The 57,671-nt window shown below is 40.1% G+C and carries 37 protein-coding genes, 1 rRNA gene, 1 pseudogene and 2 riboswitches (1 of these 41 running past the window's edge); of the genes and pseudogenes, 25 read left to right on the top strand and 14 right to left on the bottom strand.

The window, feature by feature from the left end:
• The 11 genes from QNI22_RS36460 to QNI22_RS36410 all read right to left on the bottom strand — a co-directional run.
• Positions 1-444, bottom strand: partial view of an alpha/beta hydrolase gene (locus QNI22_RS36460; RefSeq protein WP_314519091.1) — the beginning only. The gene continues 672 nt to the left of window position 1, outside the view; 444 of the gene's 1,116 nt are visible here — the first part of the coding sequence; its start codon is at positions 442-444; its stop codon lies off the left edge, out of view.
• A gap of 32 nt (positions 445-476) precedes the next feature.
• Complete coding sequence (locus QNI22_RS36455; protein ID WP_314519089.1) at positions 477-1,553, bottom strand: alpha/beta hydrolase-fold protein; 1,077 nt, start codon at positions 1,551-1,553, stop codon at positions 477-479.
• A 1-nt stretch (position 1,554) separates the two neighbouring features.
• On the bottom strand, positions 1,555-2,715 hold the full coding sequence (locus QNI22_RS36450; protein WP_314519087.1) for an alpha/beta hydrolase-fold protein: 1,161 nt from the start codon (positions 2,713-2,715) through the stop codon (positions 1,555-1,557).
• 35 nt (positions 2,716-2,750) lie between these two features.
• Positions 2,751-3,629, bottom strand: a complete 879-nt coding sequence (locus QNI22_RS36445; RefSeq protein WP_314519231.1) for an alpha/beta hydrolase — start codon at positions 3,627-3,629, stop codon at positions 2,751-2,753.
• Positions 3,630-3,798: 169 nt separating this feature from the next.
• Complete coding sequence (locus tag QNI22_RS36440; protein ID WP_314519085.1) at positions 3,799-4,650, bottom strand: sialate O-acetylesterase; 852 nt, start codon at positions 4,648-4,650, stop codon at positions 3,799-3,801.
• 20 nt (positions 4,651-4,670) lie between these two features.
• Positions 4,671-6,365 carry a glycoside hydrolase family 43 protein gene (locus tag QNI22_RS36435; RefSeq protein WP_419836266.1) on the bottom strand — a complete coding sequence of 565 codons (1,695 nt, stop codon included), beginning with the start codon at positions 6,363-6,365 and terminating at the stop codon, positions 4,671-4,673.
• A gap of 683 nt (positions 6,366-7,048) precedes the next feature.
• Positions 7,049-8,860: a RagB/SusD family nutrient uptake outer membrane protein gene (locus QNI22_RS36430; RefSeq protein ID WP_314519084.1), complete on the bottom strand. Its 1,812-nt coding sequence runs from the start codon at positions 8,858-8,860 to the stop codon at positions 7,049-7,051.
• Positions 8,861-8,881: 21 nt separating this feature from the next.
• Positions 8,882-12,193, bottom strand: a complete 3,312-nt coding sequence (locus tag QNI22_RS36425; RefSeq protein WP_314519082.1) for a SusC/RagA family TonB-linked outer membrane protein — start codon at positions 12,191-12,193, stop codon at positions 8,882-8,884.
• Positions 12,194-13,268: 1,075 nt separating this feature from the next.
• The gene (locus QNI22_RS36420; protein ID WP_314519080.1) at positions 13,269-17,423 is read right to left on the bottom strand and encodes a hybrid sensor histidine kinase/response regulator transcription factor; all 4,155 of its coding nucleotides are present in this window, start codon (positions 17,421-17,423) and stop codon (positions 13,269-13,271) included.
• A gap of 975 nt (positions 17,424-18,398) precedes the next feature.
• Positions 18,399-18,710, bottom strand: coding sequence for a hypothetical protein (locus tag QNI22_RS36415; RefSeq protein WP_314519078.1), 312 nt, complete (start codon positions 18,708-18,710; stop codon positions 18,399-18,401).
• Complete coding sequence (locus QNI22_RS36410; protein WP_314519076.1) at positions 18,710-18,904, bottom strand: hypothetical protein; 195 nt, start codon at positions 18,902-18,904, stop codon at positions 18,710-18,712. The genes QNI22_RS36415 and QNI22_RS36410 overlap by 1 nt, the downstream gene beginning before the upstream one ends.
• Positions 18,905-19,666: 762 nt before the next feature.
• Positions 19,667-19,770, bottom strand: a riboswitch (SAM riboswitch).
• An 891-nt stretch (positions 19,771-20,661) separates the two neighbouring features.
• On the opposite strand from QNI22_RS36410, the gene QNI22_RS36405 reads away from it, so the two are divergent.
• The 17 genes from QNI22_RS36405 to QNI22_RS36325 all read left to right on the top strand — a co-directional run bounded on the left by QNI22_RS36405 (position 20,662) and on the right by QNI22_RS36325 (position 44,818).
• A complete protein-coding gene (locus QNI22_RS36405) occupies positions 20,662-23,799 on the top strand; it encodes a SusC/RagA family TonB-linked outer membrane protein (RefSeq protein WP_314519074.1) in 3,138 nt (1,045 codons plus the stop codon).
• Positions 23,800-23,832: 33 nt separating this feature from the next.
• A complete protein-coding gene (locus QNI22_RS36400; RefSeq protein WP_314519072.1) occupies positions 23,833-25,179 on the top strand; it encodes a RagB/SusD family nutrient uptake outer membrane protein in 1,347 nt (448 codons plus the stop codon).
• Between the two features lie 46 nt (positions 25,180-25,225).
• Entirely contained in the window at positions 25,226-26,593 is a 1,368-nt protein-coding gene (locus tag QNI22_RS36395) for a DoxX family protein (protein WP_314519070.1), read from the top strand.
• Positions 26,594-26,636: 43 nt separating this feature from the next.
• Positions 26,637-28,310, top strand: a complete 1,674-nt coding sequence (locus QNI22_RS36390) for a hypothetical protein (protein ID WP_314519068.1) — start codon at positions 26,637-26,639, stop codon at positions 28,308-28,310.
• 147 nt (positions 28,311-28,457) lie between these two features.
• Positions 28,458-29,072: a c-type cytochrome gene (locus QNI22_RS36385; protein WP_314519067.1), complete on the top strand. Its 615-nt coding sequence runs from the start codon at positions 28,458-28,460 to the stop codon at positions 29,070-29,072.
• Positions 29,073-29,116: 44 nt separating this feature from the next.
• On the top strand, positions 29,117-30,373 hold the full coding sequence (gene soxC, locus QNI22_RS36380) for a sulfite dehydrogenase (protein WP_314519066.1): 1,257 nt from the start codon (positions 29,117-29,119) through the stop codon (positions 30,371-30,373).
• 47 nt (positions 30,374-30,420) lie between these two features.
• Complete coding sequence (locus QNI22_RS36375) at positions 30,421-31,878, top strand: phytoene desaturase family protein (protein WP_314519065.1); 1,458 nt, start codon at positions 30,421-30,423, stop codon at positions 31,876-31,878.
• 35 nt (positions 31,879-31,913) lie between these two features.
• Positions 31,914-32,096, top strand: coding sequence for a hypothetical protein (locus QNI22_RS36370; protein ID WP_314519063.1), 183 nt, complete (start codon positions 31,914-31,916; stop codon positions 32,094-32,096).
• Between the two features lie 298 nt (positions 32,097-32,394).
• Entirely contained in the window at positions 32,395-32,733 is a 339-nt protein-coding gene (locus tag QNI22_RS36365; RefSeq protein WP_314519061.1) for a hypothetical protein, read from the top strand.
• A 653-nt stretch (positions 32,734-33,386) separates the two neighbouring features.
• A riboswitch (SAM riboswitch) is annotated at positions 33,387-33,490 on the top strand.
• Between the two features lie 349 nt (positions 33,491-33,839).
• On the top strand, positions 33,840-34,472 hold the full coding sequence (locus QNI22_RS36360) for a YceI family protein (RefSeq protein ID WP_314519059.1): 633 nt from the start codon (positions 33,840-33,842) through the stop codon (positions 34,470-34,472).
• Positions 34,473-34,524: 52 nt separating this feature from the next.
• The gene (locus QNI22_RS36355; RefSeq protein ID WP_314519058.1) at positions 34,525-36,354 is read left to right on the top strand and encodes a tetratricopeptide repeat protein; all 1,830 of its coding nucleotides are present in this window, start codon (positions 34,525-34,527) and stop codon (positions 36,352-36,354) included.
• A gap of 23 nt (positions 36,355-36,377) precedes the next feature.
• The gene (locus QNI22_RS36350; RefSeq protein WP_314519056.1) at positions 36,378-37,145 is read left to right on the top strand and encodes a hypothetical protein; all 768 of its coding nucleotides are present in this window, start codon (positions 36,378-36,380) and stop codon (positions 37,143-37,145) included.
• 67 nt (positions 37,146-37,212) lie between these two features.
• On the top strand, positions 37,213-38,094 hold the full coding sequence (locus tag QNI22_RS36345) for a DUF1684 domain-containing protein (RefSeq protein ID WP_314519053.1): 882 nt from the start codon (positions 37,213-37,215) through the stop codon (positions 38,092-38,094).
• Positions 38,095-38,255: 161 nt separating this feature from the next.
• On the top strand, positions 38,256-41,531 hold the full coding sequence (locus QNI22_RS36340) for a SusC/RagA family TonB-linked outer membrane protein (protein WP_314519052.1): 3,276 nt from the start codon (positions 38,256-38,258) through the stop codon (positions 41,529-41,531).
• A gap of 17 nt (positions 41,532-41,548) precedes the next feature.
• Complete coding sequence (locus QNI22_RS36335) at positions 41,549-43,012, top strand: RagB/SusD family nutrient uptake outer membrane protein (RefSeq protein WP_314519051.1); 1,464 nt, start codon at positions 41,549-41,551, stop codon at positions 43,010-43,012.
• A gap of 961 nt (positions 43,013-43,973) precedes the next feature.
• Positions 43,974-44,279 carry a hypothetical protein gene (locus QNI22_RS36330; RefSeq protein ID WP_314519049.1) on the top strand — a complete coding sequence of 102 codons (306 nt, stop codon included), beginning with the start codon at positions 43,974-43,976 and terminating at the stop codon, positions 44,277-44,279.
• 140 nt (positions 44,280-44,419) lie between these two features.
• Positions 44,420-44,818 carry a response regulator gene (locus QNI22_RS36325; protein ID WP_314519047.1) on the top strand — a complete coding sequence of 133 codons (399 nt, stop codon included), beginning with the start codon at positions 44,420-44,422 and terminating at the stop codon, positions 44,816-44,818.
• 36 nt (positions 44,819-44,854) lie between these two features.
• Here the strand turns inward: QNI22_RS36325 and QNI22_RS36320 are convergent, their stop codons facing one another.
• Complete coding sequence (locus tag QNI22_RS36320) at positions 44,855-45,580, bottom strand: NUDIX hydrolase (protein WP_314519045.1); 726 nt, start codon at positions 45,578-45,580, stop codon at positions 44,855-44,857.
• Between the two features lie 283 nt (positions 45,581-45,863).
• On the opposite strand from QNI22_RS36320, the gene QNI22_RS36315 reads away from it, so the two are divergent.
• Positions 45,864-49,655 carry a ThuA domain-containing protein gene (locus tag QNI22_RS36315; protein WP_314519044.1) on the top strand — a complete coding sequence of 1,264 codons (3,792 nt, stop codon included), beginning with the start codon at positions 45,864-45,866 and terminating at the stop codon, positions 49,653-49,655.
• Between the two features lie 23 nt (positions 49,656-49,678).
• On the opposite strand, the gene QNI22_RS36310 is transcribed toward QNI22_RS36315, so the two are convergent.
• The gene (locus QNI22_RS36310; protein ID WP_314519043.1) at positions 49,679-49,858 is read right to left on the bottom strand and encodes a hypothetical protein; all 180 of its coding nucleotides are present in this window, start codon (positions 49,856-49,858) and stop codon (positions 49,679-49,681) included.
• A 761-nt stretch (positions 49,859-50,619) separates the two neighbouring features.
• Here QNI22_RS36310 and QNI22_RS36305 point away from each other — a divergent pair.
• From QNI22_RS36305 to QNI22_RS36285, 5 genes are all read left to right on the top strand, one after another.
• On the top strand, positions 50,620-50,895 hold the full coding sequence (locus QNI22_RS36305) for an SMI1/KNR4 family protein (protein ID WP_314519040.1): 276 nt from the start codon (positions 50,620-50,622) through the stop codon (positions 50,893-50,895).
• Positions 50,892-51,191 carry a hypothetical protein gene (locus QNI22_RS36300; protein ID WP_314519038.1) on the top strand — a complete coding sequence of 100 codons (300 nt, stop codon included), beginning with the start codon at positions 50,892-50,894 and terminating at the stop codon, positions 51,189-51,191. Before QNI22_RS36305 ends, QNI22_RS36300 begins: the two co-directional genes overlap by 4 nt.
• A gap of 193 nt (positions 51,192-51,384) precedes the next feature.
• The gene (locus QNI22_RS36295; RefSeq protein WP_314519036.1) at positions 51,385-51,966 is read left to right on the top strand and encodes a TetR/AcrR family transcriptional regulator; all 582 of its coding nucleotides are present in this window, start codon (positions 51,385-51,387) and stop codon (positions 51,964-51,966) included.
• Positions 51,967-52,020: 54 nt separating this feature from the next.
• On the top strand, positions 52,021-52,815 hold the full coding sequence (locus QNI22_RS36290; RefSeq protein WP_314519034.1) for an SDR family NAD(P)-dependent oxidoreductase: 795 nt from the start codon (positions 52,021-52,023) through the stop codon (positions 52,813-52,815).
• Between the two features lie 439 nt (positions 52,816-53,254).
• Positions 53,255-54,445: an MFS transporter gene (locus tag QNI22_RS36285; RefSeq protein WP_314519033.1), complete on the top strand. Its 1,191-nt coding sequence runs from the start codon at positions 53,255-53,257 to the stop codon at positions 54,443-54,445.
• Positions 54,446-54,550: 105 nt separating this feature from the next.
• Here the strand turns inward: QNI22_RS36285 and QNI22_RS36280 are convergent, their stop codons facing one another.
• Complete coding sequence (locus QNI22_RS36280) at positions 54,551-55,012, bottom strand: Lrp/AsnC family transcriptional regulator (RefSeq protein ID WP_314519031.1); 462 nt, start codon at positions 55,010-55,012, stop codon at positions 54,551-54,553.
• Between the two features lie 131 nt (positions 55,013-55,143).
• Between QNI22_RS36280 and QNI22_RS36275 the strand changes: the two are divergent.
• A pseudogene (locus QNI22_RS36275) lies at positions 55,144-56,352 on the top strand (serine hydrolase domain-containing protein).
• A gap of 1,214 nt (positions 56,353-57,566) precedes the next feature.
• Positions 57,567-57,671: ribosomal RNA gene (locus tag QNI22_RS36270) — 16S ribosomal RNA — on the top strand; the annotation flags it as partial.

The following is a 57,671-nucleotide window of genomic DNA, read 5'->3' as shown; positions in this document are numbered from 1 at the left end:
CTGGCCATGAGGTACATTTTTGAGCGCATAAAAATCCTGATCATGTGCCGGTATTTCAATACCACTTTCCCAACGTACAGAGCCGTAGAAATTCAATGTGCCCGGATCATTGAATTTTCCACCATCAATGTTCACATTGTAATAGTGAAAGCCTTCGTCCATTGGTCCGTCGGTTGTACCCATCCATGAACCATCTGCCGCCTTGCTGAGTTTGGTGCCACCTCTTCCTCCCAGACCCAAACTTACCCGTACACTATCGGCTGCAGGAGCAATTATTTTAAAACGTGCATAACCCTGAGAGTTTACCATTGGATATTCCTGTCCAGGCTGGTTTACTGTAGACGGCTTAAAATCTTCTTTGATTGTAGACTGTTGTGCCTGTACAAAGCAAAGCCCACCTGTAACAAAGGTAATGAGTGCTATTTGTAACAACTTGACTTTCATTTTTCTCAGATGTTTAGTAAGTGGCTTATGTTTTATTTAAATACTTGTTGTAAGGACTTAGCTAAGAAAAGTTTACAATTCATCCATGTATGTCCACCAGGCACAATAAGTGGCTCTACCTTGATTTTCTTTTCCTTAAACATGGCAATGTTTTGTTTTACACTCTCATACAGAAAATCTTCAGTTCCGACACTAATAGTGAATAGTTTCACTTGTTTGTTTATCAGATCTGCATTGGGTTTCCAGTCTGTAAAGTTTTTGGTAAACTCTTCGGTTGCTGTATAGGGTGCATAGGAGCAGATATATCCAAATTTATCCGTGTTGGTAAAGGCAATGTTAAGAGTCTGTCCACCACCAACCGAAAATCCTGCTACTGCCCGATGGTTGCTATCTTTGAAAACCGGATAATTTGCCTCTATAAAAGGGATAATATCCTGTGTCATGTCTTTGGTAAAATCAGGCATGGGGCTAGGGCGTATATTGCCGTAAGGCATAACAATGATCATTGGAACTGCCTTTTTCTCAGCGATCAGGTTATCGGCAATGAAGTTGGCCCGACCTACTTTGGTCCAGGTTTCTTCAGTATCTGATCCGCCATGAATCAGGTACAATACCGGATATTTGGTTTTTCCATTGGGATTGAATCCGGGAGGTGTATAGACCAATAGAGTACGTGTAGTACCCAGTGTAGCAGATTTATAGTACTGATAATGAATTTTGCCATGTGGCACATTCTGTAGTGAATGTACCAGAGGTGTGTTTCCAGGAATGTCTACAATACTACGCTTGAAACGTTCATTGGCAAAGATATAGGTATTGTTAGGATCAGCAACATCAACCCCATCTACCTGAAAGCTATAAGGATAGATGTCGGGGGTGATCGGGCCTACGGTTATACTCCAGATGCCGGAGGTATCTTTTGTTAAAGGTAGGGGAGAAGATAAAAATTCTCCGTTTAGTGTCACTTTTTGTGCTTGTCTGGAGAAGTAGCGAAACGTAACGCGGTTGTCTGTATGTACATCAGGCGAAGAAATTGCCGGGGGGCGCTGCTGAGCCAAGGCTGATACACTAAATAAAAGTATCAGAGGTAAAAAAAGTGCTGTCTTCATTTTATCTGAATAAGAGAGGTAGTGTTTCGGTAAGGTATTTTTTTACGTTCATCCATGTGTGGCCACCATCAGTAGTAAAGCTTTTGTAGCTTACTTTCTTTGCTGTGAGATAATCCATAAACTCAACGGTACCCTTGTAGAGGAAGTCCTCTGTCCCAATACCTAACCAAAGCAATTTCAGTTGATTATTGGTGTTGGCAGCATTGCCGCCTATTTGGCTAAAGGAACGATCCATTTCGGCAGGAGAAAGGTAAGAGGCATAAGAACACACCCAGGCAAATTTATCCATATTACCGAATGCTGCACGAAGTGTCTGTCCTCCACCCCTTGAAAATCCGCCTATAGCCCGGCTGTCGCGACTGCTTATAGCGCGGTAATTCTTTTCAACATAGGGTACCAGATTTTTCAGCAAGTCATCCTCAAATGCTTTGGCCCGACTGACAGCATCTGGTGCATCACGGATTGTAGGATCGGCAGGTTTGGTGCCATTAGGCGACTGCTCTGCTATACGAGCTGCAATATTTCCATAGGGCATAACTACAATCATTGGCACCGCCTTTCCCTGTGCAATCAGATTGTCCAGGATCAGATTGGTATGACCTACTTTAAAAAAGGTTTCTTCTGTATCGGTAGTACCACTAATCAGATAATATACAGGATACTTTTTGGTAGGGCTTTTATCATATCCTGGAGGGGTATAAACCACAACTCTTCCTGTGATTCCTGAAACAGATGGATAGTATTCGTAGGTTATGGTACCATGTGTAACATTTTGCAGATCATAGAGAGCTGGTTTTTCAGAAGGCACATCCACCAGACTGGCTTTAAACCGTTCGTTGGGAAAGTAGTTGACATTGGCCGGGTCCATCACTGTTACGCCATCTACTTTAAATCCATACGGATAAATATCAGGTTTTATGGGTCCTACAGTTACACTCCAGATACCGATAGAATCTCTAGTCATTGGGACGCCGGATGCGCCAAACTGACCCCCATCCAATAGTACCTGACGGGCAGTAGGAGCCAGGTAGCGAAATGTAATTCGTTTATCTGTGTGTACCTGTGGCGATACAACCAATGGCCCTCTAGGTGGCTGAGCAATTACCCAGCTGCAGGCAAAAAGCAAAGTCAAGGTAAAAAATTTGTAAAAATGTGGATACATAGAAACAGGTGTTAAGTAGTTCGGTTTTTAGGTGATTAGTACTTGATCCAGTTGTTACGTTTCATCCAGTCAAACAAAGGCTCCATCCATCCGGGATGATGAAAAATGAATCCATGATTGCCTTTGGGATAAATGTGCATTTCTACTTCCACCTTTTCACGCCGTAACGCTTCAAAATAGGCAATGCTATTGTCTACATCTACCACTTTGTCATCAGCAGTGTGGGTAATATAGGCAGGAGGTGTATTTTTAGTAACCTGTAATTCATTGGAAAACAGTTTGACAGACTCAGTAGATGGATCTTTACCTAACAGATTGGTTTGGGAACCTTGATGCGTTAAGCTATCTCGCATACTGATCACCGGATAGACGAGGATCTGAAAGTCAGGGCGTAGGCTAATTTGTTCCGGATTATCGATCAGTGATTTTTCAAAGTGTGTAGCTTCTGTGGAGGCCAAATGACCTCCTGCTGAAAATCCCATGATCCCTATTTTGTGCGTATCTACTCCCCATTTACTGGCGTTTTCCCGAACAAACTTTATTGCTTGCTGCGCATCCTGTAGGGGACCAATCTTCTTGTCTGGCATAATTGAATCATTGGGAAGTCGATACTTTAGTACAAACGCTGCTATTCCACGCTTTACAAATTCCTTGGCTATATCAATGCCTTCGCCCTGATAGACTACTACACCATAACCACCTCCTGGAATAATCACTACACCTGTACCTGTTGCCTTGTCTTTTTCAGGAAGATAGACTTGTAGCGTAGGTTTGGTAATGCCCCGGATAATTCCGGAAGTTGCCCCAGTTTCGGTAACCTTTGAAGGCTTTGTATTAGGAATCTTGGCCGGATACAAAGGCAGTACCTGTTGTGCATTCACTATCGAAGTCCATCCGAGAAACAGACTTACCATGATAAAATGACGGCTATATCTAGTCAATGTAAGCGTAAGTGGATTTGTCATAGATTTGCTATTTTCACCTTCTTTTAAATAAGATTGCCTATCCTGCCAATGAAGTGTGGACTACATCTGAAACAAGCAAGAGAAGTGCTGTCTGTACTAATTTTAGATCTAACCACAACTAATCAACTTCCTTACTTGTATACCCCATTAGAGACAACATCTGAAAAGCATACCGCCTGCCCAGTTTACGACATCCTGCCGCATCAAAATGCAGATTGTCAGCGGCATCAGTGCAACCTTTTGAGGAAATTACATAAGAATTTGAAATCACCTCAGAAAGGGTAGCAATGATTTTATTCATAGATGCACATCTGCCACCCTGATCTTCATGCACAGTTTCACCAGCCAATAAGGGTACCTTCGTTTGGTCTAACTTCAAATCCTTTATCAGGTTATCATACACAATTTTTACTTTTTTGGTCCATAGTGTATCATTGGTATTGGACTCACCCTGATGTAGCAAAATACCTTTAATTATGCCATCTTTTTGTGCCAGCCTTGCCATATCAATGAGGCGCTGGTAGGGATTGCCATCATATTCTTTTACCATGTTAAGCATCCAGTCAGGGGCAGTAGCGAGGTAGTTTTGGTAACTATCTTTGTCAAACAATTCTATTTTACATCCGCCAATAGCTACGTTAATCACACCCACTTTAACTTTTTCGGGTAGATGAGCTGTCATTGTTCTGCCAAAGTAGTCGGCTGGACTTAGTCCGGTACGGCAACGACACAAAGGAGGCACTGCCGGATACCACTTGCCTTTTACTCGTCCGAGGTTGGGGCAATCCACAGCTTCGAGCACGACAAACCGATTGTCTGCCACAGTGTCCTGTGGTTCAAATGGCGGGTTCCCCTCCATATTGGATTGTCCCAAACAGAGATAAATATGAAAATCAGGATTTTGAGAAAATCCGTCTACTACCCAAAAGAGTAGGATTGCTATCAGTATAAGCCTAAGATACGGTTTCATCTGTTTACTGAATTGCACTTTTATTTTGTATATATGGAATCGTTTCCTGCGTATTTTAAATACTTGAAAGAAGCTTTATTATCTGTTTTCTCACCAGAAGAGGTTGCATACATTCCATACAAACACCCTACAAAACCACCTGCTTCTTTTGTACTTACAAACTTGGCATCTACCTTATCTTTTACCACTGACCAGCTTTCCGCATCTGTTGAGAAATAGAAACTATAGTTTTCTCCTTCAGAGACAATTCGGAGTCCTGTCTTTTTGGTCTGCATAGAAAGTGGAATTTCTGCCAGCAGTTGCATGGCTTTCTCTTTTGGGGTGCTTTTATAGAGTTCAATAACCGGTTTCTGATTTTGATTAAGAGACTGACACAAGAAATAGAAGTGATCTTCGCTCTGGAAAATCAGCAAACCTGCTTTTTCACTGGAAGAACGGGCAGCAAAGCTTAACTCTGTTTCTACACTGGAATACAAATGCTGTTGTCGTTTGCCAATAAAGGAAGGATTGGCAAAATCCATACACGTTTCCGGTTTTAGTTTTAGTGTTAAGCCATTCTGTTTGGATAAGGAAAAAGAACTGCTGTCGATCGTGCGCATAAACAATAACGCAGGATCAAGCTTTTTATCAAAGGTTAGCGTATAGTGAAAGTTACCCGATTGAGGTAAAGCGCTAGGCTGTTTGACCTCCTTGTAGTTTGCAGTATAAGAATACTTTACCTCTTTGTTATCAGGATTGATAATTGGCCAATCCTCTTTCCATTCCACTGGTGCTATGAATGTTTCGCGGCCTGTATTGTAATAATCTCCAGTGTAGGGCCTTACAGCCAGAAAAATTGCATAGGTTTTTCCATCGGGCCCTTCAACAAACTGTGCATGTCCGGTAGAGGTAACAGGATCTTTACGGTCTTGAGGGAGATCTCTTTGGGTTAGAATTGGATTGTGCTCATACGGTACATACGGCCCCCACACAGACTTGCTCCGAAAAACTACTTGTGAATGGTTTACAGAAGTTCCTCCTTCCGCTGCATAGAGATAATACCAGTTATTACGTTTTAGAATATGGGGACCTTCAATCCAGACAGGTTTTTTGCTGATATCAACTCCTCCATTCACCAATTGTTTTTCTTCTCCAATAACTTTCAGGCTTACCGGATCAAATTCATACATACGAATCGTTCGATGGCCTGAGTATAAGGGCTTGTTATCAGGTGCATCACTGTTATAGATGATATAAGCCTTGCCTGTTTCTTCAAAATACAAGGAAGGATCAATACCCCGTACCTGTGGAATTCGTACCGGATTACTCCAAGGCCCTGCCGGATTTTTGGCAGTCACTACAAAGTTGCCATCATGATCAATATCGGTGCAGGTAACATAATAGGTTCCTTTGTAATAGCTGATAGCAGGTGCAAACAGACCACGAGTCAATCGTTCACCCATAAAGTCCATTTGGGAAGGTCTGTCAATGACATTGCCAATTTGCTTCCAGTTTTTCAGGTCCTGGCTTTGGAACACTGGGATTCCCGGAAAATAAGAGAACGTGGAATTGATAAGATAATAGTTCGTTCCAACCTTAACAATACTAGGGTCCGGATAAAAACCTGTCAGAATGGGATTGGTCAGTGTAATAGACTGGGCCTGCATAGAATAGCTGAGAAAAAGTGTTAACAGGCCAGAGACTAAATGCAGTAAGGTACGTCGTATTTTTTGCATGGATAGAAAAAGTGGATTGTCAGGTTTAGGTTTGTAGTATTAGCAAATTAACCCTTGCTGCATGTGTCTTACCATGTATTGATACGTGTGAGATTGACACATAAAGCAAAGGGTACAAAATTACACTGTTTTCCGAGGAAAGCTAGGAAATGTTATAGAAATTGTAGTTCAAATAATATTTATTAGTTTGATTTAGAAAGTACAAGGATAGATAGTGTTGTCAGAGTGCTAGGAGAGGCTTGAAGCAAATTCCTACTCTATATTATTATTGATTAGAGTGCCAGATGAGTTTGAACATACACTGTTTAAACTCGAAGGGAGGGAACATCTATAAGCAATGGTAGAAAACATATCATTGTACTCTTGTTCAGATAACTCAGGATTGTTTTTCAAATGTATACTCAGCATACAATGTCTGACCAGGTGCATTGACTTTCTATGCTTAGGATGCGAATGACTCCACCTCTGACAAAAGATTCCAGAGGGTATCTGGGCATTACAAATCCATTCTTCCTGTGGAAATTCATTGCCGTATTCTGGTTGAAAGGATAGCCTGAGATTTCTTGTATACATAGTCAGATTTTAATTAAGATAACCCCAGATAAAGAAAACTATAAATCATAATACTGCTTGTACCTAAACAGATACAAGCAGTGGCACCATCCTCTTTATTTATTGATTTATCAATATCCGGTATTCTGAGTAAATGCAGGTCCTTCTACAACCCGGTCAATCTGAGATTGTGGAATAGGACGGAGCATATGAAAATCCTGTATATACTGTCCTGCTTCCGGATTCCAGGCTTTCACACGTCTTACCAGTGAACGGGTGCGTACCAAATCAAGCCATCGTTGCCACTCCCCAAAAAACTCGCGGCTTCTCTCATCGAGAATAAAGTCAACTGTTACATCAGCAGCTGTAATAGTCATTGCTTCCGCAGCTGCTTCATTTTGGGCTGTAGTGTTGGTTTTCCGGAATGCAGCTCTTTTTCGTATTACATTAATCAAGTCAGCAGCTTTGCCTGCATTACCTGCTTTCAGGTAAGCTTCTGCACCTGTCAGATAAACATCTGCGAAACGATACAATACACACGGACGAGTAGATGGGTCGTTAAAATTGGCACCCCGACTTGGGTCCATATGTTTTTTAACAGCAGGAAAGATGTCACTCTTCCATAGACTAGGAGGCACTACAATTCCTTTGAAAGGTCGGGTTCCGACAAATTGAGGTGCACCAGCTACTTCATAATCAGGTAACCAAACAGCAGTATCTACTCCTACTTTTGTCGTGAAACCAATCCCCCTCTCATTATGATCTGCTGTCGCACTTACAGTTATGGAAGTATTGCTGATATACACATCATAAAATGTTTTGGCATAGCGAGAGTCAATATCTCTGTTGGCGAATGCCTGATCCAGAAAATAATTTTTGCCTGCATTGTCACCAGAAGGCCATTTGTAACTATTAGGGCGCAAACGTTGATACGGACGACCATAGTAAGAGTCACGAATCATACCTGAAGTGCCATTATTAACCAAATTGCCAGAGGCATTTTTGTAGGAGTTGACTCCGCTGTTGTTCGGATAGTTCCAGTTGGTAAACCAGGGAGTAAGATTTTGTGCTGCTCCTCCGCCAGCAGCTCCACCTACCGTATAATAGCCATATTTAGGATCCAGCATATGATCACTGACAAACATAGTCTCTTTTCCATAATCATTAGCAGGCACAAATGCATCGCCATAATCCTGCCATAAATCCAGATCGTAATTCGATTTATTGGCAATGATATCATCACAAAGAGTTGCGGCCTGTTCAAAATCTGACTGGGTATTGTTAAGCCAGCCACGGGTGAGATAAGCCTTCGCCAGTAACAACTGGGCTACAGGTTTGGTAGCAGCTTTACCCAAAAAAGGAGTAGTCGGTTTGTCTGGTAAATCAGCAGCGGCTTCAGTCAGATCTTTGATAATAAGTTCATATACTTCCGCTACAGGTTGCCGTGAAGCAGCCTGAGAAGGTGCAGTAATGAATTCGGTATGCAGAGGTACATCACCAAACGTTTGTACCAGATAGAAATACCAGAAGCCTCTTAAAAACTTAGCCTGGGCCAGGTATTGTTTTCGTGTAGCTTCAGGTACATCAATGCTTTGGCCATATTGCAATACTCCGTTGATTGTGTTAATATCCTGAAATGCTATTCCCCAGGCAGACCCGAAGTTGCTTCCATTCAGGCCATTATAGTTAAAAACTGGACCACTGCCGCTGGCACCCGTCAGGAATTCATCTGTACCGGCCTGCATTTCCATAGTAAATCCCTCAGTTCCCCATTGTGACCGTATGTCATTATACACTCCTGCAATGCCACCCAGCACTCCTGCCGGACTGTTAAAAAAGGAAGGGACAATCTGAGACTGGGGTTTTTCATCCAGGATGCTTTCACAACCGGGACTAAACACAAGTGCTGCCGTAAGTATAAGTAGTGCTTTAATAGGTTTCATTTCTACTAATAATTTTCCAGGTTAGAATTTGATATTTAAACCAAGTGTATATTGTCTGACAGGAGGATTGTTCATGTTTACACCAATCTGACGGCCAGGAACGCCTGTTTCGCTTGCGCCAGTCGGGCTAACAGTAGCATCCTGAGCATAGCTGTTACCTTCCGGGTCCAGTACCAGTTTATCTCTAACCAAAGGTGAGTATACAATGAACGGATTCGTTAGATTCACATATAATCTTGCAGAGCTTGCACCGATTTTATTGATTATGCGACTTGAAAAGGTATATCCCAGATTGATGCTTCGGCATTTGATGAATGATCCATCATAATATCCCAGTGTTGAACCGAAAAAGGCAACCGCATTAGCTGCATCTGGTGCAGGAAAGGCATTGGTCGGGTTATCCTCTGTCCAGTAATCTACCTTCATTTGGTTCACACGGCTTTGGTTAAAGAAGGCAAAACCTCCTGCACCTGTAGAGTTACCTGTCAGGTAAGGCACCAATACCTTCATTCCCATCCGGGCATATAGAACAATAGAGGCATCAAAGTTTTTGTAGCTAAACCGATTGGTGAAACCTCCTTCCCATTTAGGTTGAAAATTTCCAATGATCTGACGATCTTTGGCATCGATCTTATTGTCACCATTTATATCCTCAACTCTGATTTGTCCCGGATACTGAACGGGCGAGGTTTGTTTGGCCAATGTACCGTCTTCAGCATCTTTTGTTTGCCAGATCCCAATCTTTTTGTAGTCATAAATAACTGTCAGTGGCTGACCTACAAACCAGCCTGCACCTACGTTTGACTGCTCCTGTGGCGTAGTAAGCTGAGTGATTTTTTCACGGTTAAAGAAATAGGTAACATCTGCACTCCAGTTAAATCCATTGGGATTCTTGAGAATTTCAAAGGTCAGTGATGTTTCCAAACCTTTACCTTCTGTCTTTCCAAGATTTTTTAAGGTAGATCCCGCTCCGTTACTAGGAGGAAGTGGAACTGATAAAAGAATGTCCTTTGTTTTCTGATGATAGTAATCTACTGAACCCGTAACGCGGTTATTGAACAAGCCAAATTCCAGTCCAATATCTATCTGTGAAGTAGATTGCCAACCCAGGCCAGTAGCTGGAAGGCTGGTTACTGTATAGGCTAGTTGTTGTCCTGGGGTGCTAGTACCAAAGTTGTAATATCCTGTCGATAATGCGCCCAGAGTCGCATAGGCTCCCACGTTTCTGTTTCCTGAAATACCCCAACCTCCTCTTAATTTCAGGTTGGAAATAAATCGCACACCCTTCATAAAATTCTCATCACTGATATTCCATCCTAAACCAATGGATGGGTAGTTGAAATACTGATTGCCTTTGGAAAGTGTAGAGGAACCATCCCTTCTCATAGTAAGAGTTAACAGATACCGGTCATTGTAACTGTAGTTAAAGCGACCCATATAGGAAAGCAAACCAGTTTCTGCAAATGAATTACCAAAGTCTGAATTGGCAACAGGTTGTCCAGACGCAAGGGCAAAATTTCCTGTTTTAATATAATCGGCTGGAACCCCACGTACTGTAAAGCGGCTACCTAGTGAATGATTTTTTGTGATCTCATATAAGGCAGTAAATCCTATTTTATGTTTAGCCGCAATAACCTTATCATAGTATAACAGGTGCTGGAAGTTCAGATCCCAGTATTCCGTATTGCTGATTTCAGCACTGGATGAAGACTGAACAGTTGCCGTATTGAAATAGGTATTAGGGCCTGCGTATCCATTGTAATTGGATTGACTAAAGTTGATACCCGCATTGAAGCGATACCGTAGACCCTCTATGATATTTACCTCTCCATATAAACTGTTAAAGGTTCGAAGCGAGCGGGTACGTCCTAGGATGGCATCACTTCTGGTAATAATAGTCATTGGGTTTATCTGTGCCGCGTCAATGGAGCCTGCAGCAGGATTTATATTTAAAGTGCCATCCGTATTGTATACTGGTGCCAATGGTGTTAACCGTACCAATCCTGAAGGAATACCACCACCACCTGGGTTATTCTGATAGGTAACATTATTCAGCGTATTTAATCCAATCTTAACATGCTTGCCAATTTTCTGATCAATGGTTGCACGCAGGGAATATCTTTCAAAGTTCTGATTGGGAATAATGCCTGTTTCACGAAAATATCCTGCTCCCAGAGCATATTGGGTATTTTCTGCTCCTCCCTGCAAACTTAGCTGATGATTGGTCATATACCCTTGTTTGTAGATCAGATCTTGCCAGTCAGTAGAAATACCGGCCGCTAGTGCATCTTTTTCTGCCTGTGTTAGTAGATACCCTGATGTTCCAGGGTTGGTGCGGTTGTATTTGGCTGCATCTTCTTTGAAGCGGGCATATTCTTCGCCATTCATGATATTATACTTACCATAAATACTGGTTACTCCATGATAGCCATCATAACTTAACACAGGCTTACCTACTTTACCCCGTTTGGTTGTAATTAATATTACACCGCCAGCCCCTCTGGAGCCATAAATAGCAGTAGCAGAAGCATCTTTCAGGATCTCAAGACTGGCAATGTCATCCGGGTTGATGTCATTCAGTCCTCCATACGGAATTCCGTCTACCACAACCAACGGTCCATCCAGTGCATCACTGGAGCCTTGGTTAGTTGTCAACGTCCGGTTTCCGCGAATACGGATTTGGCCTTGTGAGCCAGGAGTTGAGCCATTGCTTATAATTGATACACCTGCAGCACGACCTTTTAACTGGTTTATCAGATTGGGTGCAGGTACTTCTTTGAGAGTAGCTTCACTGACAGAGGTCACTGCTCCGGTAACATCACGCTTTCGCTGAGAGCCATAGCCAACTACTACCACTTCATCCAGCGTTTTCAGATCTGGAACCAGCGTAACATTGACCACTTGTTTGGCTCCTACAGGTACTTCCTCAGTCACATAACCGATCATTGAAAAGACCAGCACTGCCTGAGCATTTTCTTCAATCCCAATCTTGTAGTTTCCCTTCTCATCCGTAACTGTTCCACGAGTAGTTGATTTTACCTGAACTGACACTCCTGGCAGTCCTTCTCCTTTATCGTCTGTAACCTGACCAGTGATTTGTATTTCGAATGGTTTAACTTTCTGACTATTCTTTGAGAGAAATGTTCCTTCTTCTGTATGAGGAAGATTATTTCCAGGGCTGAATGATCGATATGTGTGCCCATTGGAGGGAGGATTTGTTGTTCTCCCCAAAACATGGGATATAGGGCTCACTGAAAATAATAGTAAAAATGACAGACTACTCATTTTTACTATTCTGAATCGATGATTTCGTTTTCGTAAAAGATACTGCATAGATTATTAATTTTCGTTTCAAGTGTTATTTTTTCAAATACTATCCTACCAACTAAAAAGGTCTTTTCATTGCTATAAAAAGTAACTCACCATTTTATAGTTGATGCGTCAGAAAAGTTGAAGAAGAAATACATTTATCATAAAACTTATCTTATTGTGAACCGGTGAACCTACCAATACTATGATTGAAGCATATCTAGTTTATATATTTTTAAGGAGCTGGATTGATGAAATAAGTAGAAATGTGTTGCTTGGTTTTGTTAAATTATTTCATGGAATTACACTAATATTCTTACAAACATCTCATTTTTTGCCACAGAAGAGTATAATTATTTGGTCAAATACTATAACAAATGATGTAAAGAGGAGGGAAATTAGCTAAAGTGGTATGTTTTCAGCTCGACTTAGTGTGTGAATAAATTTCTGATGGATTATTCTCTCCACTATCTTAATCTAGATCATTCAACTGCTTACTTTAGTTGAGTTAAAAAGTAGTATGCAGAGAATGCAACAAAGTCTATAACTATAGTACAGTTATTTGTATTATCGTAAAGTTAGTCCTTACTTAGAGCTTATAAAAAGAAGGAAGTACACTTACTATGGAAAAGATATTGACAGAACAGCGCAACATAAGACTAATTCCTTCTTCTTTTACTTCGCTAAGTTGCTTTGCTGTGGAGCATAGTTTGTTTCACTAAATGACACGATTGGTAGTAGCATCACAAAAGGTTTGCTCATTATTTACGTCATTCAGTAACTTGCGGTGAATTCCGATCAGATTTTGTTTTTGCTGTGAGTTATGCGCAACAGAAAAAATGATCAGAATACTGATCAAAATAAAAAATGCGATGAGTTATGCACAACATAAAAAGTGATCAGAGTTTTATTCAAATGCAAATGTGCACTGAATAAAATGCAAGTTGCTCATTGCTCAGACAATTTGCATTTCCTTCACGAAAAATCTGTTGCGGTAAACTATATGCATAAAAACAGCTAGTAAATGCTACCGCCTTTTGCTAAAATTTGAGATGACTTATGGTTTGTTAAAATATCTACCTATTTTGAGGTAGATATTTTAAGAGGCTTTAAGATATTCGGAAGGTGGCTTTCCATAATGTTCCTTAAAGCTTTTGGTAAAATAGGCTGGAGAGGTAAATCCAGTCAGATAGGCTATTTCTGCCAGTGAATGTTTTTTGGTTTCCATAAGCTTTAGTGCTTCTTTGAGCCGAATAATTCGTATAAACTCAATAACAGAAGTTCCTGTTAATGCTTTTAGCTTGCGGTACATGTTGCTTCGACTCAGATTAACCGACTCGGCCAATCCTTCTACACTCAGGTTACTGTCTGTTAGGTTTTGTAAGATGTACCCTATTACCTTTTGTAAAAACTGTTCATCGAGTTCATTGTCTGCTAACCGATTTGGTCTCAGATATACATCCTGACTGAAATGTGCATATAGTTCCCGTCGGGAATGAATCAGCTGATGGATTTGTACAAGGAGAAGTTGCGTATTAAATGGTTTGGTTACATATACATCCGCACCATTTTCAACTCCTGCAATCTGATCGCTGACAGATGTTTTAGCTGTGAGTAACAGGACTGGGATATGAGAAATGCGCATGTCTGTTTTCACTTTCTGACACAAGTCAATCCCCCCACAGCGTGGCATGAGAATATCGCTTATAATTAAATCCGGAATTTGTTCCGTCGCTAGGCGAAAGCCAGCTTCCCCATCTGCGGCTTCCAGTACCCGATACTCTTCTGAAAGAATTGAAGCCATATATTTCCTCAGAGCCGAGTTATCCTCTACAATCAGGATAACAGGTGCCTGAACTGAAGTATTTCGAGTAGATGTCATACTCGACAGAGGGATAATCCGGGAGGAGTTAATCTCTGGTGCCTTTGGGAGTTCAGATGCCATCTCAGTGATAAAACTATCTGAATTACCTCGAATTTGATCTATGCTATTTGTTATAATCTCATCGGCTTCAAAATGCGAATTTCCTAACGGCAACAAAACTTCAAAACAAGTTTTGATCCCTTTTTCACTACTTACCTGAATAATTCCATGATGTAGTTCGACGAGGTTTTTGACAAGCGCCAGTCCAATGCCTGTACCAGTATTGTATTGTGTTTCATCTTCCGGACTCTGAAAGAAGCGATCAAAAATTTTGCCGATATATTCCTTTCCAATGCCACTTCCATTGTCAGCTACCCAAAGCCTGATATGTCCAGGTGAATAGGATAGAGGATGATTACTATCTACCAGATCAACTTTTGTCTGAGTTAGCTCAACTCCTACCTGAATTGTCCCTCCTTCCGGAGTATACTTAAATGCATTAGATATCAGGTTAAGGACGATCTTCTCCATTTTGTTTTTGTCAAACCAGACTTCAATTGTCTGGGTCGGATATACAAACTGATAATCAATTTGCCGTTGGCGGGCTTGTTCTGCAAAGAGAGTATACCATGCCTGAGTGCATCGGCAAATGTCTTCTTTCTGGACACGTATCTTCAGTTTACTCTCTTCCAGTTTGGAAAAATCCATTAGTTCATTGACTAGTCCATTTAGCCGTTCAGCATGTGTGTAAACCAATCTTATCTTGTCTTTTACTTCTCCTTCTACCTGGTCATGAGAAATAATCTGCTCCAATGGTGAGAGAATCAGCGTCAGAGGCGTTCGCAATTCGTGAGAAACATTGGTAAAGAATTGTTCCTTCATCCGATTCAACTCTTCCTGTTTGGCATGGGTAAGTTGCTCCATTTCTAATTTTTGTGCCTGGGCTATCTGATTCATTTTTAGCTTTATGAATGTCCAAAGCAAAGCAGAGAACAATAATATATAGAGCATATATGCCCATTTGGTTGCCCAAATAGGAGGAAGGATAGTGATTTGCAAAGTAGTAGGTGTCTTATTCCATATGCCTTCATTATTAGATCCTTTTACCTTAAAAAGGTAGGTACCAGCATCCAGATTTGTATAGGTAGCCATACGTTGGGTACCTACCTGATTCCATTCCTTGTCAAATCCTTCCAGCATATAGGCATACTGATTTTTGGAGGAATGTGTAAAATTGAGGGCTACAAATTCGATAGAAAAGGAAGTTTGCTTATGGGTAAGGGTGATATGTGTAGTTTCAGAGATACTTTTCTCCAGAGGAGACCCTGGCTGTCCGATTTTTGCTGGAGTGTTAAATAGGTTAAATCCTGTAATGTATACAGGAGGAACTATGTGATTGGTTGTCATTCGGGTTGGTAAAAAAGAACTTATACCATTGTTGCCTCCCAAAAAAAACTCTCCATTACTCATCTGAATAAAGGCATTGGGATAGAACTCATTGGTTACGAGCCCATCTTCCTTAAAGTAGTTTTTAAAGAAGTTTTTGGAAGGATTGAACATAGACAATCCTTTATTGGTACTAATCCACAAATTTCCTGCTGGATCTTCAACAATCCCTCTGATTATGCTACCAGGTAGTCCATTTTCTTTGGTAAAAACGGTAAAACTGCCACTTTCAGGATGAAACAGATTCAAATCATCCATTGTACCAATCCATAAATTTCCTTTATAATCTTCAAATAATGTGTTGATAGCAAAAGAACTTCCTCCTTTTCGAGGATCAGCATTATATAAATATTCGTGAAACGAATACTTGCCTTCCTTTTCTTGTTTCATGCAAATTAATCCATACAAAGTTCCGACCCAGAGTTGCCCTAGTCGATCCTGCAAAATAGCACTTACATAAGCCGATTTATTCAGATGCGTTTTATTACTCTCATCCAACACCTGTACGAAACAATCTTTATCTGGTTTGTAGACAAACAATCCGTTTCCGGAAGTGCCTGCCCAAATCTGTCCTACCTTGTCTTCATAGAGAGTACTGATATTGTATCGTTTGTTTTTCAGTACTCCATCAAACCGATAATTGTTAAGTCTAGTACCATTCTTGGTATAATGATCTACTCCAGCACCCCAACTACCTATCCATAAGGTATGCCGGGAGTCATATAAAATTGACAGAATGGCTTTGCTGGATAAAGAGGCATTCACAACCGGTTCTGTGAATTGCCGGTTTTGTGTATTAAAATAATTGATACCCCCTCCATCTGTGGCAATCCACAAATTCCCAGTTTCATCTTCTGCAAACGACCTAACCTGATTGTTTACCAGTGTTTGCTTGCTAAAAGCATTGCGTTGATACGATTGAAACTTCTCTGCATGGGCATCATAAATGTTTAATCCCTTGTAATAAGTTCCTATCCAGAGCAATCCATTGTTATCTTCATAAAGTGACCAGATCGAGTTACTGCTTAGACTCTGTGGGTTACCTTCTTCTGATTTATATTGAACAAACTTATCTGATTCTGGCAGGAGATAGTTCAGTCCACCGTTTTCAGTGCCAACCCAAAGTCCTCCCTTTTGATCCAATAAAAGAGAAAGTACAATATCATTGCTGAGAGAGCCCATCAGTTTGTTTTTTCTGAAATGTTGGAAACAATATGTATTCTGTTTTTTCACTAGTTTGTTTAACCCTCCTCCATAAGTACCAATCCATATGGCACCCTGAGCATCTATTGCCAAACTGCTGATCGCATTATTACTTAACTTAGAGGATAGATTAGCATCAGACACAAAATGAGTGAATTGTTTACTCTTAGCCTCTAATCTATCCAATCCATCACGGGTGCCAATCCATAGATTGCCTTCACGATCAGCAATAATAGCCTTTACAAAGTCAGAGCAAATAGAGTGTGGATTGGATGGATTATGCGTAAAGTGAGTGAGCTTACTAGTACGTTGATCATACATAAACAAACCATCTCCTGCTGTGCCAATCCAGATATTATCTTTTTGGTCACAGAATAAGGCTCTCACATTTAAGGTATCCGTTCTGCCTAGACCAGGTACAAGTTCAAAACGGTCTTTATCTTTATTATAAATGTTTAGTCCATTGCTGGTACCTACCCACAGTTTGTGGGATTTGTCTTCTATAATAGCTCCAATTACGTTATGACTGATAGTTCGTGTACCGGCCAGATTGTGTTCATAAACAACAAAATCAGATCCGTCATATCGGTTCAATCCACTATAAGTGCCAATCCACATATACCCTTTGTAATCTTTCAGCATACAGGTAATGACTTGATTGGATAATCCTTCCTGTAATGACTGAAATGTAATGTGAGGATCTACTTTTGCCATCACAATATGACAAATTAATAAAGACACTATCCAAAGGATTACTTTGGGTATATACTTAAATAACAAGTCATAGATCGAATTGAGCATATTAACTGATAGATAAAGAGTAGGTTTGTAAATCTATAAGAGCTGAAAGACTTACAAGTGAATATGTGTGCAAGTGACACATAAAATAAGTAATGTAAATATAGGCTTTTTATAATTAACTGTAAATAGTCCTATAAAATATTATCCTGATAATATTTTATAGGATAACATGAGTCATCCTAAATCTAGATTACTGGTTGATCAGATTGAGGGTATAGAGGATCTGAAACAGAAAAACTAAGGCCATTTGGGTTTGATATAGCAGTACAGCTATATAGTTATACCGCTTTCCTGTTCGATGAGAGCCCCAACTCAACAATTGTTGTTGAGTATCCAATTTGAGAATCGATAAGAGAAATCCATACATCAATCCAACCATTATCATCAGTTTAAGCCGATTCTCTCAAAACCACAATTGAGGAGATTCCATGGCTAATTCACTTTTATTGAAACGAAAAGCCTCTTCACTCATCTCTGATAGCTAGCCATTGTCTCTGATAAGCTGCAACTAGATCCCAGACTTGTTACTCATTGTCGATTGTCTGATCAGTCAATAATATCAGAGTTGCCTCTTACGTTTACGTCGGCAAACACGTAAGGTCAGTTTCTTTTCAGTTAAACTCTTTTCAGTTAAACTCTTTTCAGGTGAATGAGGTCAGGTGACTGTGCTGTAAAGGAGTTTAAGCGTATAGGTATTTTTGGTTTTCCGATCGGTAAATACTTTTTGATGCATGGCTTTCTGACCTACTGAATGCAAATATGCCTTTTTGAGTTTTCCTTTGGTATTGACTAGTTGACATAATGATCGCCAGCGTACTAGAAAATGCAACTGTTTGCTTACCAGTTACCCAACAAAGATAGTATTGCCAAATCCCCGATTCAGGACATAAGTAATAGCATCGGCAAGTTTATCTTTCAGGGTTTCAATAGCTTGTGATGAGTTGAGTGACATGTTTGCCCCGACTGGTCCAGAATTGAAATAGAACTAGACAGGGTGTATTCGTTAAGGTGATCAGTAAGATCGCGCTCCATTGCAGTCCAGCTATCTGCGCGGATATGCTGAATCGTTTTATCACAACATTTCTGATAAAAGCTAGGACGAATTCGGGTAACTCGTTTGGTTTTGGAACTACACATTGCACGCAAATGCTTGTTTTTCACGGTCTCATGCTTTTCTACCATACTATTATCCCACAAAGCAAATACTTGTTTTTCTCCTTTGGCCATTACTCTACCTGCGTAATGGCTTTCTCCAGCAAACAATCTTCCAGCAGTTGATGATCCCAGTCTCGATTTCGTAACAGATTACTGATGCGTTTAGTACCGGCGGGCTCCTGAAGCGAAAAAAGCAAATATTTGCCTAATTGAATTAAAAGTAAACCCTGCCGATGATGACGAAAACGAATCAAACACTGAAGCACTCCCAGAAAGGTTCGCACCAGCGAGCATCCAGCCGAGTGAGTAACTATTGGAGAATGGGTGGACTTATTGTTCCAGTTGGGCTGGATAGTGGTCTGCTAATTGCTTTACTTGCAGACAGACACTTGTCTTTCTTGTATAAGCCTTTGAAAATGAGTTGGACAGATTCGATACCCTACAAACTCTTTTTTCAGAAGGCTTATTGCTTTTTATAACCTGTTTCTGCTCAGCAACTAGCTTCTTATTCTGATGTGACAGAAGAGTTTGTCGAAGAGATGCGTAAGAGTCTCACTAAGTAAGTACGTTTGTATTTGAAAACATATATCTGGTCTGGATATTCGTTCAGGCTTTTTATTGTAAGAGAATACACAAATGAAAAATACTGAAAGAAGATTGGACTTTGGGTGTGCGGTGTTGAAGCCCTACGCCAAAGTCAAATCTGAAGTCAAATCAAATAATGAAGACCTTTCTTAACTCATAAATCATTTTGTTTGGTGGTTAGAGAAATGGAAAAATACTGCAAATAGGATACATTACTGATACATCGCTATTCCAGCCTTCAAACAGAAGGTAAAATAATGATCCATTTTGTGTGTACCGATGAAAGAGTCCAAAATTAAAAGTCCTACAGTTTTCTATACAGTAATCTGTTATTATGATGCTGCGAAGATAAAAACAGGAGCAAAAGAACACTGTTTGTCTCTGTCATACATAGAATAAGCTGTCTGTATGCCGTAATACTAAATGATTCATTGTATTTTGTTAATTTATCTTTACCAGAATGGTCAGGATGTAGCACTGTTTCCGGGTGGTCAGAAAGTTGCTGGAAGTTCTGCGAGCCTGTTCTCTCCCTTCCTCTATATAAATTAACTAATTAATGGTGGTGCTTAATTAGTAAGATGATGCAAATGTAGAGACTAATTTGTGATTTTCAAATCATTTCTCTACTTTTTCTGTAGAGATTATAAAAAGAATTTTTTAATGTAAAAAGAAATTACTTTTATAGGTAAATAAGTACGTGTAGCCAATGCTTAGTTTGTAATTATCTGTATATTAAGTATTTGTAAGTATTCTGTACTCCTAGTATAGGTGGTTTCTAGTGGTATAGATACTTGTAAAAATGCAGTATATCATGAATATCCTTATTAAATTAGGATATCTCTATAAAAAAAGTAGAGAATTGTTTGGATTTGTTTTTAGCGGCTTTAACTTTGTATCACAAATTTGTTAATCGTCAACTACTATCAGCTAGTAATGACTATAGATCCAATGTATGAAAAATAGGCATACAGAGCTTCCAATGACTTGTTGATGCATTCTTAGAGAGGCTTTATCTCTCCAACAAGTAATATACACGAAAAAAATATCAGCTGCTTCTTACACTATTTGAAGTATTTTCTACTCATCAGAAGATGCTGCCTATAGTTGTTGGGTTTGTATTGACTATAAAATCAGTTCGATTCAGAAGATAACAGAATTACTTTCGCTGAAAAGGAGAGGAGAGGTTATATACTTAAAAAACAATATTTTATGCATTCTATTTACTGCGGAACCTAAAACTGACATTGGAATACTTTAAAGAGATCGAGCTCTCATTAAAGAAATATACTATACAAAATTTCCCATGACACAAAAAAACTGGTAAGACGCAAATCTTACCAGCCTGAGCGAAGATCAGTATCGTAACGCCAATCACTCACTGATCCTCTGTTGGTTTTGGTCATGGGATACCCCTTAACCTTATAAACCGCTTAAAGATATGAAAACTTTTACAAGTAGTTTTCTGAGCGAAAAGCTATTTTCTAAAATTACACCTTCTTTACTTATTGTCACCTTACTTGGTGCCAATAACCTTCATGCCGGAACTATTAGATCTGGCACTACTTTTTTCGTGAAAACATCTGCTTCTCAAGCAGTTCCTATTGAAGGAAAGGTTACCGATGAAAAAGGCAACGGACTTCCCGGAATCACGATTCTTATCAAGGGTACCAGCAGCGGTACAACCACCGATGCAGATGGTAAGTTTGCTCTTGCTGTTCCGGATGAGAATGCTGTGCTGGTTCTCTCATATATTGGTTACAAAACAAAGGAAGTATCTGTTGGAAAGCAGAAAAACTTATCTATAGCGTTGGAGCCTGATACCAAACAACTCAGTGAAATTGTCATTGTGGGATATGGCACACAAGAACGTAAAAATCTGATTGGATCTGTAACCAAAGTAAACCCGGCTGAAACCAAGAGTATCCCCACGGGTAGCTTTGATGCCCAGCTACAGGGACAAGCTGCAGGTTTGCAGATAAACTCTAACACAGGTGTGCCTGGTGATGGTATCTTTATACGAGTAAGAGGTACTACTTCCATTAATGCAGGCAATGATCCATTGTATGTGGTGGACGGAGTATTTATAAACAATACCAGTTTACAAACGGTCAATACCGGAGGTAGAGCTACTTCGCCTATTGCCGATATCAATCCTGCTGACATTGAAAGTATTGAAGTATTAAAAGATGCATCTGCTACTGCAATCTATGGTTCCAGAGGTGCGAACGGTGTTGTGATTGTAACAACCAAACGTGGGAATTATAATGCAAAGCCACAATTGAACTTCAACCACTCACAGGGTTGGGCTTGGGCTCCTGAAAACAGATTGTGGAAACTGACCACAGGTCCTCAGCATGCGGAACTAATCAATGAATACTGGGTTAATTCAGGTATCGATAATCCTGCACTAAAGCAGACATATGAAAATCGACCTTTCCGGCCTAAGTCAGAAGGAGGACGAGGTTTGCCAGAAGAACAAAACACCTACGACCGACTACATGAGCTTTTCCGTACAGGACGTGTCGCAAACTATGATCTGTCTTTAAACGGGGGATCGAAAGCCACAAAATATTATATAGGAGGTGGTTATACCCGCCAGGAAGCGAACATTAAACCCATCTATTTTGAAAGAGCCAGCTTTAAAGTCAATCTGGATCAGCAGATCAATGATAAAGTACAGATTGGAGTGAGCAATACTCTTTCACGTTCATTCCGGAATCAGGCACGTGCAGGAGATGGTCCTCAGGGCGGATTGCTTCAATCAGCATTACATACCCCTACATATCTTCCTGAATACAACGAAGATAGTACACCTGCCAGATGGGCTGGATTTGATAACCTGAAAGTATTGCTGGATAATTATGATGTAAATACTGTCAGCTTACGTTACATCGGCAATTTGTATGCAGATATAGAACTTCTGCCTGGACTAAAGTTGCACAGCAGCTTTGGTATTGACTACAATCACTATGATGAGTCTGAATATTGGAACGACAAAACACAGTTGGGGGCTTCTCCAACCAATGGCCTGGCTACTTCGTCCCTGACACAAAACAGTACGTGGCTTAATGAGCAAACTCTTTCCTACCGGAAATCCTTTGGTACACAACATACCTTTGGAGCCCTTATCGGAAATTCACTACAAAGCAATGTGCAAAATAATACAGCTGCTCAGGGTAGCGGTTTTCCAAGCAATTCGTATAAACAGATTTCCTCAGCTTCTACACGTACTTCATCACAAAGCTGGACAAAAAGTACACTGGCCTCCTTCTTTGGGCGGGTAGATTACAACTATGCCAGTAAGTATTTTATCGAATTGAGTGTACGTGCTGACGGTTCTTCCCGCTTTGGGGCTAATAACCGTTGGGGTTATTTCCCGGCAATTGGGGCCGCTTGGAGAATCAAAGAAGAAAGTTTCCTGAAGGATATTGAGTTTATTAGTGATCTGAAGTTGCGTGGGAGCTATGGCATTACTGGTAACCAAAACGGCATCAACAACTTTGCTGCAAGAGGCCTATGGTCAGGAGAAGGTGGGTATCCGGATAACACTACAGGTGGAGATCTGGCCGGAACTGCCCCTCAACAGTTAGGAAATCCAAACCTGAGATGGGAAAAAACACGTCAGTTCAATGCCGGTCTGGATCTGGGCTTACTGAATGGACGTATTGGAGTAGAATTCAATGTATACTCCAAGTATACAACTGATGTGTTACTGGAAGAGCCTGTTCCTGCTATTACTGGCTTTAACTCCTACTACAGTAATATCGGTGAAATCAGCAATAAGGGATATGAACTGGCAATTACCAGTGAAAACATTCGCAAAGGAGATTTCAGCTGGAGAACTTCCTTTAATATATCCGGAAACGTAAATAAGATTGAAAAACTGCCTGTACCAATCAATATGTATAACCGTAACTGGGTACGTATGGAACAAGGACATTCCATGTATTCTTTCTGGCTTTACAAACAGGAATACGTAGATACACAAACAGGACAAGCTGTATTTCAGGATGTAAACACTGATGGTAGCATCACCGCATCTGATCGTCAGATTATAGGAAATGCAGTGCCTAAGTTTTTCGGAGGAGTATCCAATACTATTACCTACAAAGGGTTTGATGCAGGAATTATATTCTCCTATCAATATGGCAACAAGGTATTCAATCTGAACCGTTTCTTTGGTGAAGGCGGTGGAACCCGTGATGCAAACCGGGTATTGTTTGCCAGTCAGTTAAAACGTTGGCAGAAGCCGGGTGATGTAACAGATGTGCCACGTCTGACTAGCGTAGGCAATAACTATAAGTTGGAACAAAACAGCCGCTTCCTGGAAGATGGTTCATTCCTGAAGCTTTCTACAGTAACCGTAGGATATACACTACCTAAAGAATTGACAACCCGTGTCAGAATTGAGAAACTGAGACTCTATGTAACTGGTAGTAACCTTTTTATTGTCACAAAATACACGGGTGCTGATCCGGAATCTAATGTTACCAGCAGCCAGACTGTGCAAGGTCTTGACTTAGGAACTCCTCCTCAGCCACGTTCTATCCAGGTAGGAGTAAATGTTACGCTATAAACCTTAATTCTTGTTGCAAAACAGTGATTACCTATGAAGATTAACCATACCTTTCGATATGTTCTGCTCATCGCATTCTCTCTATCATTGAATAGTTGCAAGGATTTTCTGGATGTGCAGCCTCAAAGTTCTGTTTCCGATGATCAGACCATTGTAGATGAAGCTTCTGCCAAAACTGCCACACGGGGTATGTACCGTCAACTGGCCAGTGATAGTTATTATGGCTCACTCTTTCAATCTATTGGATACCTGTCTGGTGATAATATTGTTTGGACAGGTTCGCAATCCATTATCCAGGATTTTATTAACCATGATGTGAAATCTGATAATGGAAACATTGCCACTGTGTGGTCCGGAATTTATGAAACCATTAACCGGGCCAATCATATTATTGCTAAAGTACCTCTTGTAACGGATGATTCTTTTACAGAAGCAGAACGAAATGCTTTGTTGGGAGAGGCGTATTTTGTGAGAGGGCTATGCTATTTTGATCTCGCCAGAACCTGGGGTGGTGTACAGATCGTATTAACGCCTACTGTTTCAGCTACAGATAAAAATGGGATCAAACGTAGTTCCCTTGCTGACACCTATGCACAGGTATTGGCTGACCTTACTAAGGCAGAAACACTGCTGACCAATACTACCAACCGTTACCGGGCTACACAAAAGACAGCCAGAGCATTACTGGCACGTTATTATCTCTACCAGGAAAATTGGGCTCAGGCAGAAGCGTATGCTGATAAAGTAATAGGGGATACCGATTACGAATTGGTTAAGCCTTATAGTGCATTTTTCAGCAACCAGGCTGTGGCTACAAAAGAGTCTGTTTTTGAACTAGCTTATAGCTCGACCTATACCAATGGGCATCGTACCTACTGGCAGCCACCTGCCAATGGAGGAACACGTCAATGGGCGCCCAATACTACCTTTATCTCTTTAGTGAATGATGAAAATATAGGAGGAAACCGCAGTGCCCTGATTGCCAAAACCACTGCTGGATTATGGTATGGCAATATGTATTACCGAAGTCCTGCCACAGATCCTGCATTTGTGATTCGTATTGCTGAACTCTATCTAATCCGTTCAGAGGCGCGTGCCCATCAGGATAAATTAGCGGAAGCTCTGGATGATCTGAATGCCATTCGTGATCGGGCAGGTCTTTCGGATAGCCCTGCTCAGACACAGGAGGAAATTCTGCTGGCGATTGAGAACGAACGTCGTCTGGAGTTTGCCTTTGAACCACATCGTTGGTTTGATCTGGTACGTACCCATCGGGTTGAAGCGGTGTTGGGGGTGACTAATACCAATAAATATGTACTCCCTATTCCTATCACGGAAGTTACAGTAGATGAATCCCTGGAGCAGAATACAGGGTATTGATTCTGCCTGTTTTTATCTAATGTCAAGACTTTAAAATCGATAGATTATGTCAGCCATAAACGTAACCTACCTGTCTCCTGATTTAGAGACAGATACATCCTGGACAAAAGCAGAGAAAGTTCTGTTCCGTTTCTTTTTCATTTACTTCTTTTTACAGATAGTACCACTGGACTGGAAATTTTACAGAGACTTATTTGCTATCAACTGGTTTGATCTACATTATCGGGATATATTTTATCTGTCCCGGTATATACCCCGTTTGTTTGCTGATAGCCCTAGTTTTGCGGATTGGGGTGTCATAGCTCTGGTGGCCTTGGCCGGAACGCTGGTATGGGGTTTTCTGGATACAAAACGTGAAGAGTATACTAGTTGGCAATATGCATTGCGGGTTTTGTTGCGCTACCGGCTGGCAGCAGGTGTAATAGGCTACGGCTTTATCAAATTGTTCCCTTTACAATCTCCTTATCCCTCGCTAAGCAATCTGAATACCTACTATGGAGATTTCACAGACTGGAAGCTGTTTTCGCTGAGTCTGGGAATTGTTCCATCCTATGAATCCTTTCTGGGAGGAGTGGAGATTCTGGCTGGGTTGTTATTGCTTAACAGAAAAACGACTACGGTTGCTACACTGATTATTTTGCCATTCACCGGAAATGTCTTTATGTCCAATCTGGCATATTCAGGTGGTGAATATGTATATAGCTTCTTTCTGATTGCCATTGCGTTATTTCTGTTGTCGTTTGATATCAAACGATTATTTACCCTACTCACTCTTGAAAAACCAACTATTCCCAATCGTTACCACCCTGTTTTTGAAGGCAAGTGGAAAGCCATACGGATAGTTCTAAAGAGTGCATTCATTTTCCTGTTTGTATTTCTGTATGGATTTAAGAGTTATGCCGGATATCAGGTAGGGTCATATCAGTATCCACAAAAAGCAGGTTTGTCAAATGCCAGTGGATTATACAATGTACGTACGTTCCGGATCAACAGTAAAGAACTTCCGTATTCTAAAACAGATCCGGTTCGCTGGCAGGATGTGGTATTTGAGAAATGGGCTACTATCAGTGTTCGTCTTAACCAGCCTGTGTCCTTAGCGCCTGAGAAAAGAACCGAAGAGTTGTATGAAAAGGACGAAGAACGTCAGTATGAACTGGCAGGAACGACTGGCAGGACATACTATAGCTATCAGTTGGATACTACTCAGCATCTGCTGTATCTCAAAAATCGCAACAAAGACAAGCCTAATGACACGCTGATCCTTCACTATAGCAGACCTGATAGTACACAAATTATTTTGTCAGGTTTGACTCAGAGCAAGGATACACTCTATGTAGTGCTGGACAAGATTCAGAAAAAATACCTGCTGGAAGAGGTACAACGCCAGGGAAGACAAAAAGCTTTGAAGTTGTAAAAGATCCTTTGACCAATGTAGCTACCTTAAAATACGTAAAAACATGTCTAAAACGGAAACTGTTCACGAAAATGTTGTCTTGGATACTTCTTCTCCAGCAGAGGTAAATTCAGGTCTGAATACCCGACTTTCCAACTGGAAGGAGTATCAGAAGATTGCTTTTCGTATCGCCTTCATCTTTTTTGTTAGCATTTCCATTCCGAACAATGCAGAGTGGTATGACCATGTGATTCATATTGACTGGACCAATCTGCATTATCGGGATCTATACGATATAGCCCGCTTTGGTTCGGGGATTAATTTCTTTGGAAACAAAATTTTTGGAAGCCAGCTCAACGGCTATGCCAACTGGGTTATTACACTACTGGTTTCGATTGGCGTAGGAGTTATCTGGACGGTGGTAGACCGATACAGAAAGCCACAGCCAAAAGAATATAATAATCTGTATTACTGGCTTCGTGCCATTGTACGATACCGGGCAGGTATTGGTATCATTGGATTTGGTTTTACCAAATTGCTTCCTGTTCAGATGCCTTATCCATCTGTGGGGCTACTGAATACAAACTTTGGTGATCTTACAGCACAAAAAATCTACTGGCTTTCTATCGGGATTGTTCCCTGGTATCAGGTATTTGCAGGGGTAGTAGAAGTGTTAGCGGGAGCATTGTTGTTTTTCAGAGGAACTACCACCTTCGGCGCTATCCTGTTATTTGGTGCATTGGGAGATATTGTGTTTGTGAATTTTGCCTATGATGGAGGGGTGCATGTGTATAGTTCCTATTTTGTTCTTCTGTCAGGCTTCTTGTTAGTTCAGGATATTCCAAGACTCTATAACCTACTGATTTTGGAGCGGCTCACTATCCCTGTCAATTATTATCCATCATTTTCTCAAAAATGGCAGAAGTATACACGGGCTGCAATAAAAGTTGGGGTATTTTATGTGTTTCTGATTTTATTGTTCTATCTGCAATATGTAAACTTCAAATACGATCCGTATAAACAACCTTCAACCAAAGGTGTAACAGCTCTTCGCGGTTTGTACAATGTAACGGAATTTAAAGTAAACAATCAAACTATTCCATATTCTCCTCTGGACACAGTACGCTGGCAACAGGCTACTTTTGAAAATTGGACAACATTGACCTTCAGAGTAAATAAGCCAACAGCACTGGATTTATCCAATGGTGGAGGTGATCCCCAACGAGACATTAACCGCACGTTTGAACTGACAGGTGTAGGTGGAGGACAACGAGCGTTTCATTATTATGCAGATACGGTAGACCATGTGCTTTATCTTCAGGATAAATACAAAGCTATTCCTGATCGACGCAATCGGGTAGCAGGTGTCGGTGGTGATGGTGGAACGGAGAAAAATCTGAATGGAGGAATAGATAAGCCATTGACAGAAGGTGCTTCAACAGAAAAAGCTTCTCTGGACCCCAACTGGATAAATCCTGAAGCCTGGAAGCATATTGGCGATGAAGTAAAAATGATTGATCCCAAAGCTGCTTCTACTCGTAGAGATCGGGAATTTGCAACCGCAAAGAAAAGCGAGAAACGTAACCGGATGATTCTCCATTACGAGACTACAGATGGGAATCGGGTAATTCTGAAAGGAATCGATCAGTATAAAGACTCAATTTATGTAGTACTGGAAAAGGTGAACCGATCCTATGCCTTACCTTCCAGTACACTAGAAGCTGGAAAGTATAAGTAATTTCAATATCCGGTAAGATACATCTTCATTAGGAAGATAAATGAGGGACTTGAATCAACGGATTTAGTCAACATAATCGGACTTTCTGTTTCTTCTGGAGATAGAAAGTCTACTTTCTTTTTTAGGGTTTCTTAGCAATCTGCATTTGTGAGTAAGTATACATATATCGTTTTTGTAGCCTCTCTTTGTTTGTGCCTGGTACACTGGGCATGTAGCAGACCGGGTGTACAGGCAGCAGTACATACGGCTGTTAGTACAGAAAGTGCCAAAGATTCAGTGATAATTGATTCGGTTCGCTGGCCGGAAAGCTTTTCTCTGGGTCATGTGGCCACCGAGGCTGAGATACAAGCATGGGATATCGATGTGCGTCCTGATGGAAAAGGCCTGCCTGCCGGATCGGGAAATTTCGTAGATGGACAGCAATTATATGCTGCAAAATGTGCCGTCTGTCATGGAAAAACAGGCAAGGAAGGCCCAAACAATCAACTGGTTGGAGGTGCAGACGTAAAAGAAAAAACCATTGGTAACTATTGGCCTTATTCTACTACCCTGTTTGATTATATACGTCGGGCTATGCCGTTTAATCAGCCTGGTTCCTTATCAGATAAAGAAGTGTATAGTTTGACAGCCTTTTTGCTGGCAGCCAATCGGATCATTGACTCAACAACTGTACTCAACGCCGAAACATTACCCAAAATTCAGATGCCTGCTCAGAAATACTTCGTACCTGATGACCGAAGAGGTGGACCTGAAGTACGATAGATTCTTTTATTTGCCCGGCATTAAAAACTCTGTGAGTAGACCATATGGATGACAAATCTTCAGATAAATCACTATTCTCCCAAAAAATCAAACGCCGTTCGCTGCTTGGGGGAGCTGCAACAGCTGCTGTAGTGTTTGTTCAGACTGCCTTAGGAAAAACAATTCAAAAGGCCATTCCGGCATCCGTTTTTCAGTCCGAAGAAGATCCTACTAAACAACTGGGTCCTTTTCCAAGTGAAATAGGTGGACGATCTGCTTTTGAGAAGCCTGTTCGTAAACCATCCGATATTTCGTCCCGATCTCCATTGCAGGATTTCTATGGGACTATTACGCCCTCTGACCTTCACTTTGAAAGACATCATGCTGGTATTCCAACCATCGATCCGGGCAAACACAAACTGCTTGTTCATGGCATGGTAGAGAAGCCGCTTGTCTTCACTGTGGCTGATCTGAAGCGTTTTCCTTCCATATCACGGATTGCTTTTCTGGAATGTTCCGGAAATTTTCGTACCGGAAAAGAAACTATGACTCCACAGGAGATCTGCGGATTAACTAGCCAGAGTGAATGGACAGGCGTAAAGCTTTCAACATTATTCAGAGAAGTGGGTGTAAAGCCCGGAGCGACTTGGTTTCTGGCCGAAGGTTCAGACGCCGCAGTCATGACACGTAGTGTTCCTGTCAAAAAAGGGTGGGATGACGCTATTATTGCCTATGCACAGAATGGGGAGGCCTTGCGACCAGAACAAGGCTACCCCATTCGGTTATTTTTACCAGGTTGGGAAGGCAATGCCAATGTAAAATGGCTGCGCCGGATAGAACTTTCAGATCAACCCTATATGACCCGGGAAGAAACTTCCCGCTACACAGAAACAATTCGGGACGGAAAAATACGTATGTTTAGCTTTGATATGGATGCGCGGTCGATCATCACCTTTCCTTCCTATCCTCAACATATTGAGAAAGGTTGGCTGGAGATCAGAGGGATTGCATGGTCCGGTCGAGGTAAAGTGTTATATGTAGAGGTGAGTACAGATGCCGGAAAGTCATGGCACAAGGCAACTCTTCAGGAACCCATATTGGACAAGGCACATACCGCCTTTCGGTATTTGTGGCAATGGAAAGGAGAGTCAACAGAGATCTTAAGTCGTGTCACAGACGAAACAGGCTATACACAACCTACCCTGAAGCAGTTAATTGATGCCAGAGGTACAGACATGGGTGGATATCACCTGAATCCTGTAACAGCATGGGTTATCAAACCAGATGGAAGTGTGGTATTTAAACCTGAAAAGTTACGGTGAGAAGTGAAAAGAGCTTCCAGAATAAAACGTATAGAAACCGGAAATAAATGGCACATTATGAATATGATGCAGTAGTAGTAGGCTCAGGTCCCAACGGGCTTGCAGCAGGGATAGCCTTGCAACAGGCAGGACTTTCAGTACTGCTGATAGAAGGACAGAAAGCAATAGGAGGGGGCTTACGTACTTCGGAATTGACGCTGCCAGGATTTAAACACGATGTTTGTTCGGCCATTCATCCTATGGCTGCTGGATCGCCCTTTTTTCAAAGTCTTCCATTAACTGAGCATGGACTGGAGTATATTCAGCCACCTGCAGCAGCGGCGCATCCATTTGATGATGGAACAGCCGCGATTCTAACTTCATCAATTGATAAAACAGCTGAGTTACTGGGAAAGGATCGACTCCCTTACTTACGGTTGATCGAACCTTTGCTCAATGATTGGCCCAAGATCGCAGCAGATGTACTGGGGCCTTTGCAGTTTCCAATATATCCGATTAAAATGGCTGAGTTTGGTCTGAAAGCATTGCCTTCTGCTAGTCGCCTGTCGAACTATTTTTCTACAGAAAAAGCCAAAGGATTATGGGCTGGTATGGCTGCTCACTCGATACAGCCATTGTCTCATATGACAACTTCTGCCATTGGACTGGTCCTGATGACAGCTGGACATTTGTATGGATGGCCTCTACCCAAAGGTGGGTCCCAATCGATTGCCAATGCGCTGGCTTCGTATTTTGTTTCGCTGGGTGGTAAGATAGAAACCGATCAGTGGATACATTCTCTAAAGCAACTCCCTTCCAGTCGGGCCATTCTTTTTGATCTGACCCCCAGACAACTACTTAAAATTGCCGGAGATCAGTTTTCCCCACTGTACCGCTGGCAACTTAACAATTATAAATATGGCATGGGCGTATTTAAAGTAGATTGGGCGTTGGATGGTCCTGTTCCTTTTAAAGCGACAGAGTGCAAACAGGCAGGAACCCTTCATCTGGGGAACACTTTTCAGGAAATAGCCCTATCTGAGAAAGAGATATGGAGCGGCAAACATCCAAAAGCTCCTTTTGTGTTACTAGCTCAACAAAGTGCTTTCGACCCTTCACGTGCACCAGAAGGAAAGCAAACCCTATGGGGCTATTGCCATGTACCTCATGGTTCCACAGTAGATATGACCAATGCAATTGAGGATCAGGTTGAGCGTTTTGCCCCTGGTTTCAAAGACCGTATTCTAGCCCGGCATACTATGAATACGATACAAATGGAATCGTACAATCCAAATTATATAGGTGGAGACATTAATGGTGGAGTGATTGATTTGACTCAATTATATACACGGCCCGCTTTGCGTCTTTCTCCCTATAAAACATCAGCCAAAGGCATTTATATCTGCTCTTCTTCAACGCCTCCTGGTGGAGGCGTACATGGTATGTGTGGATATTATGCGGCCAAAAGAGCTCTGAAAGATATCTTTAAAACACCTATTATGCCTCTAAAGCCTTTTTTGAATTAAAATACATTTATAAAAATATAGCTAACCTGATTTCGATGTCTCGAGTTACTCAAACCCTTCCTGAAAAAACACGATTTATCTTTACCGAAGACTGGACGGTAGTCGTACTTGGTATAACCATTATTGCTTTAGCGTTGGCAGGATTGCCTTTGCCTGTTCCTACAACCTCCTGTCAAAAATGGTATTATCAAACCCATGAAGGCAGGAGGATATGCTGATAGGAGTGCTGATATTGCTTATGCTTTGTTACAAGGAAGAATCCATATTGTTACTCCAGTCTTTCTCCTTGCTCACTTTATAGAGGAGTTACATATGAGCTAAAAGCTATTCCCAATTTGGGACATGTATAAGCCCAATCAGATTAATCAATTCAAGCTAATCGATCTTGTTAAGCAAATGATGACTAAGATTTGAGGAATGGGACACAATTGAGGCTTGAATAATATAATTATACATTCTGTATCTTTATTTGAAGTCAAAGAAAGGTTCGTTTATTTACCAGTTATATTCCATGATATGAAAATACAACTGACAAAAAATGCTAAAATAGGTTTGAAAGAAAAAATGGTTAAAGTAAGCAGGCTGCTACTGACAATCTGGGGCGGAATTTCACTGATAGGAGTAATAGTTATTGGTTGTTATGTAATATACTCAATGACTTTGGGCAACAGAGACGTAGAAGGTAAGGCAACTAAATCAGACGTGAGATTTGTATTAAACTGGTGTGGACTTGGCGACGAGAGGATTGAAAAAGTCTTGAATAGCTATAATTCCGCACATTCATTCACCGGCGACCATCTTGACGTTTATGAAATAAAAATAACGAATATAACGGTTGACGAACTAACTAAATGAAATGACAGTAGATCAAGAAATTGGTATCGGATGGACAGCCTCCCAACTGTTTAGATCAAGCGGTAACTTTTGTTGGTAATTGTCAACATAAGACACCATGGTTTCCGACAGTAGAAAAACTAAGGGCAGAAGACTTCTATGTTTACCCTCAGAGTATTTATTGTTATGGTGTTACTCCTTCAGCAGCAGAACTTATTTTCGTTAACCCAAAAGAGAAAAAGGTTTATTATATTAGTACAAAAATGTAGCGATAGAACTATAATGACCCAAAACTTGATTTTTTTGCTCCAAAACCCACTCTTTATAGATACTTGAAGTGTTAGAGACAATACCAGAATATGCGGTTACTATTACTAATTTTATTAGCAAATACGATCTTTTTTGGGTGTAACTCTTCCGTAAGCTTTCTTAGATTCGAAAAGATATTATTGGTCTTATTGATTCAGACCTTTTTATTTATAGTATTTGACATAGGAATATACTTCTTGCACTATCACAAAGATGTATTCTTTGACTATTTTCTTTTAACCTAAAAGTTGAAAAATATATAAATACATAATCTCTACAGAAAAAGTAGAGAAATGATTTGGAAATCACAAATTAGTCTCTACATTTGCATCATCTTACTAATTAAGCACCACCATTAATTAGTTAATTTATACAGAGGAAGGGAGAGAACAGGCTCGCAGAACTTCCAGCAACTTTCTGACCACCCGGAAACAGTGCTACATCCTGACCATTTTGGTAAAGATAAATTAACAAGACGATGAAACAACTCCTATTCTCAACATTTGTAAGACGTCTATTGCACACAACAGGGATGTACTATTTCTTAGTTGAGCCTATGGATTATACTATAACAAGCTACTATGAAGATAGTGGTTGTTGACAGAAATTTCTCTCTGCTATTATTTGTAATCACAAACATGTACTGTCTGCCGAACTGCCTTTGTTGGTAGGGTGGAAATGCTTTGTCTTTACAATCGAAAAATAAGTAACCAATCAACAACTACCTATAACCAATTGCTTCCAGAACCCTGGATTGAGAGATATTCACGGCTACTGCAAGTTTTATCTTTTGATTTACCACTAAACCAACAGTAATTATGAAACGTATTTCCTTTTTATTCCTTGCTATTGTCGCTTCTGTTTTAGTATCCTTTATCGGAAACAAAACGTCTAAGGGACAAACAACTCTGAAAGTAGACACACAAGCCAGTAAATTAGTTTGGACTGGTAAGAAATTTACTGGTCAGCATACAGGCAACATTGCATTGACCAGTGGCAATCTGATTGTAACAGATGGTAAGCTAAAAGGTGGAACTTTTGAAATTGATACACGAACAATCACTGTTACCGATATTACAGATAGTGAGCAAAACGCCAAACTGGTAAAACATTTAAAAGGCGATGACTTTTTTGGTGTAGAGAAGTTCCCAAAAGCTACTCTGACAATCACTTCTGCTACCCCAAAAGGAGGAGATGCCTATGACCTTTCCGGAAAGCTAACCATTAAAGGTGTAACTAACACAGTTAACTTCCCAGCTGTTGCGAAGATCGAAAAAGATAAAGCTACAGCAACTGCCAAGATAGTAGTAAACCGAACCAAATACGATATCAAGTATGGCTCTAAGTCTTTCTTCCCCAATATTGGAGATAAGTTTATCTACGACGATTTTGAACTGGATGTAAACATTGTTGCTACCGGACAATCTACTGCTACTGCAAAAGCGAAATAAAACAGATTTTAGCCTCTAAAGTAAAGTGTAAAAGTATAATTATAGTTAAAGTGTGAATGTAAGAAAGGGAATTAACCAATCTGATTTGGCTTTGGGTTCTGCCATTGCCTGCCCAAAGTCCAATCTTTCCTACCTTTCACAAAATACAGCAACCATACAACTCTATACAGTATTGATGAAATTTTACTTCTTACTAGTGTTACTGATTTCCTCTACCGCATTGGCTCAGCGTGTGAGACAGGAAGAGCATCATGCTCATTCGGGTGGAGGAGATCATAATCATCTGGCACATATACAGGCTTATCGGCAGGAAACTGTATATGTTCATAATCTTCCTGCCCCGCAATTACTCAAAGGAATTGGATCTTCTAATCTCAAAATAAAAACGTCTTCTGCACAGGCACAGGCTTATTTTAGTCAGGGGGTTGCTTTATTGCACTGCTTCTGGGATTTTGAAGCCTATCGTGCATTTAAAGAAGCTATTCGGCTTGATTCTGTTGCTCTTATGCCTTACTGGGGTTTATACAGTGCCATTGGTGCTATTGAAGGAGATGACTTTACAGCCGATAAATTATTAGCCGTTCAACAATTGAAAAAGCTAAAAGAAACAGCTTCTGAACATGAGAAGCTATACGCAGACGCAATACTGGCAAGAGATGAAGAACAAGATGGGAGTAAAAAAGAATATCAGAAGAAGCTGGAACTGATCATTCACAAATATCCGAAAGACATAGATGCCAAGTTATTTCTGGCATTAAGCAAAATGGGAGGGTACGATGCGGCTATGAATCCCCATGAAGGACAACTATATGCTGAATACCTTTTGCGTGATCTGCTGAAAAATTACCCTGAAAATGCTGCTGCTCATCACTACTGGATACATCTGATGGAAAACTGCTGTCCGGAACAGGCACTGGAGAGTTCTGCCAAGTTACCCAATTTGGCACCTGCCTCAGGACATATGGTGCATATGCCAGGGCATGTGTATTATAAGTTGGGTGACTACAAAAAAGCGTATGATGCCTTTGCTGCTTCGCTGGCTGTCGACTCTGCATATATGAAAGAGCAGGGAATTGCGGAAGTAGACGCCTGGAATTATATTCATAACATCAACTATCTTTTATCTAACTGTGCCGAAGATGGACGGTATGCAACGGCACTGTTATATGCAGAAAAGTTGAAAAGCATGCCTGCTACTAAAGAACGCAAACGAAAATATGAAGGCCGTTTCTTTTATCAGGGGGTAATTGCACCTGCCAAGATGGAACTGTGCTTTGGATTTTACAAGAAGGCTGCAGATCGTCTGGCTGCTATTCGGCTCGATCAGGATAGCTTATATACAACCAAAGCCATAGCCTACAAAGATGCTCTATATTACTTTGCTTCAGGAATGCATGCGGTAAAAAGCAACAAAATCGCTGATGCCAGAAAGTATGCAGATGCATTGGATGCTTCGTTATGGCGCAATAGTCACCAATTGCATTCTGATGATATTATCAATATCCGTAGGCTAAATGACCTGAATGTGGCTTCTCTTGAATTGCAGGGTGTAATTAAAAGTGCAGAAAATAACTATAATGAGGCTGTTGCCTTACTGGAAAAAGCAAAACAGAAAGAGGATGACCTGGGATATAGCGAACCTCCGTCTTATGCACGTCCGGTATTGATCAGTCTGGCCGAAACACATCTGAAAGCTCGTCAGTATGATAAGGCTATTAATGCTTACGAACAACTACTCGAAAGACATCCTAATACAGCCAATGGACTATGGGGATTATACAAAGTCTACAAACAAAAAGGTGATTCAGTAAATACCAAAAAATATGCTGCATTGCTTGCACAGGTAGTGCAATATGGTGACAAAACACTATATCCTTTATAAGCAAGACCATTCCCGACCATACAATGAAACCTGAAAGAATCTGTACACTTCTGATAACCCTTTTTCTGAGTTTATACGCATTTGCACAACCCACAAAAGTAATTGTAAGAGCCAAAGCAAAAGATGCCAAATTTATTGGAACAGGCATAGGAGGAGCCTATATTATTATTCGAAGCGATCTGACTGGAGAAGTGCTGGCAAAAGGATTAACAACGGGTGCATCGGGAAACACGGACTTGATTATGAAGACTCCCTATACTCGTAATCTTCCTCTCACCGATGAAAAGACAGCCAAATTTGAGACATTGATCGATATCAAAGAACCAACATTTGTGACTATTGAAGCTATTGCGCCTGTAAATCGTAAATCTGCGGCTGTAACCGCTAGTACACAACTATGGCTTATACCCGGAAAAGCAATAGATGGGGAAGGAGTTGTATTAGAGATTCCAGGTTTTATTCTGGACATTCTGGAACCACAGACACATCAGGTAATTCAGATTGCTTCGTTAAAAAATAACCAGGTGAAAATCAGGATTAATCTTGTAATGATGTGTGGCTGTGTGATCAACAAAGGAGGTATATGGAATGCAGATAACATTGATGTAAAAGCTTTGGTGAAGAAAGACAGTACTCCTCAGAATGAAGTGGTACTGAAAAGTATTCAGGATAATATTTTCGAGGGATTGCTTCCTGTGTCAGACAAAGGTAGTTATGAGATACAGGTTTATGCCTATGACAAAGTAACCAAAAACACAGGGGTAGATAAGATCAACTTTGTCATTCAATAGATGTAAAGTCCGTTAGAGCCACCAGACAACAATATACTTATCATTCAACCTAAACAAGACTAGAACCATGAATGTATCAAAAAGTTATTTACCCTTCGTTTTACTTTCGCTGATTCTTGTTGCATTCAAAGGAGAGGCCCCTTATGAAGCAGAAATTAAAGAATGGCATCAGAAGCGTATTGAGAGTTTGAAGAAAGAAGACGGATGGCTGAATTTAGCTGGATTATACTGGCTGGAAGAAGGCGAAAATACATTTGGTGGAGATGCTTCTAACGCTGTGGTATTTCCTAAGGATCGTAGCAACGCCTTTTTAGGAAAATTTATTCTGAAAGAAGGCAAGGTAACACTAATCGCCAACAAAGATGCTCAGATTTTTGAAGGAGAACAGCCTATAAGCGAACAACAAATATTTCCTTCTGAAAGTCCGAGAGTATTGAAGCATAAGTCACTGCGCTGGTTTGTGATTCAGCGTGGAAACAAATATGCTGTGCGATTACGCGACCTGGAAAGCCCGACTTTAAAGAATTTTAAAGGAATCGATACCTACCCTGTTGATCAGAAATGGAAACTAAAAGCGAAATTTGTACCTACTGCCGGTAAGAAGATATCAATTGTAGATATAACAGGCAGAACATATGAGCAGGAATCTCCTGGCCAGCTGGTATTTACAGTTCAGGGCAAAGAATATACCCTGGATGCTGTCGGTACAAAAGAACGTCTGCACTTTATCTTTGCAGATAAGACCAATGGAGATGAGACTTATGGCGGAGGCCGTTTTCTGGACGCTCCCGGCCCTGATGCAGATGGATATACCTGGCTTGATTTTAATAAAGCCTACAATCCTCCCTGTGCATTTTCTCCCTATGCTACCTGTCCGACTCCTCCCAAACAAAACAGGCTGACAGCTTCTATTCTGGCTGGTGAGAAAACCTACGGGGACCATCATTAACAACTACTTCATCCACCAACACTGTGCTTGTGTAACCAATTTCTGTTTCTATACAGAAATTGGTACTGGCACAGGATAAATCCCCAATAACCTTTATCGATTTGATTTTTCCGTCTGAAATTCAGATGGCGGGTCTTGCTTTATCTATACCTAACCCTTTTATGAAAAAAACATATACACACATTCGCTGGTTAGCAGCCTCAGATCGTACCAGAATAGTAGTAAGTGCATTAGGGAGCTTATTGCTTCTTACCCATTCTGCAGCAGCCAAATCCGCTACATTGACAGAAAAGTCTTCTATACACACAAGTCTTATCTATTCTGTGCTGGCAGATCATACAATAACCGGAAGCATAAAAGATAAACAAACCGGAGATCCATTACCTGGAGTATCTGTAGTAATTAAAGGGACTACTCAGGGAACTGTATCAGACAAAGACGGAAAGTTTAGCTTGTCTGTTCCTGATAATGCTGTTCTTATTTTTTCTTTCATAGGTTATAGTGCTATTGAACGAAACGTAGGAACTGAGAACACTCTGACAATTGAGCTCACTCAGGACACACACCAGTTGACAGAAGTCCGAGTGGTAGGATATGGAACCCAGACAAAGGCTGAGTTTACAGGATCTGCAGCCCGTGTCACAGGTGATGCTATCAAAGACATACCTGTGCAGAGCTTTGATCAAGCCTTATCCGGAAGAGCTGCCGGAGTAAGTATTGCGGCTCCCAATGGGGTACTTAATAACCCTCCGGTGATTCGGGTACGGGGAGTAAACTCTATTTCTCTAAGTTCTTACCCACTCGTGGTTGTAGATGGTATTCCGATCAATACAGGTAACGTTTCATCTAGTACTGCGGTTCCCAATAATCCACTGGGAGATATCAATCCAGCTGATATCGAATCCATTGATGTATTGAAAGATGCTGCTTCTACTTCTATCTATGGATCGAGAGCTGCTGCGGGTGTATTGCTTATTACAACCAAACGGGGTAAGTCAGGTAAGCCACGTATCACCTACGAAGCCTGGGGTGGCATTTCGAATGTAGTGCGTTTACCTAAGCTACTAAATGCTGAACAATACATCGCCATTAAAAATGAAGCTGTACTGAACGCCAAGATTCTGGGAGGAAATGAGAACAATGATAAAGTCGCCTCTGCATTGTTTTTTGAGAATAAAAATGAGGATGGATCACCAATCGATACTCGCTGGTATGACTACATCTATCGGACCGGTGTATCGCAAAACCACAATGTAAGTGTGTCTGGTGGTACTAAGTCTACTACCTACTATTTCTCAGCCAACTATACTAATCAGAAAGGATTTTTGGAAGCGAATGAGTTTAAACGCAAGTCCATACGGTTTAATATAGACCAGGAGGTGAATTCATGGCTTAAATTAAAAGGAAGTGTTTCTTATAATACATCCTATAATGCATCACCTTATGCCGGATCTTTGCCAAGTTCAAATTTCTTTCTGGTTGGGGTAGCTCGTCTGGCTATTGCACTACCTCCTAATGTACCTGCATTTAATCCGGACGGTTCATATAACATCAGTAAGACCAATCTCAATACAATTGGTATGGGCAACAACCAGGTAGTAAGTAATTTTGGGAATCCGGTTGCGTTGCTGGAACTGAATAGATATACCTCTGAGAATGACCGGATCATTGGATCTTTTGGGGCAACTGCCAAGTTGCTGAAAAACCTGGATTTCACTACTTCTTATGCAATAGATCGTCTACGTACTGAAAACGTGAGTTTTGATAGCCCTACACAGGGCAATGGATTTGCTAGTAAAGGGGCCGTGAGTAATGTGTCAGCAGTACGTGATAACTGGAACTGGACCAATACGCTGATCTACGCAGAGACATTTGGAGGAAAACATTCACTATCTGTGTTGGCTGGATACGATGTGCAAAAATTTACTAACTCATCCTGGGGAGCGACCCGGACTCAGGTATCGGACGCTTTCTTTGATAATTATCAGGGCAACTGGGGTGCTATCTCTGCTTCTGATAATGATCTCAGCGAACGTGCATATTTGTCGTTTTTCTCTCGTTTGACTTATGACTGGAACAAGAGATATTTTGTTACCGTCAATTTAAGACGTGATGGAAATTCTGCTTTAGGTAGTGGTAAGAAGTATGGAAACTTTGGTGGGGTATCAGCTGGCTGGGCATTGTCTGAAGAAGCATTTTACAAAAATACTCCTTTTGCCGCTGTGTTAAGTAATGTAAAACTACGGGCTAGCTGGGGGAGAGTAGGTAACGGAAACCTGAGTAATGCCTTTAGTGCACTGGAGTTGTATAGTGGATCATTATATGGAAGTGCTCCTACCTGGGCTCTTTCCCAGGCAGGTAATCAGAACCTGGGCTGGGAAACCAGTGACCAGACTAACATCGGTGCGGATCTGGGATTCTGGAATGATCGACTTCAACTGGAACTTACCTATTTCAATAATAATGTAAACGGATTGATTCTAAGTGCGCCACAGGCTGTGTCCAAAGGGATACCAGGCGGGGCTATTCTAAGCAATGTCGGATCTATGTACAACCGGGGAATCGAGGTAGGTATCAATGCTACCATCATCCGGAAGGGAGATTTTACCTGGAATGCTGCTCTGAATTATACCAATCTGCGCAATGAAGTAACGGCTCTGGCAGACGGAAATACAGACATTGTGGGTACTACCCACGTATCCTATGAAACCACAAACATCACCCGTGTAGGGCATTCAGTAGGTAGTTTGTATGGTGCCAAAACAGCAGGTGTGAATCCTGAAAACGGACGCAGGATCTTTATCAATAAAAAAGGAGAAAAAGTACAGTATAGTCAGGTAGTAGCACCTGGTCAAAGTCAGTGGACCTATCTGGATGGGACTAAAGCAGCCGCTATTACCGGAGCAGATTATTATCTGATTGGCAACGCGCTTCCTAAGTGGTATGGAGGTCTAAGTAATACATTTACCTATAAGAACTTTGATCTGGGTATAAACTTTACCTTCTCAGGTGGAAACCTGATCATGAATGGTACCAGAGCTACCTTGCTTGATCAGAGAGCTTACAATAACTCAACGGAAATTCTGAAACGCTGGCAAAAACCAGGTGATATTACAGATATACCACGATTGGTGTATAATGATCAGACTTCCAGTGGCTCTTCGTTTCCTGTATCTACCAACGCAGAAAAAGCAGATTTCCTACGTCTGCAAAATGCCTCAATAGGGTATCGTTTACCAGATGTGTTATTTACGAAAACAGGTATTAGTGGTATTCGGGTATATGCACAGGGCTCCAATTTATTTCTGCTTACTCCCTATAAAGGTACCGATCCGGAATCGTCTGTTAATGGTAATTCCAATACAACGCCTGGTGTAGAAAAGAACTCCGTAGGACAAGCAAGATCCTTCACCTTAGGTCTGAATGTAAGCTTTTAATTTAACTTTTAGTCACAATGAAAATTCAATATAACCATACCTTTATCCGTCGCTTTGTCGTTTTGGCTGGTCTCGGCTTTGCCTTATTGACCACAGCCTGTGATGAAAAAGAACTACTCAATCCTGCTTCTCAAACATCTATCACCGGAGCCAATGCTTTTGATACTCCAGACAGAATACTTGGACTAGTCAATGGTATTTACAAGTCTGTAAAAAGCGGAAACTTCTATGGAGGCAATTACCTGATTTATAGCGAAGCCCGTGGAGATGAATTTATTAACCGTACCAGCAATACTTTTACTGCCTATGAAGCATGGAATCAGACATTGAACTCGGGTTCCAACTTTGTAGCAGGATTCTGGACTGCCGCCTATACGGCAATTAATAATGCTAATATTGTCATTCATGGTTTGGAAGAACATCCGGATGTAGTCAGTGAAGCCCTTACCAAACAGTACACAGCGGAGGCTAAGTTTTTGCGGGCATTGAGTTACTTCAGTCTGGTTACCTTGTATGCACGTCCCTACAATGAAAATCAGGGCTCTACACCCGGACTGCCCTTGCGATTGCTGGCTGAAACTACCAATGCGAATAATGACCTGAAGCGAAGTTCAGTTGCAGAGGTATATGCACAAATCATCAAGGATCTGGATGAAGCAGAAGCAGATCTTCCATTGAATTATTCAACATCATTACTCAACACTACCCGTGCTCACCGGAATACGGCCATTGCCTTAAAAACAAGAGTGTATCTGAATATCGGCAACTATGAAAAGGTAGTGGAAGAAGCACAAAAGATTGTATCTGCCAGTGCTCCCTTTACAGCTACTACTGGAGTTGCACATCAGCTACAAAATATTGTTGAGATCTTTACAACAAACTACACTTCTACAGAGTCTATTTTGTCTGTACCAATGACTGAACTGGATAATGTAACCGGACAATCTTCGTTTCCCTATGTCTTCAATTCCAATTCGGAGTATAATCTAAATCCGGAAGGAATTTGGGGAGATACAGAATGGAAGTCGACAGATCTCAGACGTACATTTTCACGTACTGCATCTGGTGTACAGTTTCTGACTAAGTATAACAAACCTTCGCCATTCCTGGACTATCTTCCGATTATCCGGTATGCTGAAGTATTGCTTAATTATGCGGAAGCTGCTGCTTATACAGGAGATCTCGAAAAATCCGTTAGCCTGTTAAAGGCAGTTCGTAATCGGTCTGATGCCACTTATACTTTTCCTGAGAGTACTATAGGATCAAAAGAAGCATTGATTGAGACAATCTGGAAAGAAAGGAGAATTGAATTATTGGGCGAAGGGTTCCGGTCAAATGATTTGTTGCGAAATCTATTGCCACTGCCCGCCAAGTCAAGCAGTTCCAATAGTGCGCCTGAGGTACTTCCGTCCCAAACTAATTACATTTTCCCGTTGCCAAACATAGAAATTACTACCAATAAATTATTGCTTGAAGATTAACTTTCAGTAATCTGTTGTCGGGATACGATCAATCCCATTACCCTAACCAAAAGTGATTTATTGAATGCCAGATACCTGTTTGTGTATGGTGTATCCGGCTTTTTTATATAATTTGTCATGTAGATACACCTAGGAAGATAATTTGTGTTGCCTTGGTTATACAGAGAGCAAGAAAGGGTGTTTTTCCCATGACATATCCGGGAAAATACCCTTTACTCCATCCGTAGAAACGAGTTGATTTGTCTTGTGAAAAAATTAACTCGTTTCTACGGATGAACTATACTTTTAGAGTAAAATGTAACTATTGTGAATCACTGCTCCAGGTTATGGAGGATTCTGTAGGTATTTCAGAAAGAGCAGAATTTGAGAAAGGATATTGTTGCGAGTGTGGAGAAACCGTAGCAGAATTTATAACGGATGGTTTTATATTCGTTTCTCTGGTAGAAAGGGGAAATCAGACCGACTACATACAAAGTTGAAAGATGTAACTAAAAGTAAGGGCACTTATCATAGGAATTTTGACAACTTTTTCTACCGTTGCTAGCTTTTGGCGAAATTAGTGAAACAGCATTTATTGATTTATCGTTTAAGCGTGTCAATCTACAAGGTGTAGAAACGCACGAAATCGCTACTAAGGTTCATCAAAAAATAGATTTTCCTACATTTATCCACTAGTTCTGAATTCTTTTAGCTTTTCAGGTAATAAGATAGACATGTTATTATCAATCAGTGAAGAGTTAGTAGACATGCTTACTTCTATATAGTCTACAATCTATTATAATAGGTCTACCTGTTTGTTCTATATCCCATTCACTTTCTATCTGTTTCCCAGCTCATTTTTGTTCGAAGTTTTCTCCTTTGTATAAAGTTATTGATATTGAATAGTGGGATTTTATCCATTCTTTAACTTCGGTAATCTGTATTATTTGTATATTTGACGACTACAGTTCTTTTCATTTTTATGAATCAAAGGTTTACATATGTAGTACTACTTTTATCAATCTTTGTTCTAATTTGTTGTACTAAAGGAATTCCTGAACAAGCAATTGAGGACGGAATAGCACAACAACTGGTGACAGAGACAAAAACAGTGGTATCCTATACTGTAACAGAACAAAAAAAGGCGATAGGCGAAAACGGAGATGCCTGGTTGATACACTGGGAAGGAAAAGTGAAAGATAAACAGGGGAAAGTGAGTAACAGAAAAGATTCTCTTTTATTCTATCGGATGGGTGATGGATCATGGGTAGGACATATCATAAAGTAATTTCTAATGCATAGTAAAGAATTCTGTTTCGCAGGTAGTACAACCTTACAAATCATTCCTTCTGAATTTGTTTATTTTTGTTTGTGTAGTTGTTTTTGTGTTTTCTGACAGCTAGTCTGTCTATTTCGTTGTAATTAGCTATGGAAAATGTTTTCTCATTGTTGATTCTTGAAGATAACCCGGATGAAAGGTTTCTGCTTTCCCGCTTGCTTGACCATCATTTTCCTCAGTGGTATTATTATTTTGTAGAAGACGAAAAAGAATTATTACTTTTTCTTAGTGAGGGTATACCCGTTTCTGTATTGCTACTTGATATTCATCTTCCCGGTAAAGATGGTTTGCAAATCTTAAAAGATCTGAGAAAGATAGAAGCCTACCGGTTGATTCCGGTAGTGGGGTTTTCAAATAGTGCTACTATGGAAGCTGCCTATCAACTGGTCATTGGTGGTGCTACAACGTTATTCCAAAAGCCTGTTGTGCCAGAAGAAACAATAAGTTTGCTACGAACTCTTCCTGCCTTTGCTGCTAAGGTACATTAGTAGATTTTTTTTTCAATGTTTTAGACCATCTCTTCGCTATTTCCGAAAACGATACAGATAAGGTGCTTTGTTAGCAGCTCCTGTGAACTTCTTTTCCAGGCGGTCCAGTACATCAAGTTCCAGTATCTTTTTTTGAAAGTTATTGCGAGCAAAAGGTTTGTCATAAATGGTTTCATACAATTCCTGTAAATCTTTCATGGTAAAGATTTCAGGAAGAAGTGTGAACCCGATCAATTTCTGATCCAGACTAAGACGAAGAGACTGGAGGGCGCTGTTAACGATCTGGTTATGATCCATAATCATGGAAGGTAATTCCTTGATATTATACCATCCAATGGATTGGTCAATCTCACTTTTCTGTGGAACTACCTGATGAATGTCAACCAATGCATAATACCCAATGGAGATAAATCTTCGGGTAAGCCATTCCAGTTCCTTTTGGCTAAATGGTTCAGCTCCTTCCTGATCCTGATTTAAGTCAACAATTTGCTCAAAGAATGGCATGTTGTTTCTGCCCAGATCTCCAAATACACGAAATTGTTCAAGGTAAATATCTTTCAGGCCTGTACGTGCTTCCAGAATTCGCCGGGCTGCCTGATCTATACTTTCATTCTGCAAAATGAATCCACCTGGAAGTGAGGAGAAATTTCCTTTGAAGGCGAGCTTGGGTACTAATACCTTGAGTTCTTTTTTCTGATAGCCAAAGATGACACAATCGATTGAAATTTGTTGAATATAATCTTGTTCATTGAGAGGCTGCATACTATGTGATTGTGGTATAAAATTAAATTTCAAATGTGTTTATGTCCTGCTCCAGCGAAGGCGAATGTAGGTAGAAAGTATCTCTATTACCAGGCTAATTTTCTTCTCATATAGCTTTCAGACTCCCTCTTTCAAGTCCAATCGTATAGAACTTACCCCTCTAGGTTGAGAAAAAAATATGATCTTACAAATATAGAATTGTAAAAATATTATTGTCTAATTTTTAGACAATAATATTTTGATTCATTACTTTTGTTATACACCTGTTAAACCCCTATCCTTCATGAAAGCAAAATATCTCCGATTCAGCCCTATACTCGTAGGTATATGGTTCCTGATTCATTCTTCATTTAAGCCTGCTCCTACACTGAATGTGCTTGTGTTTAGTAAAACTGCTGCTTTTCGGCATCAGTCAATAGACGCAGGAAAAGTAGCACTAACGAAAATGGCAAAAGAAAAAGGCTTTGGAGTGAGTTTTACTGAAGATGCCACTCAATTTTCAGAGCGTACTCTCAAAAAGTACAATACGGTTATTTTTCTTAATACAACCGGAGATATTTTGAATGCAGAACAGCAAAGTGCATTTGAAAGATACATTCAGGCTGGTGGTGGCTATGTAGGGATTCATGCGGCTACAGATACAGAATATGACTGGCCCTGGTATGGACAATTAGCAGGAGCCTACTTCCTGGATCATCCTATGACTCCAAGTAATGTGCAGAAAGGAAAATTTAGTGTAGTCAAAAAAAATCACTGGGCTACACAAGGTATGCCTGATACCTTTGAACGCAGTGACGAGTTTTATAGCTTTAAAAATATCTCACCAAAGATCAATGTTGTATTGAAGATAGATGAAAAGAGCTATATCGGTGGTAAGAATGGAAATGACCACCCAATGAGCTGGTATCAGGAGTTTGATGGAGGTCGTTCATTTTATACGACAATGGGACATACGGATGAAACTTTCTCAGAGCCACTTTTTCTGAATCATCTTTGGGCAGGTATTTATTATACTACTGGTGGCGATGCACCCAAACCATTAGACTTTACCAAATCTCGTCCGGAAGAGAATCGTTTTACAAAAGTAGTCTTGGCAGAGAAACTGGACGAACCTATGGAGCTTACACTATTAGATAAGGATCGTATCCTGTTTATTCAACGTAAAGGCGAAGTGAGGTTGTACAACAACAAAACGAAGGAACTTAAAACCATTGCGACTATTCCTGTTAGTACCAAATATGTAAGCAAGGAAGGAAAAGAATCTGTAGCAGAAGACGGCTTGTTAGGGCTAAATAAAGATCCCAACTTTGCTCAAAACCATTGGATTTATCTCTACTATTCCACACCTGAAGCCTCTAAAAACATTTTGACCCGGTATGAAATGCGTGGAAATGAACTGGCAATGGAAACTAAAAAGGTATTGCTGGAAGTGCCTACACAACGGGAAGAATGTTGTCATACAGGAGGATCTATTGCCTGGGACAAGGCAGGAAACCTATATTTGTCTACAGGTGATAATACCAATCCTCATGGATCCAATGGATTTAGTCCAAGTGATGAACGTGAAGGAAGAAGTGCATGGGATGCACAGAAATCATCAGCAAATACCAATGACTTGCGGGGTAAAATCATTCGCATTAAGCCTCAGCCAGATGGCAGTTATACTATTCCGGAAGGTAACCTTTTTGCCAAAGGCACTGCACAAACCCGTCCGGAGATCTATACGATGGGACATCGGAACCCGTTCCGCATTTCTATTGATCAGCATACTGGGTTCCTTTACTGGGGAGAGGTCGGACCTGATGCGGCCAATGGTGATTCGACCAGAGGGCCTGCCGGGCATGATGAAGTAGGGCAGGCACGCAAAGCAGGAAATTATGGGTGGCCACATTTTGTAGGAGATAACAAAGCCTATAACAAATATGATTTTGTAAACAACAAGTCATTGGAGAAATGGGACCCCGCAGCACCTATCAACAATTCACCAAATAATACCGGATTAAAGGTATTGCCTCCTGCCCAGAAAGCTTTTGTGTGGTATCCATATGGTGAATCCAAAGAGTTTCCGCTGGTAGGTAGTGGAGGTAGAAATGCGATGGCCGGCCCGGTTTTTTATTCCGAAGATTTTAAAAATGCTCCTCATGCCTTTCCAAAATATTATGATGGCAAATTTCTGGAATATGAATGGATGAGAGGCTGGATTATGGCTGTCACTATGGACAAGAATGGAGACCTTGTCTCTATGGAGCGTTTTATGCCCAGCTATAAATTTTCCAATCCAATGGATATCGAATTTGCAGAAAATGGAGACTTATATATGCTTGAATACGGTAGTGGCTGGTTCACTGCCAATGACGATGCCCGTTTGATCCGGATAGAGTACAATGGTGGAAACCGTAAACCTCAGATTCAAATGGTTGCCAATCAGATGGGTGGAGCTGCACCATTTAATCTAAAGCTTTCTTCCAAAGGCACATCTGATGCTGATGGAGATCTATTGACCTATTCCTGGAAAGTGACTTCCAAAGACGGCTTCACAAAGCTCATCACTACGCCTAATGCCAGTTTGACTCTTACCAAGATGGGTAGCTACAAAGCTACGCTTACAGTCAATGATGGCAAAGGAGGCATAAGCACACAGTCAATGGAAATCACTGTGGGCAATGAACCGCCTGTGTTAAGTCTGGAAATGCCTAAAAGCAATACCTCATTTTATACTGCCAATAAGCCATTCCCTTATGAAATTAAAGTAAAAGATAAAGAAGATGGAACCCTCGAAAAAGGAATAGACCCTTCACAGGTTGCTGTAACCATCGATTATCTGCCTGAAGGATTTGATAAAATAGCTATCGCACAGGGACACCGCTCTGCTGACGCCAGCGCTCTCTTTGCCTCAGGTAAAAAACTTATCGATGCCAGTGACTGTATGGCTTGTCACAGCAAGGATAAAAAATCAATCGGACCAACTTACAGAGCTGTCGCTCTTAAGTACAAAGATGATAAAACGGCACTAGAGAAACTGACAAAGAAAGTAATCTCAGGAGGAAGTGGTGTTTGGGGTGAGACCGCAATGGCCGGTCACCCACAACTTTCTACTGGTGATGCTTCGGAGATGGTGAAATACATTTTAAGTCTTTCCAATGAGTCATCCAAAGAAAAGGGCTTACCAGTGAAAGGGTCATATGTAGCGAAAGTACCTCCTGCTGACAAAGGAAAAGGCGTATATATTGTGCGTGCTGCCTATGAGGATCAGGGAGCGAATGGCCAGCCTTCACTGAAGTCCGAACAGTCTTTTGTATTGCGGAATTCCAGGGTGGATGCCCATGGATTTGATCAGTATGAGAATGTCAATAAAATGGCTTATGGCGGAAACAACCTGGCTATTCCTGCCAAGTCGGGTGCGTATATGGTAATGAAACAAATTGATCTGAATGGTTTGTCTGAATTACAGATATTTGCTGTTGCGCCAAAACCTCAATTGAATGCTACCGGAGGGAAGGCTGAATTACGTATAGGTAGTCCAACTGGAAAGCTTATTGGTGAGTCACAGTTTCTGGAAGCAACTGACAAAATGGATTTTAATCCAACAGTTCTGCACCTTCCAATCAAGTTAGATGCATCCATAAATACGCCTCAGGATATCTATGTTGTGTTTGTAAATCCTAAATCCGGAGGACAGTCAATGATGGTTGTTATGGGATTGGAGTTTAAACTGGCAGGAGAGCAGGGGAGTACTGAAGACGCAGCTCTGTCTGCGAAAGCTACAGACAAAACCAGTGCGGATTTCTTTGTAGGTCAGTGGGAGGCTACCTTTATAGGAACTCCTAATGGAGATGCATCTATGATAATGGACCTTGTTCGAAAAGACGGAAAGTTAACAGGTAACATTACACCTAAAAATGCAGATGGAAAGCCAGTACCACTAGATAAAATAGAAGAGTCCGCAGATAAGATTGTAGTGTATTTCAGTACTTCCGGCTATGATGTCAATGTAAGCTTTGAGAAGCAGGATAATGATAACCTGGCAGGTTCGCTGATGGGAATGTTTAAAGCAAAAGCAGTCCGGATGAGGTAGTCAGGAAACTATTGTAAAATAATCTAAATATTTTTCAGAGAGGCGATGAGATCTATCGCCTCTCTTTCTTTTAATATCATTCTACTAATCTCCAGTAGTGTTTGGGAAATTACTTCGGGTTGTGATGTCTTTGATTGATGCGACTGTTGGTAGAGGATATAGCTATATGTCATGATGCAAGCCTGCATATGGAAAAAAGTCATAGTTTGATTTTGAATAGATTTATTCTATCGGTACAATTCTAAACAGGTTACACATTTAATTCAGAAAAAAATGGCAGAACTTTCTAAGTTTTGAATACTACATAAATCGTATTCAATAATCTTATCGTTAATTTTGTAGCATGAGTCATCCCAATTTTTCTCTAAAAGAATTCACTTCTCTTTGAGATAATTTCTCGTCTGCGCATAGTTCACCGCAAAAGCTTTTTTAGCGAAGACGCGGCAGTCTGTCCTATGAATGAACAAATTGCGATTCATTCACAGCAGTTTTGCTTTTGCATATAACTCCAATCACTTTTGTTAGTGCGCATAACTCACTGCATTTTTTATTTTGATCGGAATTCCGATCACTTTTCCCCTTGCGCTGAATTCACGGCAAAACAAAATCTGATCAGAATTCACCGCAAGAAAACAACTGACGTGAATTCAGCGCACGAATAAAGTTTACATACGCGTTGTTTATGTAAACAAGTCTCTGAAAGTCTTATGTACATTTCTGTAAGGAGATTGCTTCACAACTTTTAGAAGAGTTATTTCAACTAACCCTCTTGTTTGTAAAACTACATTCGTACATCTATCTTATGGAAAAATAGTAGATGTTAAAAAATAAGAATGCCATGTCTGAAATACCAACTTTACAAAATCCTACCCATATACTTATAGAGAAGCATGCTGTCAAACTACTTCGGATTAAAAAGTTGATGTCTACAATCAAACACTAATGGGCTGCTGTAAATCCTTCCATGAATTTCGAATCCCCTATATGGACAGAAACAGAGATAGACGTTTTTGAACAGGAAAAAAAGATACAGCTACCTGAAGAGTACAAAGCCTGTTTGATGAAGGTCGGTGAGATTAGCCGTGATTATTTCAGTAGTTTGTTGAATATATCTTTAAGAAACCGGTTGGCAAAAGACTTTACATGGATGAAGAAAAAGGCTATTCCTGCAACAAAAATACACAATGTTGGAAGCTTATGTGGGAAGGGCTGGATAAATGAGAACTGTTTTAAAGTTTGAAAGAAGAAGATAAATTTCGTCTCTATCGTAAAGTACCTCTATTCTCGCCTGATGCCAGTTATGAAGAGTTATTCCGGTTAAAATCCTGGAATGCCTATCTGAATGGATGCCTGGATCTGGGAGATGGTAAATACTTGATACTGAATGGAGACTTTAAAGGTGAAGTCTGGAAATGTGCCTCCGAGCCAGAAGGAGAATACGCCTCAACTAAATATAGAGAGTGTTTTACACCAGTTAGTGCCAAACGTCCTCATTTGTTAGATAGTATTATTGAATCTCTAACTAAGAATACCTAAATCTGTAATGAAGATTTGTGACCGATCCCGAATTAATACCAATTTTTTGCTGATTAAAATAGTCGGCTGATATTTAGCTGTTTATTTCTGCTTTCCTTTGCTCGTTTTACTTAAACCTATGCCAGGATGAATAGAAAATTTGGATACATGTATACGTTTCTCTATTTTTGTATCGATTAATACAAAAATAAAAATGAGAGGTAGACCAACTACATTTGATAACGAACAGGTATTACAAAAAGCCCAGCAGGTTTTTTGGACAAAAGGGTATACAGCGACTTCTCTGGATGATTTGCTAAACGTAATGAAGATGGGAAGCGGCAGTTTTTACAATATATTTAAAGGAGGTAAAAAGGAGTTGTTCCGAAAAGCCATTCAACAGCGAAGGGATGCATTTGAGGAGTTTAAAGCAGAACTTTACAAAAGCGAATCTCCTATAGATCTGATCAAGGATTTTTTTCGCAGTATTGCTAGTGCAGATATGGAAACACATCTTAAAGGGTGTATCATTTCTAACACTGTAGTAGAGATGACCTTTATTGATCAGGAACTGGAAAATGAAGCTATAGAAATCCTGAAAGAAGTGGAGACTATGTTTACACTGGCTATCAGAAAAGCACAAGCTGATGGAACTATTAAAAACAACACTGATGCCGCAATTCTGGGAAAATACCTCATTACCTTTTGGAATGGAATAAACGTTACGCGAAGAATGTATCCCAATAATACAATCCTTCTGAAACAAATTGAGATGCAGCTTGAAATCATCAGTTAATTTTTTTATCAAATTTTGTAGTAATCAATACAAAAATAAATCAACAGAAAAAAGATGGATTTACAACTAAGATCAAAAACAGCCTTTATCAGTGGTTCAACACAAGGAATTGGTTTTGCTATTGCAAAACAGCTGTTGCAGGAAGGAGCCAATGTCATTATAAATGGAAGAACAGAAGAAAGAGTTAATTACGCTGTTGCCCAATTAAAAAAAGAAGTTCCAGATGCTTTTGTAAAAGGTATTGCAGCTGATTTTTCAACTGTCAGCGAAGTAGAGAAGCTGATTGCAGAATTGCCTTCAGTTGATATCCTTATCAACAATGTGGGCATTTTTGAGCTCAAGCCATTTGAAGAAATAAGTGATGCTGACTGGTTAAAATTTATAGAGGTAAATATTATGAGTGGTGTACGTCTTTCAAGGGCTTTATTTCCAAAAATGATAGAGAAAAACTGGGGCAGAATCATTTTTATTAGTAGTGAATCGGCTATGAATGTTCCAGCGAGTATGATTCACTACGGAATGACAAAAACTGCAATGTTGGCTATTAGCAATGGTTTGGCCAAGCGAACCAAAGGGACAGGAGTAACAGTAAATACACTATTGGGTGGACCTGTCTACTCAGAGGGAGTTGCTGATACAATCACAGAAATAGCTGCTACACTAAATATTGAAGTAGAGCAAATGAAAAGTAACATTATAACGAACGCTAATCCTACTTCATTGTTGCAACGTTTCATTGATCCTTCAGAAATAGCTACCCTTGCAGTTTTTCTTGCCAGTCCTTTATCTACTGCTATTAATGGCGCAAGTCTTCGGGCAGATGGAGGTGTATTAACTACTCTCACTTAAAAAGAATCTCTTATTCTACTATAGAACTTGTGCTACTATAAACAATATGAGATAGTTCTACAAAATATAATGCAGGAAACTACAAATAGAATAGTGAAGTATAAATAATATACGTATAAATTGTATTTTTTGAACTTGCATGGCATTTAATTTACTTTTATGCGATGGAGGGTATAAATAATCTGATAAAATATCGCAAGTAGTTGAACCCTAACGGAAAGTATCCTGTTTCATTAACAAGAGTAAGTATAGAGAGTCGATATGCTCACCTAATTGTTAGTTGCTGGCATCTGATAATTTGCTCTCAATCCTTCAGTACTAAGGAAAAGTCTAATTTACTTTGTAAATGCAAAACGCCATTATTGAAAATATTCAAACCATACATTATCTGCTACTGGTTTTGCTAGACTAGTAGCAGTTTTGTTATAATTAAAATAAAATGAAAAAAAGTTTATTTCCTCTCTTACTTGGAGGGCTCGGTATTGGAACTACTGAGTTTGTAATGATGGGGCTTTTGCCTGATGTTGCCACTGATCTGGATATTAGTATACCTGTAGCGGGACATCTGATATCTTCTTACGCGCTAGGGGTGGTAGTAGGTGCTCCTTTGTTGGTAATGATGACTAGCAATCAACCACCAAAGAAAATATTACTTTCATTGATGCTTATTTTCACCGTATTCAATGCTTTTTCTGCTTTTGCGCCTGGGCATATAGCTTTGCTGGTAAGTCGTTTTTTTGCTGGTTTGCCACATGGTGCTTTTTTTGGGGTAGGAGCTGTAGTAGCTAGTCGTTTGGCCGACAAAGGCAAACAGGCTCAGGCCATCGCTATGATGTTTGCCGGTTTAACCATTGCAAACCTGGCCGTTGTGCCAATAGGTACTTGGATAGGGCACAATTTATCCTGGCGCTATACCTTTGGATTGGTCTCTTTCATTGGATTAATTACTATGTTATTTATAAAATATTGGCTTCCAGAACTTCCTGTCTCACGTACAGGGGATACCCGTTCCGAATTACAGTTGTTTAAGAGTCGCGAAGCCTGGCTTGTTATTCTTATAACAGCTATTGGTACTGGAGGCCTTTTTACTTGGATAAGCTATATTGCCCCTCTTATGACCAAGATTTCGCATTTTTCCGAAGATAGTGTATCCTGGATCATGATTCTGGCAGGCTTTGGAATGGTTGTTGGGAATGTCATAGGAGGAAAACTGGCTGATAGATTCCATCCTGTAAAAGCTTGTGCGGGTTTACTGGTGGCTATGGCTACAGCATTACTGGCTATTTACTTTTTCTCTGAGATTCAATGGATTTCTCTGGTCTTAACTTTTATAGCAGGAGCATTGTCAATAGCCTTAGCAGCTCCTATACAAATCTTAATGATCCATACTTCCAAAGGGGCAGAAATGTTGGGTGCTGCTGTGACTCAGGCTGCCTTTAATATTGGCAATGCATTGGGTGCCTATCTGGGGGGATTGCCTATTGCCTTTGGATTAGGGTATAACACTCCTGTACTGGTTGGTATGGTAATGGCGCTTATTGGTGTATCCTTTTCAATTGTATTGATTAAAGTTCAAAAAGAAGAGATAGTTGCTTCACAGATGGCCGACCTGCAGGAAGTAAACAGTTGATAGTTACTCTATTGTTAGTAATACGAGCATATAAATAAATTTAAAGAGGTTCGGATGCATATTCGAACCTCTTTTGTTTCAATACTTTAGTAGTTTGTTAATGATCTAAATAACTACCCCAAATTCTGATTTTACTTTATCCATGACCACATGGGTATAAAACTGTTTTACATTTGGGTTATCCATTAGATAGGTTTTAGAAAATACCTCATACTCTTTCATATCTTTCGTACTTACTATAATGACAAAATCATAGGCTCCTGTGACATAATAACAGTGCCTTACGAGTTTGCATTCAGACATCAATTCTTTGAAGCCATCAATTACACTGGAATTACCTAAATACAAGGTAACATCGACCACACAGGTAATAGAAATACCCACCACAGATGGTGAAATGATTGATATGTCTGCTTCTATTATTTTATCCTCTCGAAGTCTTTTTAATCGTCTTTGTACAGCACTGGTGCTAAGATTTACTATATGGCCAAGTTCTTCAGCTGTGACTCTGTTATTTTGCTGAAGTTGATTGAGTATCTTTTTGTCAAATTCATCCAGGCCTTGCATAATTTACCCATTTTTGATAGTAAACTTAATAGTTTTGTGCATACTCATGGCATTATTTACCCAGAAAATGCAAAGTTCCTAGTGTAATTTTGTAGCAGTAATGTAAACTACCAGACACATATAGTAAAACTATGAAACTTCTATGCAGAGCCTTTGCCTTTGTTATCATTCTATTCTACTGTCAGAAAGCTGCTAGCCAGCATGTAAAAAATAACATTACTGATACAAACCCCATCGATACGATCATTAAGAATAAAATGGGTGAATCAGGAATTGTTGGGCTTAGTGCTGCCATTATTATAGATAAAAAATTGGTGTGGATGAAAGGCTATGGATATGCAGATAAAGATAATAAGGTGCCTTTTAAGCCTAATACGATTATGAATATTGCTTCTATAAGCAAAACCTTTACAGGTGTTTGTTTGCTAAAAGCTGTTGAAGACAAAAAGTTATCTCTCGACGAAGACATCAATACATATCTTCCTTTTAAAGTTGTCAATCCCTACTTTCCAGATCAAAAAATAACATTGAGGAATCTGGCAACTCATACCTCTTCTATTATGGATAGGGAATCCGTATATGACAGCACCTACCATTATGGAGGTGATTCTCCTGAACCTTTGGGTGAGTTTCTAAAAAGTTATTTTGACCCTACTGGAAAACGATATACTAAGGACAACTTTCTGAATAAGAAACCGGGGTTATATCGGGAGTATTCGAATATCGCTGCATGATTAGCTGGATATATCATTGAGATTGTAACGGGTAAGAAATTAAATGAGTATAGCCGACAATATATTTTCAAGCCATTAAAGATGGAAAATACAGGCTGGTTTTTGTCAGAGGTTAAGTTGGAGAATCACTCAAAATTGTACGATAACCAAGGTGATACCCTTAAGGCCATTCCGTTGTATGGATGTACAACTTATCCAGATGGTGGTGTACGTACTTCTGTTGCAGAGCTATCAAGGTTTTTTATTGCTTTACTCAATGATGGAGAATACAAAGGAAAGCGGATTTTGAAAAAAGAATCTGTTGAAGAGATGCAGAGATACCAGTTTACTCACTCAACTAAACCAGAAAATATAAATCCCGCCAAACTGAATTCCGGAATTTTCTGGGCTACTAAACAAGGTGGCACTAAAATCGGACATAGTGGAACAGATCCGGGAGTAAAAACAGAGATGCTTTCAGATCTTTCAAAAGAAGTAGCAGTGATACTATTTACGAATACCACGCTTACTGAAAAAGACATGCTTACGTATTATTATGCCATTTATAACGAACTTTGTAAATACGGCATACAATTAAAAGATGCTAAAAGCTCTGCAACTCCATAATTTCTCTCATTAGGTTATGTATCAATAAGAGTGGATGTATTATAGATGAGGCTGATTCCTAATGTTACAACCCCAGATTCAATGCTGCATTATATTTTTTAATATTTCAATACGGGTATACCGACGTATCATTACCTGGGTTTTATGTTTGGTTTATCGTATTATAGAGCCATCATCCGCTCCATTTTCCTTAGTAATGGATACAAGAACAAGAGATACTCGAAGGCAGTGAGGTGAGAAGCGTTTTCCCAAGTGTTTCTGGATTACATCATATATATTATCATCAAGTAGTCGTTTCTTTGTAGGATGATCTCTAAAAAATTAGGATCACAAAGGAAAAGAAATCTACATTCGAAAAAAATGATTTGAGTAATCCATTGAATTAATCTGAATGCAAGTTGTTTCACCTTTGGTGAAGTTAAGAAGAAAAGCCAGTTCCTTCCTGATGTATAAACACATAAATTGTTTAGACAAGACACAATTTAAAAATCTAAGGCAAATGTTTTAGATATATTTTTTACCTGATTATATTTTTTTTCTGTTAATTGATGATTGTAATGACCTAAATATCAGCTTGTTTTGTTAGTGTTTTAGCCTGATGCGAAAAAAAAGTTAAAAAAAAGATAAGGTGAGTTTGCATTTTAAATAATTGTTCTTACCTTTGTGTCCCCTTACGGAAGAAGCCGCTGAGAAGCGAGATAAAAAGAAGAGGAAGAGCATTGAAAATATCTCTTTAATTGTTAGCCGGGAATAACGTTTTCTGGTTTTATTTACTAGACTCTCTAGTATATTTATTGAAATAATATATTCTGCTTTTTTGGAAAAGCAGAAGGTGGTGAAAACGAGTGGCAGATAAGACTATCTCTCCGGTAATGCAACCCCATTTCTGATTCAGGCTTTCTTGTCGGGGACAAGCTGCAAAGTCAAAAAAAAGTATTCAGAAATTAAACCCTATTTCTATATTTTAATTCTCTTGTGAGATCAGACTTTTTAGTCACTATGTTGACTATGAATACACAAATGTGTGTATGAAGGTTAGCAAACGTTCTTTGAATATTTGGCAGACAAAACAGCATAAAAGCAAGCGTAAACGAATAAACACATTGTTAATTACTGCTTCGTTGAAGTGGTTAATTTGACAAGTCAATTTCGAAAAATAAAGTAAGCCATCAAACAGACACTGTTCTTTAGTAATAAAGGACAAAACTTCATATACTATGGAGAGTTTGATCCTGGCTCAGGATGAACGCTAGCGGCAGGCCTAATACATGCAAGTCGAACGGGTAGCAATACCAGTGGCGCACGGGTGCGTAACGCGT

The organism is Xanthocytophaga agilis (assembly GCF_030068605.1).
Lineage (GTDB): Bacteria > Bacteroidota > Bacteroidia > Cytophagales > 172606-1 > Xanthocytophaga > Xanthocytophaga agilis.
The sequence above is the reverse complement of the archived record's forward strand: the minus strand, read 5'-3'. Positions and strand labels throughout refer to the sequence as shown.

Coding starts and splice junctions, on each gene's coding strand:
- QNI22_RS36450 (WP_314519087.1), bottom strand. CDS start 2,715: ATGTATCCACATTTTTACAAATTTTTTACCTTGACTTTGCTTTTTGCC.
- QNI22_RS36305 (WP_314519040.1), top strand. CDS start 50,620: ATGAATTTCGAATCCCCTATATGGACAGAAACAGAGATAGACGTTTTT.
- QNI22_RS36310 (WP_314519043.1), bottom strand. CDS start 49,858: ATGACTTTTTTCCATATGCAGGCTTGCATCATGACATATAGCTATATC.
- QNI22_RS36285 (WP_314519033.1), top strand. CDS start 53,255: ATGAAAAAAAGTTTATTTCCTCTCTTACTTGGAGGGCTCGGTATTGGA.
- QNI22_RS36330 (WP_314519049.1), top strand. CDS start 43,974: ATGAATCAAAGGTTTACATATGTAGTACTACTTTTATCAATCTTTGTT.
- QNI22_RS36360 (WP_314519059.1), top strand. CDS start 33,840: ATGAAACGTATTTCCTTTTTATTCCTTGCTATTGTCGCTTCTGTTTTA.
- QNI22_RS36415 (WP_314519078.1), bottom strand. CDS start 18,710: ATGGCCAAAGGAGAAAAACAAGTATTTGCTTTGTGGGATAATAGTATG.
- QNI22_RS36375 (WP_314519065.1), top strand. CDS start 30,421: ATGGCACATTATGAATATGATGCAGTAGTAGTAGGCTCAGGTCCCAAC.
- QNI22_RS36435 (WP_419836266.1), bottom strand. CDS start 6,365: ATGCAAAAAATACGACGTACCTTACTGCATTTAGTCTCTGGCCTGTTA.
- QNI22_RS36320 (WP_314519045.1), bottom strand. CDS start 45,580: ATGCAGCCTCTCAATGAACAAGATTATATTCAACAAATTTCAATCGAT.
- QNI22_RS36405 (WP_314519074.1), top strand. CDS start 20,662: ATGAAAACTTTTACAAGTAGTTTTCTGAGCGAAAAGCTATTTTCTAAA.
- QNI22_RS36430 (WP_314519084.1), bottom strand. CDS start 8,860: ATGAAACCTATTAAAGCACTACTTATACTTACGGCAGCACTTGTGTTT.
- QNI22_RS36335 (WP_314519051.1), top strand. CDS start 41,549: ATGAAAATTCAATATAACCATACCTTTATCCGTCGCTTTGTCGTTTTG.
- QNI22_RS36440 (WP_314519085.1), bottom strand. CDS start 4,650: ATGAAACCGTATCTTAGGCTTATACTGATAGCAATCCTACTCTTTTGG.
- QNI22_RS36395 (WP_314519070.1), top strand. CDS start 25,226: ATGTCAGCCATAAACGTAACCTACCTGTCTCCTGATTTAGAGACAGAT.
- QNI22_RS36315 (WP_314519044.1), top strand. CDS start 45,864: ATGAAAGCAAAATATCTCCGATTCAGCCCTATACTCGTAGGTATATGG.
- QNI22_RS36425 (WP_314519082.1), bottom strand. CDS start 12,193: ATGCAGTATCTTTTACGAAAACGAAATCATCGATTCAGAATAGTAAAA.
- QNI22_RS36290 (WP_314519034.1), top strand. CDS start 52,021: ATGGATTTACAACTAAGATCAAAAACAGCCTTTATCAGTGGTTCAACA.
- soxC (WP_314519066.1), top strand. CDS start 29,117: ATGGATGACAAATCTTCAGATAAATCACTATTCTCCCAAAAAATCAAA.
- QNI22_RS36365 (WP_314519061.1), top strand. CDS start 32,395: ATGAAAATACAACTGACAAAAAATGCTAAAATAGGTTTGAAAGAAAAA.
- QNI22_RS36350 (WP_314519056.1), top strand. CDS start 36,378: ATGAAACCTGAAAGAATCTGTACACTTCTGATAACCCTTTTTCTGAGT.
- QNI22_RS36370 (WP_314519063.1), top strand. CDS start 31,914: ATGTCTCGAGTTACTCAAACCCTTCCTGAAAAAACACGATTTATCTTT.
- QNI22_RS36280 (WP_314519031.1), bottom strand. CDS start 55,012: ATGCAAGGCCTGGATGAATTTGACAAAAAGATACTCAATCAACTTCAG.
- QNI22_RS36390 (WP_314519068.1), top strand. CDS start 26,637: ATGTCTAAAACGGAAACTGTTCACGAAAATGTTGTCTTGGATACTTCT.
- QNI22_RS36445 (WP_314519231.1), bottom strand. CDS start 3,629: ATGGTAAGTCTGTTTCTCGGATGGACTTCGATAGTGAATGCACAACAG.
- QNI22_RS36345 (WP_314519053.1), top strand. CDS start 37,213: ATGAATGTATCAAAAAGTTATTTACCCTTCGTTTTACTTTCGCTGATT.
- QNI22_RS36340 (WP_314519052.1), top strand. CDS start 38,256: ATGAAAAAAACATATACACACATTCGCTGGTTAGCAGCCTCAGATCGT.
- QNI22_RS36455 (WP_314519089.1), bottom strand. CDS start 1,553: ATGAAGACAGCACTTTTTTTACCTCTGATACTTTTATTTAGTGTATCA.
- QNI22_RS36295 (WP_314519036.1), top strand. CDS start 51,385: ATGAGAGGTAGACCAACTACATTTGATAACGAACAGGTATTACAAAAA.
- QNI22_RS36325 (WP_314519047.1), top strand. CDS start 44,420: ATGGAAAATGTTTTCTCATTGTTGATTCTTGAAGATAACCCGGATGAA.
- QNI22_RS36400 (WP_314519072.1), top strand. CDS start 23,833: ATGAAGATTAACCATACCTTTCGATATGTTCTGCTCATCGCATTCTCT.